Origin of the sequence: Klebsiella sp. WP4-W18-ESBL-05, from assembly GCF_014169075.1 — a bacterium.
GTDB lineage: Bacteria > Pseudomonadota > Gammaproteobacteria > Enterobacterales > Enterobacteriaceae > Kluyvera > Kluyvera ascorbata_B.
On sequence record NZ_AP022057.1, the window covers coordinates 1,771,079 to 1,827,522 of the forward strand.

Here is a 56,444-nt window from a genome sequence, read left to right on the forward strand (position 1 = left end):
GCATGGCGCAGCATCCTTACGACCGGGTTGAGATCCTCAATGCGGGCGTCAGGGTGTCCGGCCCTCAGCATGAATATCTCATCCCTTTTAATCAGTTACTGGCCATCAACTGCAAGCGTGGTTTGGTGTGGGGGGAGCTGGAGTTTGTTCTGCCCGAGGACAAAGTTGTGCGCCTGCACGGTACGGAATGGGGTGAAACCCAGCGTTTTCACCGCCACTTGACGGCGCTGTGGCAGCAGTGGAGCGCAGAGATGAGCGATATCGCCGCTGGGCTGCTCGAGGCGCAGCTGGCAATTATTACCGGTAGCCGCGAGCAGACGCGCTGGCTTACCCGCCAGCAGGCGCAGACTATCCGGCAGCAGATCGTTAACGCGCTCGAAGGCCTGCCCTTGCCAACCACGCGGTTGGCAGAATTTGATAACTGCCGAGAGGCCTGGCGGCAGTGCCAGGCTTGGCTGGCGGATAAAGAAAGCGGTCGCGCGCAGCATAATCAACGCTATACCGACGCCATGCTGACACAGTACGGCGACTTTTTTGCTCGCATTGAATCTTCACCGCTGAACCCGTCACAGGCTCGCGCGGTGGTGAACGGTGAGCGTTCACTGCTGGTACTGGCCGGGGCCGGCAGCGGTAAAACGTCGGTGCTGGTGGCGCGTGCCGGCTGGCTGCTTGAGCGCCAGGAGGCCTCAGCGGAACAGCTTCTGCTGTTAGCCTTTGGCCGCAAGGCGGCTGAAGAGATGGACGAGCGTCTACAATCACGCCTGAATACGGATGCCATTACCGCACGCACCTTCCACGCGCTGGCGCTGTCGATTATCCAGCAGGGCAGTAAAAAAGTGCCTGTCGTCAGTCAACTGGAAAACGATGCTGCCGCACGTTATAAGCTGTTTACCGATTGCTGGCAGCAGCAGTGCCGCGAGAAAAAAGCGCAGGCGAAAGGTTGGCGGCAGTGGCTACAGGACGAACTGGGCTGGGAGGTCGGCGAAGACAGCTTCTGGGAAGATGACAAAATCGTAAAACGGATGGGCAGCCGCCTCGACCGCTGGGTGAGCCTGATGCGAATGCACGGCGGTTCGCAGGCGGATATGATCGCTGGTGCGCCGGAAGCCGTGCGAGAGTGCTTTGGTAAACGGATAAAGCTAATGGCACCGCTGCTGAAAGCGTGGAAAGCCGCGCTGAAAGACGAGAATGCCGTCGATTTTTCCGGTTTAATTCACCAGGCTATTATTATTCTCGATAAGGGCCGTTTTGTGAGCCCGTGGAAGCATATTCTGGTTGATGAATTCCAGGATATCTCACCACAGCGCGCCGCGCTGCTGGCGGCGCTGCGTAAACAGAATTCGCAAACATCGCTGTTCGCCGTTGGCGACGACTGGCAGGCAATTTATCGCTTCAGCGGCGCGCAGCTGTCGCTGACTACGGCTTTTAGCCACTATTTTGGCGAGGGCGATAACTGCGCGCTGGATACGACCTACCGTTTTAACAGCCGCATTGGTGAAATTGCCAACCGCTTCATTCAGCAGAACCCACATCAACTGAGTAAACCGCTGAACAGCCTGACCGTTGGCGATAAGCACGCCGTTACGCTGCTGGAAGACGATAAGCTCGATGCGCTGTTTGATAAGCTCAGCGGCTACGCCACGCCAGACCAGCGTATTCTGGTGCTGGCCCGTTATCATCATCTTAAGCCTGCCGCGCTGGAAAAAGCCGCTACCCGCTGGCCGAAGCTGAATATTGATTTTATGACCGTGCACGCCAGTAAGGGGCAGCAGGCTGACTATGTCATTGTGCTGGGGCTGCAAGAGGGCTTCGACGGTTTTCCCGCTCCCGTGCGGGAGTCGATTATGGAGCAGGCCCTGTTGCCGGAGCCGGAGGATTTTCCCGACGCGGAAGAGCGGCGTTTGCTGTACGTGGCCATGACCCGCGCGCGGTTGCGCGTCTGGCTGTTGTTTAACAAGGCGCAGCCGTCTCCGTTTGTTGAGATACTGAAGCAGCTGTCGGTGCCAGTGGCACGCAAACCCTGAATGACGCCCGAAGTTTTTGCTCCGGGCGCAGCCTGGCTTATTTGAGACGTTCGGCCAGATAGCGTGGGTAGTCTGGAATGAGGATATCTACCGGCTCGGCAAAGTTGGGTGACTGAATGATAAAGTCCGCGGTAGCAGCATTGGTCGCGACCGGGATGTTCCACACGGTCGCGAGGCGCAGCAGAGCCTTAACGTCCGGATCGTGCGGCACGGCGTTGAGCGGGTCCCAGAAGAAAATCAGCACATCGATTTTGCCTTCTGAAATGAGCGCGCCCACCTGCTGATCGCCGCCCATCGGGCCGCTGAGCATCGCTTTAACTTCCAGGCCGGTTGCGCGCTGCACCAGGTTGCCGGTGGTGCCGGTCGCCGACAGCGTATGCTGCGCAAGGCATGCCTGGTGGCGCTGCACCCATTTCATCAGCATATCTTTGCAGTGGTCGTGCGCAACCAGCGCAATGTGTTTACGCGCCGGTAAGGTGCGAGTGGTCAGTTCCATAAAACGATCCCTGAGTGTTAAATGCAGACAGATTACTGCATGCGACTCAGGCTGCAAGCGCTGATTGGCAAAAATTTGACGCGCGACATTAGCGGACTCGCGTACACTTAAGTTATTGGCCAGGAGGATAATGATGACTGAAAACGATATTGCCAGCATTTTGACCAGCACCCGTACCATCGCGTTGGTAGGCGCCAGCGACAAACCTGACCGCCCGAGCTATCGGGTGATGAAATACCTGTTAGATCAGGGCTACCACGTCATTCCGGTTTCGCCGAAGGTGGGCGGTAAAACCCTGCTCGGGCAGCAAGGCTATGCAACCCTTGCCGAGGTGCCAGAGAAAGTGGACATGGTGGACGTCTTCCGTAATTCAGAGGCCGCGTGGGGCGTCGCGCAGGAAGCTATCGCCATCGGGGCGAAAACGTTGTGGATGCAGCTCGGTGTCATCAATGAACAAGCTGCCGTACTGGCGCGCAATGCGGGGTTAAACGTGGTGATGGACCGCTGCCCGGCAATCCAAATTCCGCGCTTAGGGCTCGCAAAATAGCGGGGGCTGGGCAAAGAGAGAAGCCCGGTTGCGCTGTAAATAAAAAACCCCGCAGCGCGGGGTTTTTTGATGCGGCAGTCAGTTACGCAGCCGTGGGGCCTGTAGCTGCCGGCGGATAGTACGCGCCAGTTCATCCATCGTGGGTTGTTCCGGATGATCCTCGCGCGGCTCGCTGCTTAACTGGGCTTCGGCCAGGTAGGTATGCACCGGCTGGCCTTCGTCGTCTTCCATCACCACGTGATACCACGGCAACGCGCGCAGTTCGTCGTTAGCCGCCAGATCGTCGGGTTCAGGATCGTCGAGCGAGTATACCGGGTCGATATCCACCACCACGCCCAGATAGCCCAGCAGGGAGTGACGCACCTGCTGGCCGATACCGAATTTGCTGGTCATCATCATACTCACCTCCCGGGAAATGGCCTCTCTCTAGATATATAGACACCATTTCGCTTTTCAAGTTACATGACGCGGCAGGCAAATCCTTTCAGGTACAGTCCTTCCGGGTACGTCGCAATCACCGGGTGATCGGCTGCCTGACGGAACTGCTCTATAAATTGTACATCACGACCGGCATCCACAGCGGCATCGGCGATGATTTTCTGGAATAAATCTGACGTCATCAGGCCGGAGCAGGAGAAGGTTAGCAGTACGCCGCCTGGATTCAGCAGCTGGATAGCCAGCATATTGATGTCCTTATAGCCGCGGCAGGCACCCATTAGCTGGCTTTTATTCTCGACGAATTTCGGCGGGTCCATCACGATAACGTCGAATTTCTCCCCCTGATCGCGGTATTTGCGCAGCAGTTTGAAAACGTCGTCACGCACGAACTCGGCTTTGCTGAGATCGAGTTTATTCAGCTCAACATTCTGGCGCGCCACGTCCAGCGCTTCCTGCGAGGTATCAACGCTGGTGACCTGGCGACAGCCGCCCATCAGGGCAGAAACCGCAAAGCCGCCGGTGTAGGAGAAACAGTTGAGAACGCGCTTGTCTTCCACGTAACGACGGGTGGCAAGGCGGCTGTCGCGCTGGTCAAGATAGTAGCCGGTTTTGTGGCCGCCCTGAATATCGACCAGCAGCTTCATGCCGTGTTCTTCGATGGGCAGCAGGGCTGGCGGCAGTTCGCCGGTGACCGGGCCCTGGGTCAGCTCCATACCTTCTTTTTTACGCACCGCCACGTCGCTGCGATCGTAGATAGCGCATTCCGGATAGAGGGTTTGCAGGGCGCTGATGAGGGCGGCGCGCTGATATTCCGCACCGGCGCTCAGCAGTTGTAATACGAGGAAGTTACCGAAACGGTCAATGGTGACGCCCGGCAGGCCATCGGATTCACCGGCGATCAGACGGTAGCTGTCCAGCCCGTCTTTTTTCGCCAGCCAGTCGCGCCAGCTTTGTGCCTGCTGAAGGCGACGGACGAAGAAATCGATATCGATGCTTTCATGGGCGTCAAACGTCCAGACGCGCGCGCGGATCTGCGAAGCGGGAGAGTATGCGCCGCGGGCTAACCATTTACCCTGATGATCGACAATATCAATGGTCTCTCCGAGGCTGGCTTTGCCTTCCATGCGGGCGACCGCGCCGGAAAAGACCCAGGGATGGCGGCGCAGCAATGATTTTTCGCGCCCTTTGGCTAACACTAAACGTACACTCATAGTTTATTTATCTGGCTGTTTGAGGGAATCAGGCTGCATTTTCCCGACTTCCCCGCACAAATGCAACGCGCGGCGGAAGAATGTGGGGAGAATTGGCGCTACAGTTGGGGTATATACAGGAGGAAGCATGATGGATAAATGTGTGATCTGCTGGGTCTACGGCAAGGTGCAGGGTGTGGGTTTTCGTTTTTTTACCCAGCAGGAGGCGCAGCGCCTGGGGCTAAGCGGCTATGCGTTGAATCTGGACGATGGCAGCGTCGAGGTGGTTGCCTGCGGCAAAAGCGAGCAGGTAGAGCAGCTACTGGCCTGGTTAAAAGCCGGTGGGCCACGTAGCGCGCGGGTTGATAAAGTCCGGGCGGAACCTCACCAACCCGATAAGGCGTGGAGCAAGTTCAGTATTCGCTATTAAATACATTTTACCGGTTTAGGCAGGCCGGCAATTTTCGTCGCCTGTTTAGCCGGGCCTTTTGGGAACAGGCGGTACAAATAGCGGCTGTTGCCTTTCTCCTCGCCAAAGGTATTCGCCATGGCTTTAACCAGCATACGGATGGCCGGTGAGGTGTTGAATTCCAGGTAAAATTCGCGCACGAAGCGCACCACTTCCCAATGTTCAGGGCTCAGTTCAATCCCTTCGTTGGCGGCAATCGCCTGAGCCAGCCCTTCACTCCACTGCGTGGTGTCTTTGAGATAGCCTTCGCTATCGGTCTCAATTTCGATGTTTTCGTAGATAAGCATAATTTTTCACACAACAAACAGATGGCGGGAAGTGTAGCAAATAAAAAGGCCCCGCATAAGCGAGGCCCTGGAGACTGAAGCGTTAAGCCTTAATCGCGGCTGGCGAAGCCCAGAATGCTTAACAGGCTGATGAAGATGTTGTACAGCGAAACGTACAGGCTCACCGTCGCACGGATATAGTTGGTTTCACCACCGCGGATGATGTTACTGGTCTCGAACAGGATTGCCCCGGAGGAGATCAGGATAAACACCGCGCTAATCGCCAGGTGCAGTGCAGGCAGCTGCAGGAAGATATTGGCCACCATACCGATCAGCACCACCACGATACCGGCCATCAGCATACCGCCGAGGAAGGACATGTCTTTACGGGTGGTCAGCACGTAGGCCGAGCAGCTGAAGAACACCAGCGCGGTGCCGCCCAGCGCCATGCCGATCACGTCACCCATGCCCGCAGACAGGTAGGCGTTCAGGATGGGCCCAAGGATATAGCCCAGGAAGCCGGTAAAGGCGAACGCGGACAGAATACCCACCGGTTTATCTGCCGTTTTATAGGTCAGGAACATCAGGCCGTACATACCAACCAGCGTCAGAATCAGGCCCGGCGACGGCAGCCCCAGCACGGTGCTGGCGGTTGCGGTAATAGCGGAAAATGCCAGCGTCAGGCTCAGCAGGAAGTAGGTATTACGCAGGACTTTGTGCGTGCTCAGCAGTGATGAGCGGTCACGCGATGAAGTAATTATGCGATCCATGAGTCACTCTCTTATGACAGATGTTATTAGTGGCTCAGCATAAGAAAACTCTTCTTTATTCCCAAATGTTTTTACCCATCTTTACTCAGACTTTGAGCGCGTCACAGAATCACCTCATTCTGCGCCAAAGAGCGAGATCAATCTCTTATAGGTTATTGAAAGAACTTGCGTTAATGCGTGTCTGTGTCAACAGTGAAAAGGGTAATAACAACAAGGCAATGGAAATGAAATTATACAAACATAACTCCATCACGACGGTATTTCTGGCAATGGGTCTGGCGGGGGCGGCGCAGGCGGCAACCGTGCCGGAGGGAACCCCACTTGCCGACAAACAGGAGCTGGTTCGCAGTAACGGCAATGAACCGGCGTCACTCGACCCGCATAAAGTGGAAAGCGACGTTGAGTTCAATATTATCAGCGACCTGTTTGACGGTCTGGTGGCGGTAAAACCGGACGGCAGCATCGAGCCGCGGCTGGCAGAATCCTGGGAGAATAAAGACAACACGGTCTGGACCTTCCATCTGCGCCCGGGGATCGTCTGGTCGGACGGTTCGGCGATAACCGCGCAGGATATCGTGTGGAGCTGGCAGCGTTTGGTCACGCCGACGACCGCGTCGCCGTACGCCAGCTATCCTGGCAATATGCACATCGTCAATGCTGCCGATATCGCGCTGGGCAAAAAAACGCCGGATACCCTTGGCGTTAAGGCTATCAACGATACTACGCTGGAAGTGACGCTGACGCAGCCTACCTCGGCGTTCCTTGCTATGCTGGCGCACCCGTCGATGGTGCCGTTGGATAAAGTACTGATCGGCCGCTACGGTGATAAATGGGTGAAGCCGGAGCATTTTGTCGGCAGTGGCGCCTATCACCTGTCGCAATGGGTGGTTAACGAGCGCATTGTCGCCGAACGTAACCCACGTTACTGGGACGATAAGCATACGGTGATCAATAAAGTGACCTATTTGCCTATCCGTTCCGAAGCGGCGGACGTCAACCGCTATAAGGCGGGTGAGGTTGATATTGTGTATACGCTGCCAATAAACCAGTTCAGCCAACTGAAGAAAACGCTGGGCGATGAGGTGGATGTATCGCCGCAGCTGGCTACCTACTATTACGAGTTCAATACCACCAAAGCGCCGTTTAACGATGCGCGCGTCCGTCGTGCGCTGAATATGGCGCTGGATAAAGACATTATTGCTGAAAAGGTCATGGGGCAGGGGCAGCGTCCGGCGTGGGTCATAAGCCAACCGGAGATTGGCGGTGTGAAGCTGAACGGGCCTGACTATGCAAGCTGGCCGCGTGAAAAACGTATTGCTGAAGCGAAGAAGCTGCTGGCGGAGGCCGGGTTCAGTGAGGCGCATCCGCTGTCGTTTAATCTGCTGTATAACACCTCGGAATCACACCAGCGCGTGGCGATTGCCGCGTCTTCAATGTGGAAGAAAAATCTTGGCGTTGAGGCGAAGCTGCAAAACCAGGAGTGGAAGACCATGCTGGACACGATGCACACCGGTAATTTTGACGTGGTGCGCTATGCGTGGATTGCCGACTACGACGACGCTTCAACCTTCCTGAACACCTTCCGTACCGGCGACAGCGAGAACACCGCTAAATACAGTAACCCGGACTATGATGCGGCGCTGCGCGATGCGGCGAAAACGCAGGATGTCGCCCAGCGCGCTCGCGATTACCAGAAGGCTGAAGATCTGCTGGCTCGCGATGTCCCCGCAATCCCGGTCTATCACTACGTGCGTACGCACCTCGTGAAACCGTGGGTAGGGGGATTTACCCCCGATCGCTTGGGGTACTACTACACCAAAGATATGTTTATCAAAAAACATTAAGCAGGATGAGGGCGGGAAAAGCGTTTTAAAACTAGCCATTTTGTTGTTTTTTCAGACGAATAACAACTTTTTGGCTGTTTTTCAGGCAAACGAACGTTTTGGTGCTTTACAGGTCCGTTCGGGATGTTTATAGTGCGCCTCATTGGAAGCGTGGCCGAGCGGTTGAAGGCACCGGTCTTGAAAACCGGCGACCCGAAAGGGTTCTAGAGTTCGAATCTCTACGCTTCCGCCAAATCAGAAAAGGGGTTACCGAAAGGTAACCCCTTTTTGCTTTGGCTGTTGGTATCGCTGCCATCACGTTTCTCGCTTTATCCCCTCATCAACTCTTCTTCTTTTGTCAGCAGCGAAATGATCAGCTGTGTCGGTATACAGACTTTTCTATCCATTTCAAAACGATTAACTGCCTTGACGTGAGCGAGGGACAAGCAACGTTGGTATCGTCAAATCTTGAGCAAGGCGTAACCTAACTAAAATAATGGATGCGCTGAGACAAGATAGTTGATATTAAATGGCAACAGGAATATCTGTGCCTAATCTGGCGGGAAAGAAAATATTAATAATATTTTCTCGCGATAATATATTTTATTCTATGCGACAGGGCCGATTATAATTAATTTTACGCAAAGCGATCACGCTGCAGCATCGATGTTTAATTTCGGCTCATATTCTCATAATATGAGCCATTCGTTGTTCTATACCTCGTTATCTCATAATAAAAAGGTGATTATTTTTTTAGTTCTTGTTTTACTGTGTCTTTAATATCTTTCAGCGTGCTCTGTGGGCGTTTTTGACAAATTTCAAGAGTGAGGGGGACCGCCGTCGTTTCGGTTTCATTGAAGTCAACGTAGTCACCGCCTTTAAAATCAACATCTTGATTCAGCATCCAGAAGGCTACGGGTGCCATGGTTTGTGGGTTGAGGTCGATAAATTCTTGACAGCTCATATTTTTCGGCGTCACTTCTTTGGCCACGGCGTTAACCCCAGCGGTAGCCAGAAGTGCCGTAGCGATAATACCGATAGTGGATAGTTTAAATCTGTTGATCATAATAGACTCCATAATAAATATTGAGATGCTGCGGTGACCGACAATACTTGATATGTCGGGCAGGGCGATAATAGCGCGCCAAAAAAAATCTGGGGCATGAATGCGTAAAAATAGCCATTAGCGATATTTTTTGGCGCTCATCTTACTATTTTCTGTAGACAAAATAGGTCGTCAATTTCTCTTCTATCTCGTTATGCCTTGTCGGTTGGCGCATCTAACGGATAGGGATTTTTATGAATACGGTTATAGTTAAGCGCATAGAATGCAGTAATAACCATTAAGGTGACGAATGACCACATCACCTCTTTTGCACCGGAGCCCACGACGGCCCAGATACAGTAAACAAAGGCGATAAAGGTGACGAACAAGTACAGCGGTCGTGCTTTCCCAAAGTGGCCGTGACCGAGCAGCAGCAGCGCTGCGCAGGTATACAGATACGGCACAAGGGTGAAAATGACCGAGACCGAAGAGACCAGACCAAACTCTTTTGCCGCGTTAGGCGAAATGCTGCTGAACTGGAAAAGGGTCATCAGCACGCCCACGATCAGTAATCCGGCCACCGGCGTGCCGGCCTGGTTCACGCGAGAGAAAATAGGGGGAAACAGGCCATCATCGGCCGCTGCTTTTGCGGTTTGACCCGCCAGCAATGTCCACCCGCCGAGGGAGCCAAGGCAACCCGCTGCGGCACAAAATGAGACGATTGCCCCAGCGGTGTTGCCAAGCGCCAGGCGCGCGGCGTCGCCGAAGGGAGAAGCGGAAAGTCGCAGGGCGGCATTGGGGATCATGCCCATAATGGCGCTGGTCGATAGCACATAACAGACGGCGGCAATCAGTACGCCACCGATAGTGGCGATCGGTACGTTACGTTTTGGGTTTTTCACCACGCCAGCGGCGACTGAAGCGCTTTCTACGCCGATAAAGGACCATAGCGTTACGCTGAGCGTACTTTGGATCGCTCCGAAGGTGCTAAGGAAGGTGCGAATAAGCAGGTCATTTCTTCCCAAGCTGACTCGCTGATTAAAATTTCGCGGATCTGGGCCGATTTTTTTCCCGCAAACACATCGAATCAGCCTATTTAGGCTATTTTTTCCACCATTTCTGGCGTTATTTCCGGTTTTTACTGAGATCTCTCCCACTGACGTATCATTTGGTCCACCCGAAACAGGTTGGCCAGGGTGAATAACATCGCCAGTTGGTTATCGTTTTTCAGCAGCCCCTTGTATCTGGCTTTCACGAAGCCGAACTGCCGCTTGATGATGCGAAACGGGTGCTCCACCCTGGCACGGATGCTGGCTTTCATGTATTCGATGTTGATGGCCGTTTTGTTCTTGCGCGGATGCTGCTTCAAGGTTTTTACCTTGCCGGGACGCTCGGCGATCAGCCAGTCCACATCCACCTCGGCCAGCTCCTCGCGCTGTGGCGCTCCTTGGTAGCCGGCATCGGCTGAGACAAATTGCTCCTCTCCATGAAGCAGATTACCCAGCTGATTGAGGTCATGCTCGTTGGCCGCGGTGGTGACTAGGCTGTGGGTCAGGCCACTCTTGGCATCGACACCAATGTGGGCCTTCATGCCAAAGTGCCACTGATTGCCTTTCTTGGTCTGATGCATCTCCGGATCGCGTTGCTGCTCTTTGTTCTTGGTAGAGCTGGGTGCCTCAATGATGGTGGCATCCACCAAAGTGCCTTGGGTCATCATGACGCCTGCTTCGGCCAGCCAGCGATTGATGGTCTTGAACAATTGACGGGCCAGTTGATGCTGCTCGAGCAGGTGGCGGAAATTCATGATGGTGGTGCGATCCGGCAGGGCGCTATCCAGGGATAATCGGGCAAACAGGCGCATGGAGGCGATTTCGTACAGGGCATCTTCCATGGCACCGTCGCTCAGGTTGTACCAATGCTGCATGCAGTGAATACGCAGCATGGTCTCCAGCGGATAGGGCCGTCGGCCATTGCCCGCCTTGGGATAAAACGGCTCGATGACAGCGGTCATATTCTGCCATGGCAGAATCTGCTCCATGCGGGAGAGGAAAATCTCTTTTCGGGTCTGACGGCGCTTAGTGCTGAATTCACTATCGGCGAAGGTGAGTTGATGGCTCATGATGTCCCTCTGGGATGCGCTCCGGATGAATATGATGATCTCATATCAGGAACTTGTTCGCACCTTCCCTAAGTCCACTGACGTTCCAGGCAGACATATAGGTTTCCCCTTTAAACCAGAACCAGCCAAAGAGGGCAATGCCGACGATAGGGATTAGCGCCAGCACGGTTGCAATGGCCTGCACGCGGGTGATCATTTTAGGCCCGACGATATTGAGCAGAACGAATATCCAGAGCACTGCTACACAGGTGACCGTCAACACCATTGGGTCTTTGAGAATGGGGAAGAAGTAGCTCAGATAGCCCACCCCAATCACCACCATGGCAATATTTCCCACCCAGCAGGCAAGCCAGTACAGAACGTTGGTCTGGTAACCTAAAAAAGGCCCAAAGCAGCGGCGGGCATAGGCGTAAGAACCGCCGGGACTGGTGTCCAGGGACGACATTTTGGCATATACCATTGACAGCGCTAGCGCGCCGATGATGGTGACAAGCCATCCATAGATAGCAATTCCGCCGGTTGCTGCCAGGTTAGCGGGTAGTAGAAAAACCCCTGAGCCCATGATATTCCCGGAGACCATCAGAGTTACCGGAATAAGGCCCACTTTGTTTGCATCAGCGTCGCTCGACATAGTATTTCTCCTGAATTTAATTCGACGGAGATAATAACGTATTGCCGCTATCGTTTTAGTCGCCGCAGGGGGGTATGTCCGTTGTGGGTATTATTATGGCTAATATCTTAATCTTCTCAGGCGCTAGGGAAGGTGCGAACAAGTTCCTGATATGAGATCATCATATTCATCCGGAGCGCATCCCAGAGGGACATCATGAGCCATCAACTCACCTTCGCCGATAGTGAATTCAGCACTAAGCGCCGTCAGACCCGAAAAGAGATTTTCCTCTCCCGCATGGAGCAGATTCTGCCATGGCAGAATATGACCGCTGTCATCGAGCCGTTTTATCCCAAGGCGGGCAATGGCCGACGGCCCTATCCGCTGGAGACCATGCTGCGTATTCACTGCATGCAGCATTGGTACAACCTGAGCGACGGTGCCATGGAAGATGCCCTGTACGAAATCGCCTCCATGCGCCTGTTTGCCCGATTATCCCTGGATAGCGCCCTGCCGGATCGCACCACCATCATGAATTTCCGCCACCTGCTCGAGCAGCATCAACTGGCCCGTCAATTGTTCAAGACCATCAATCGCTGGCTGGCCGAAGCAGGCGTCATGATGACCCAAGGCACTTTGGTGGATGCCACCATCATTGAGGCACCCAGCTCTACCAAGAACAAAGAGCAGCAACGCGATCCGGAGATGCATCAGACCAAGAAAGGCAATCAGTGGCACTTTGGCATGAAGGCCCACATTGGTGTCGATGCCAAGAGTGGCCTGACCCACAGCCTAGTCACCACCGCGGCCAACGAGCATGACCTCAATCAGCTGGGTAATCTGCTTCATGGAGAGGAGCAATTTGTCTCAGCCGATGCCGGCTACCAAGGAGCGCCACAGCGCGAGGAGCTGGCCGAGGTGGATGTGGACTGGCTGATCGCCGAGCGTCCCGGCAAGGTAAAAACCTTGAAGCAGCATCCGCGCAAGAACAAAACGGCCATCAACATCGAATACATGAAAGCCAGCATCCGTGCCAGGGTGGAGCACCCGTTTCGCATCATCAAGCGGCAGTTCGGCTTCGTGAAAGCCAGATACAAGGGGCTGCTGAAAAACGATAACCAACTGGCGATGTTATTCACCCTGGCCAACCTGTTTCGGGTGGACCAAATGATACGTCAGTGGGAGAGATCTCAGTAAAAACCGGAAATAACGCCAGAAATGGTGGAAAAAATAGCCTAAATAGGCTGATTCGATGTGTTTGCGGGAAAAAAATCGGCCCAGATCCGCGAAATTTTAATCAGCGAGTCAGCTTGGGAAGAAATGACCTGCTTATTCGCACCTTCCCTAACACATTGTTGGCGATGCTGTGTGACATAATGTAATGGTGTCATGCCGTAAAAGGTCTTAAAAACGGATATAAAATAGGATGTACTGCGATAACCACATAATTGCGAGATCTGTGAAATATTTTTTTCCGCGATGAGCAGCTGCTGAGCAGCATAGCGCATACGGCAGTCGGTTATTATCTGACTGTAGCTGGTGTCCTCACTTTTCAGCTTCTTTTTTAACAAGCTTGGGCTCAGGCAGAGCGCGCTGGCCACCAGACTTAGATTCCACTCTTTTTGAATATCACTCTGGATAATCTGATAAACGCTCTCTTTAACGCTATTTCTCAGCATTTGCATGATCAGTGAAATGAAGCCCGGGCTATCGAGAAAGAGAGACAAAACGGTAAAGAGCAATGACCGGGTACGTTCAATTTCGCATCTGTCGCTGGTTTTGAGCACGCTATGTAACGCTGCCTCACGGAAGATCTCTGGCGTCCGGCAATGACAGGAGATAACGGAAATTGCCTGTCTTGGCCATGGCGAAACCTGCGTCAAATCTCTATTCAAAAAGAGTAAATAATCATTCAAAACCTCACGGCTCATGTGTGCGACGAGGGCATTATCCAGGTAGGAAAAATCAATCACGTTATTGTTGCAGGCTATAATGTTAAGATGATTTGCCGGTAATACCAGGGATGTGTTGTCGTTAATATTTACGGCAACGTCATCTTCTGTTAATACAACAACGCAGGGGGCACTGCTATTCAGTCTCATACACGCACTCCAGAGATACGAACAAAAAAACCTCAAAACAAAGGATGTATATTGAGGTTAAAAATGAATTGTATGATGAATCAGGGGCAGGCATAAAATACACGAACTAATGATAATGGCAATTGTGATAGATGAATTGATAGTGTCAATTTTTATTGACACAACTGGAAAGGGAAAAGGGCCGGTCAAGGGAATGGTCGGTATCTGTAAAATAGATAAGTATTTCTAACTTTAAATTTTATCAGCAGGGGTGATATGTTTATCGTGCCGGGAATTCACCCCTGTTGAACAATCCGCTAAGTCAGTTCAGACTTAACTGAAATTTTATTCATTAAATATGTTTTTTAAGCTTGTCCCATTCGCTTTTTACTTTTTCCTTGAAGCTGGCTTTATGATTCTCGGTGCAGGCCTGCACGATGGCCGGAGTGACGGTTTCAATGCCTTTAACATCCATCACCGCGTCTTCCGGTTTGTCCTTATTGTTTAAAGCTTCGGCAAAACCCACAGCGGTAGGCTGGAAAGTGGAGTCGAGGGCCAGAAAATCTTCACAGGTCCAGGTGTTGACGGGTTTTTGGTTTTCAGCCGCCTGACCCAGGACCGGGATCAACAGTAGACTACCGAGAATAATACCGGATATTTTCTTCATCATTTAATCCTCAATAACACAGTTAACGACACCGCGAAATTATATCACTAGCGGTGCCGAGGAACAGAGTATCAGTTATTTTTAAAATGCATGCTACATTTTAAAAAATTCTTGTAATTCATTTGCTTAATTTTATTTTAAGAGTCTGATATCAGAATATTTTATTAAATTGGTTTTATCTGGTCATCCCTTTTTGTTGTAAATTTACACTGTGCTCTTATTCATTTTTTAGAGGTGTAGTGTGTTAAATATCAATCAGGAAATTATTGCTAAACTCGATGTGCAAATGCTCGAAAAACAAAAAAATCTGCTAAGAATTATTGCCGTTTTGATGTTTATCTCCGGCGTGCTGCTCATTGTATACCCCTTTATTTCAGGAGAAATTCTGGCCATGATTTTGGGCATCGTGCTGATCTGCAGCTGTATTGCCTATGCGGCCATTATGATAAAAAATCGGTTGCATAATTTTTGGCCGGTGGTCTCTGGTGTTCTTATTTGTATCGCTTACGCCGTCATGGGATACCTTTTTATTACCGCACCCGCGTTTGGTTTGTTTACGATAGCCAGTTTTCTCGCTTGCCTGTTTGCGCTTGGTGGGGTCATTCGCATTATGGACTGGTTTAACCATCGTCAGGTTAAAGGCCGCTGGCTGCAGATCGTGATTGGCGTGCTTGACCTGCTAATTGCCTGGTGCTTTATCGGCGCCGCACCGCAGGCGTCGGTAGTGATGGTTTCGCTGGTGGTGGGAATTGAACTGATGGTGAGTGCGATGGGCTGTTGGTCACTGGTGCGCTTGTTCACAAAATAATAAACCGACGGTTAATGATCTACCCGAGGGCGGGTAGATCATGCGTGACAGACCACATTCAGAAGTACGGAGAGATACTGAGCGTGGCGATGTCACTCATCCTGCGAAGTTTTAGCTTAAGCATAATGTTAAACTTCTGGCTGCGTAGCGTGTTTCCGGAGATGTTTAACGCAGAAGCGATGCCATCATTATCTTCCTCATGCAAAACATAGCTGACAATTTTGAATTGATTGTGTGAGAAACCTATTTTGGGTTTGCGATAGGATGTTCCGCCGCTGGCCAATAGTGCGGGCCAGTTTGCCAGCGGCATTTTTCTATTTATGAAAAACAGCGGCGATCGGCATTTTATCTTACTGATATGAAACGGTGCCAGCACGACAATACGGTCGATATTGAGTGACTGAATGATCTTGACGGCATTATCGTCAATAACATGATTGTGATAGACATCAATAATCATTTTGGCGGTGGAATCCGTCATCTGCCGCTCGATATCAGGTACACGTTCTATTCTGATGACGTTTTCATTATTGAACAAATGTGCCACCCCCTGATACAGGAATTCATCTTTGGTGACCATAAAAATCATAAACTGACTCCATGACTGAAAAAAGCGCGGGGCGACCCGCGCAAAAATGAGACTCAGGATTTAAACTAATGACATTTCCGGGCTTTTAGATTTCATATAAAAAGCCGTTAATGGCCTCAGGCCTTTATGCACATCACGTGGTAAATGCCCTCAATAATTTCTGTTCCTTCTGTTTCATGTTCGAAACCAGGGAACTCGTGATCCCAGGACTGCAAAGCACGCAAATAGGCAATCTGTGGGCTATTGCTGTCACCGAAGTTTTCTCCGGAAAGCAGCATAGGAATGCCTGGCGGATAAGGAATCACGGAATTGGCGGCAATGCGTTTTTCTAGCCGTTCAATCGCCACCATTTCAACGTTATCAGAGACAATAGCCTGATACGCATCGCGCGGCGTCATCATGGCTTCTGGCAGCGACGCGTAGGCAGCATTAAGACTGGCTCCCGGGTTATTGCTTTTCAACCAGGCAAACATTTTATCGCCCAAATCACGCATGCCCATTGCCGCATAAGTTTTCGGATACTGATTGCTCAGTTCCGGCATGACCTGTGACAGCGGGGCATTGCTATCATAATGGCGTTTAAAGGAGCACAGCGTGTTAATGAGCGTACCCCATTTCCCGCGGGTAATACCCATTGAAAAGAGGAACATTATCTGGAAGTCGGTGGTGCGGGTTGGCACGATACCGTGACGGCCAAGCCAGGCGGTGACCAGCGCAGCTGGTACGCCGCTTTCCAGCAAGTTGCCGTCATCCCCCATGCCAGGGGCGAGGATACTGACCTTGATAGGATCCAGCATGCTCCAGTCATCCGGCAGATCTTTAAAACCGTGCCAGCGTTCTCCTGGACGCATAATCCAGCAGTTCTGATCGTGACTGAGCAGTTCAGCGGGGGCATCCTCGAAGGCGATTTCTTTACCCGTTTGCGGATCAATCACCGTTTCTTTGTTCCAGGGTTTAAAGAACCAATCGTTATTGTCGCTGAACTCGCGATACAGACGCGCCATCGCCTGACGAAAATCTACCGCCTCATCAATGACTTCCTGAGTCAGCGATAGGCCGCTATGACCGTCCATCATGGAGACTGCAATATCGTTTGATGCGCAGATGGCGTACAGCGGTGAGGTGGTGGCATGCATCATATAGGCCTGATTGAAGCGCGAGAAGTTCACCGCGCCACGGCCTTCGCGCACATGAATATAGGAAGCCTGAGAGAGGGCATTGAGCAATTTATGCGTGGAGTGGGTCGCGAAGACGGTAGGGCCGGTGTGGTCGCCGGGATTACCGCGCATAGCATAGTGATCGTGATACACCGGATTGAAACGCGCGTAGCCGTACCAGGCTTCATCAAAGTGAATACGATCGCTGGTCTGTTCCAGTAGCGCCTGGGCGTTTTTGGCGTTATAACACACGCCGTCATAGGTGCAGTTTGTCACCACACTGTAGGATGGTTTATGCGCCGCATACTCGTGTGTCAGCGGGCTGGTGCGAATCTTTTCCTGCAGGGTTTCCGGCAGCATTTCCTGCGGGTAGATAGGTCCGATAATGCCATAGCGGTTTCGGCTGGGCACCATATAAACGGGTTTAGCGCCGGTGAGGATCAGACCCTGCTCGATCGATTTATGGCAGTTGCGGTCAATCACCACGACATCATCATCGGTCATGCAGGCTTGCATAATCGTCCGGTTCGAGCCGGAAGTCCCGACCACGACGGACCAGGAGCGATCGGCTCCGAACACGCGTGCCGCGTTTTTTTCACTTTCCCCAAAGGCACCGGTGTGATCCAGCAGAGAGCCTAAAGAGGCGCGTTCAATCCCCATATCGGTGCGGAACAGATTTTCACCGTAGTAGTCATGATACAGGCGACCTGCCGGCGTTTTGGTAAAGCCGACGCCTCCCTGGTGCCCCGGTGCGGCCCAGGAGTACTCATGAATATCGTTATATTTGACCAGCGCTGAGAACAGCGGGGGCAGAAGTTGCTGTCGATAACGATTCATTGCGGCGACGGCGCGTCCGGCGATAAAGTCAGCAGAATCCTCCAGAATCCAGGCAAACTCATCGATAAGCTCCATCAGTTGCGGGTCAATCAGCGCGGTGGCTTTCTCACGCTCACCGAGCAGAAATACCGGCACGTCTTGCTGACGTTCGTGAAGCTTATCGAGCAGTTGGCGCACGCGCTGGTGTTCATCTTGCTCTTCCATTTGATAACTGAACATCAGGCAGTCAATGGCTTCATTGGCTGCGATAATGGCATAACCGTCGTCAAGCGAGGCGGATTGCATAACCTCAATACCCTGACGGCTTAGTGCCTGCACCAGGCGATGCACGGCAGCGCCAACCCAGGTGTCCTGGCGTAGAAATTCGCTTTCAACAATTAGTATTCTCATCTCGTTAATCTCTTCGGTATGTTGGGACGTGATAAGTAATACGCCAGCGAAAAAAAAGAGTAAATGCAGCAGAAGAGGTTATCGACAGGGCAATTATTTTTATGGCTGATTCTGATATTTATGGCGTTATATCACAGGGTAATCTTGAATCTATTTTGTGATAAATCACCGACCCTCCAATGGTGATCGCCGAACGTTATTACATCTTGTTCGCGTAGATTCTCTGCGGTCAGTAGGTCTCTTTATTTTCAATTGCCGTCATGTGAGTATTTTATTGCGATGTTCTTTAAAACATCGCAATAAAATAAAAATGGTTAGCTTGTCAGTGATGATCGTCGTCGTGATTACGCCCTGTACGGCAACCTTCAGGGTGTGGATACCATTCAGGATGGGGTTAAGAACGCAATCACGATCCGCGCTGTCAGTCCCCGTCACACGCCGAGGGGATCTGTCACGTATTCAGTATTAAAACCCAATGCGGATCCCCAGCGCACCCTGAACAGGTTCTTCAATATAGCTGCCCTGACGATAGCTGGCTTCACCATAGAATGCGGCATCCTGGGCAAAGGAGACGGAGATTCCCGTGCTATACTTACCAGAGGTTCCGTTCTGATTATTATCAAATCGATTAAGGCCGTTAATGGTGGTCTGGTTTGATTTAGCAAATTCTTGCTCCACGCTTGCGCTAAGATACGGTGCAAACGCGATTCCCCCCAGACTCAATTGCGTCCCCACGCGCGTTCCTGCTTCTGCGATGAATGAACGAGCTTTGCCTGTTTCAGCCTTCATGCCATTGGAAAGTTTTATGTTGGCATTGTTGATATGGCTACCCGTTATGCGGGTAAAGGGCGCTATGCGCAGGCTTTCGGTAGGCTTAAAAATAATACCGCCTTCCACTGCTGAGCTGATGCTGTAATGATGCCAGTTACCGGATGCCTGGCCACCGTGGGTCATTCTGGCGTTGAGTTGGCTGCCCAGGCGGTTTGTTTTCATCACGCTATCCAGGTAAAAACCTCGGTTGTCATACCATGTGGCGTATAGGCCCAGACCATAGCTGTCAATTTTGCTCTGGCCGCCGCGCGAGTGATTCACATGGTTATCGGATACGCTCATATACGCCCCGGTCACCAGATCGCCGCGTTCAAACGAGGTATTGAGATCGCCACCGAGTACAAAGCCGTTCTGGTACAGTTTATAAGCCGCGCCGTTGCGGGTGTCGATAGCGCTCTTTTTACCCAGGTAGTGTCCCCAGACGTTGCCTTCGCCGCGCTTGCGTTCTGTATTCTGGTTAGTGCGATAAACGCGGCGAGCATCGAGTTCCGTGCGCAGAATGCTCAGCCCGGCATTCGCCATACTGAGAATGGCATCTGTCGATGGGGTCGTGACCAGATTTCCACCTCCGCTATTGCCGCCGCCATCACTCCCGCCGTTATCACCGCCGTCTGTTTCATCGGTCATGGCCCCCAGATACCAGACGGTGCCGCCGTCCAGTCCATCCTTATCCTGCGCGCTGTGAAGGGTGTACATATAGGTACCGCCATCAACGGCCCGCGTACTGCGGCCGTTTGTGGTCGCCATGGAGAAATCAATATCTCCGCCCCGATCGTGAATCAGGTTAACGGTCAGGTCGGTATGGTCGGTAATTTCTTGGCCAGAATCGATGACGACCACGCCGAAATGACCCGTGCCATGCGCGATAGTCACGAAGTTGGCATTACGTTCAGCCAGCGACGCGTTGAACAGAAAATTACCCGTGCCGTTTAATTCGGTAATATTAAGCGCGGCGTAGTCTCCTTCGCTATCACGCAGGAAGGAAACATAACCGTCCGACAGGGTTAGCTTATCAACCTGGGCGGCCGTATAGCTTGTCGTATCGTCCGTCAGGTCAGTGATGGAAAGGGTGCCTCCCTGTATCACAACGTCAGTGGCATGAGAACCCGCTTCCATCAGCATTTCGCCCGAGGCGTTGATTTCGGTTTTGCCATCAGCGAATCCCCCGGTATATAACCAGGATTGACCGCCATTAATCGTGGTGTGAGTCGATGTGCCGAAAATATGTAATATGCCGTTATTGATGAGCGTGTTGTTGGCGAGGCCGGTACGATTCACTTCCATTGTGCCGCCGTGAATAACGGTATTATTAGCGGTGCCCGCTAAATAGCTGCGCCTAATACCGCTACACTTTTGCCTGACCATGTTTTCCTCCGGGGAATGGGCTGGCGGTTTCCATAAAATGGCGGACCTTTTTCAGTAACTGCCACATTGAGCGGCACTGATGATTACGGGTTATCGTGTCATGAAGTGCCTGCCATAGCCGTTCCACATGATTCACCCACGGCGAGTAAACCGGCTGGTAAATTACCCTGAACTTGGGATTTGCTTTCAACCAGCGCTGTGTTTCGCGGCTTTTATGGATAATGTAGTTATCAACGATCAGCGTGATTGTTTTCGCCCGCCGGTAAGTGGCTTTCAGGTGCTTCAGCAGAGCGATAAACAGCGCTGAACTTTTGCTGTTGCCGCCCACGTAGCTGACTTTACCCGTGCCACTGTGCAGTGCGCCGGCCAGATAGTATTTTTCGTTCTGCCCCGGCGTCACTACCCGTTTCTGCTGTCCGCGCAACTGCCAGTCCGCACCGATTTTAGGATTAAGGTGGATATCCACTTCATCTTCATAAAATACCGGATGCTCTGCGCTGCATTCATCCAGCGCTTTGTGGATTACCGCCATCTTTTCATCTTTATGTGGGTCACGGATACGCAGAGTTGGCGCGGCCCTGCGCCATACAAGCCCCGCAGATGGCAACCAGCGGCGAACGGTTCCTGCATGTAACTGGCAACCGGTTATCTCATTGATTTTTATTGCCAGTAATTCGGTGCTCCAGCGTGAACGTTGATAACCAAAATCGCCGGGAGAATGCTTTATCAGCTCACGTAACAGGGTGCAGATATGTTCAAAAGGCCAGCGTCGGGAGCGCCCTGCGGGTAAGGATTTCAGGCCTTCAATACCTGAGTGCGTAAACCAGTTAATCCAGCGACCAACGGATGAACGGGCACAACAGAGAGTTCTGGCAACATCGCTGACCCGTTCACCCCGATGAAGCATCAGCATGGCCGTGAGTCTGCGGGCATGATTTTTATCACGCGTTTTATGAATAGCTTTCTGCATCAGGCGTCGTTCGCCACGGGGTATTGGTACTATGATCGGCATCGCTCAGTCCGGTTGGTGATTTTGGTTGGTTTGGCGATTGATCAGATCGCACAATCCGGGCTGAGTTCCCTTTCAGTGATCTACTATTCCGCGCAGCTATTTAGTGTTCTTGAATGCGTTCTTTCTAAATATCGCCTGGGTGGTACGGGCTATGAATATATTTATTCCTAAGGAGTTCAACGATGTATTTTGTTGATAATAATTCAGCCGTTCCGGTTATGCCGGCCGTGAAACCGGTTGTTAGTTCCACACCACTGTTTTTCACCGAGGGGGGCAATGGCGTTCCTCCAACCTGGCCCGGTCCTGACTGGTTCAACATCGTCCAGACGGAGCTTCTTAATCTGCTTAAAGAGGCAGGGATAGACCCCGATAAGGCGAACCATACTCAACTCCTTGCTGCGATGAAAAAGTTGTTCCTGACTCGTAGCAATCCATTTGCAGATATTAAAGCTGATGGCGCAGCTGCTGTTGCCATTGCTCTATCAAACCTTCAATTGCGAGAATCGTTCTCAGGGGTCGTTGGCACATCCCGCAATGCGAAGATGAGCGTAACCGCTGCCGCATCGACCGCTACATTCACAGCCGACGAACTAATCGTCGAGACAGCAACTGGTCAGCAGTACCGCCTAAGCACATTCAATAAGACAGTGAATCTCGGGTTGGCAGGTGCGGGCGGGATGGATGCCGGAAGTGTACCGGCAGCAGGCTTTATTGCTCTGTACGCGATTTTCAACCCGACGAACGGAGCCGCTGCGCTTCTTGCTGTTGATGCGACAAATTCAATTATGCAGGATGTATATTCCGGAGCATCAATGCCCGCTGGATACACTGCAAGCGCATTGGTCAGCGTTTGGCGGATTTCTGGCTCCCAATTCGTAGCAGGGTATCAAACAGGGCGATCTGTATCATTTCCGCGTCAGACTGCTTTAACATCGACGTCGCAAGTCACGTCTCTGACCGCTTTGTCAATTGCCGGGATTGTTCCAAAAAACGCAACAGAGATAGGAGGGTACGGATCGTTATATTCAACAGCGGCAACCGGCGGCCTGATTATTGATGTCGCATCAGGCGCATCTGGGGCGGGGATTATTTCGATCGGGGGTTACGTTGGAAACACGGGCCTTGGAGTATACGGGCAATTCTCAAGCCTGGCGCTTGTTACGCCGCAAACTATGTATTACGACATAAACCCTAATGGCTCAGTTGTTCAGGCATGGTCCGCATCAATCGTGATTTCGAGGTACTCAATATGATTTATGTTGAATTAACGACAGATGAAAAATCCATTGTTTCGGTGTTTTCGTGCCCGCAAGAGCACTCAACTGCAATTGAGCAATCTGATGCGCGTTACATTGCGTTCTATAACGCGCAACCAGAAATTATTCAGCAGATGCTACCGTCCTTGCAGGAATAATTTCATTTAGTTCAGGCGGCGTAAACTCACCGCCTGAACACTTCCAGTGCAAGCCTGGCTGAGGGATAACGTCATTAATATTGACCATCATAGAAACAAAGTCAGCCGCAAATCGTTCACTGATATCGATCTCTTTACCATCAGGACCTTCGATTGGTTGGATGATTTCAACGACTTCGCCGCTCTGAATAAACGCATAGATTTTCATATCAATACTCCAGAATTACTGCACCTGCGTGCCCGTTCCCGCCACTCTGTGCCGTCGTTGTATAACTAGCAGAACCGCCACCGCCAATTGAGAGAGAGTTTCGCCCACTGCCACCGCTCCGCGTAGACACCAGCACGCCAATGGGCCGTTTCTTCTTTCACGTTATGGGGGCGTTAGCAGAAATGGAGCGTGAATTAATTGTTGAACGTACTAAATAGCTGCGCGGAATAGTAGATCACTGAAAGGGAACTCAGCCCGGATTGTGCGATCTGATCAATCGCCAAACCAACCAAAATCACCAACCGGACTGAGCGATGCCGATCATAGTACCAATACCCCGTGGCGAACGACGCCTGATGCAGAAAGCTATTCATAAAACGCGTGATAAAAATCATGCCCGCAGACTCACGGCCATGCTGATGCTTCATCGGGGTGAACGGGTCAGCGATGTTGCCAGAACTCTCTGTTGTGCCCGTTCATCCGTTGGTCGCTGGATTAACTGGTTTACGCACTCAGGTATTGAAGGCCTGAAATCCTTACCCGCAGGGCGCTCCCGACGCTGGCCTTTTGAACATATCTGCACCCTGTTACGTGAGCTGATAAAGCATTCTCCCGGCGATTTTGGTTATCAACGTTCACGCTGGAGCACCGAATTACTGGCAATAAAAATCAATGAGATAACCGGTTGCCAGTTACATGCAGGAACCGTTCGCCGCTGGTTGCCATCTGCGGGGCTTGTATGGCGCAGGGCCGCGCCAACTCTGCGTATCCGTGACCCACATAAAGATGAAAAGATGGCGGTAATCCACAAAGCGCTGGATGAATGCAGCGCAGAGCATCCGGTATTTTATGAAGATGAAGTGGATATCCACCTTAATCCTAAAATCGGTGCGGACTGGCAGTTGCGCGGACAGCAGAAACGGGTAGTGACGCCGGGGCAGAACGAAAAATACTATCTGGCCGGCGCACTGCACAGTGGCACGGGTAAAGTCAGCTACGTGGGCGGCAACAGCAAAAGTTCAGCGCTGTTTATCGCTCTGCTGAAGCACCTGAAAGCCACTTACCGGCGGGCGAAAACAATCACGCTGATCGTTGATAACTACATTATCCATAAAAGCCGCGAAACACAGCGCTGGTTGAAAGCAAATCCCAAGTTCAGGGTAATTTACCAGCCGGTTTACTCGCCGTGGGTGAATCATGTGGAACGGCTATGGCAGGCACTTCATGACACGATAACCCGTAATCATCAGTGCCGCTCAATGTGGCAGTTACTGAAAAAGGTCCGCCATTTTATGGAAACCGCCAGCCCATTCCCCGGAGGAAAACATGGTCAGGCAAAAGTGTAGCGGTATTAGGCGCAGCTATTTAGAGCGGGTCTTGCAGCAGCGAAAGCTGAAGGGAGGATTGGTGGTAGGAGACCAAAATTTTCAACAGAGCAGTGGGCACAGATGGGCAGATTAATCGCAGCAGGTGAAACTCGACAGCGTATTGCCCTTATTTTTGATGTCGGTATCTCGATGCTCTACAAGAAATTTCCAGCAGGTATCACAAATTGACATTTAAAATTGGATCGCGCAAAGCGATCCAAAGTTGTGTGACAAAGTTTCGCAATTTATGCGCCGCGCTACACCCGGTGCTCTTTCTGGCAGGGGGAACCGGGCTGGCCCCGTTCCTGTCGATGCTGGCAAAGCTGGCGGATGATGGCGCTGCGTCAATGCCGATACACCTGATTTTTGGCGTGACCCGCGATGAAGATCGGGTGGCGATTGATGTACTGGATGCGTACACGCGGCGCCTGCCGAACTTCAGCTACCGCTGTACCGTGGCCGATCCGCAAAGCAGCCATCCGCATAAGGGCTACGTCACCGCGCATATTGATGCCCGGCAGCTTCACGGTGGCGATGTCGATGTGTATCTCTGCGGCCCGCCGCCAATGGTCGATGCGGTACGCTGCTATCTCGATCGCGAGGGGCTGACGCCGCGTCATTTCTACTACGAGAAGTTCGCCGGTGCAGTCGCCGCGCCAGTGGCGGCAGATGATGAGCCGCCGATCGCGTCTGCGGACGTCGACGATGCCTTTGACCTGCGGCTGGCGCTGGAGCTCGGTGCGGTACAGCTGACCATGGGGCGGCTGAGCGGCGAGCAGCTCACCACCTTCCGCCGTTTGGCCGATGCGACGGCCGAATTTGTCTCCGGGCGGCGCTTCCTGGACGTGGCGGGCTACGTTGCGGCTAACCAGGCCTTCCACCGGTTCTTGATTGAAGCGACCCGTAATGCGCAGCTTATCGCGCTGTATGCCGAGCTGGCGGTGCAGGACTATATCGACCGCGCGTTAACCGCAGGCGTCGAGATTGTTGGCGACATTGTGCAGCAGCATCGGGATTTAGTTTCCGCCTTCGAATTCGGTGATTTAAATGCCGCTCGCGACGTGCTGGCCCAGCACGCCCAGCATTCACGCACCACCATGAATCGGTCGCTGGCGTTGAAAAACGTGCCCTGCGCCGTATTGCCGCCTTCGGCTACACCTCTGCCAGCGTCAGATACGCCGCGCTGTCCATTTCATGAGCCGGCGCCGCCGCTGCCGCCATACTCAGACGAGCTGGCCTGGCCGCCGGGGCTCGAGCCTTTTAAAGTGGTGGACGACGGCGCACAGGGCGACCCGTATGCACACTACAACTGGATGCGCGAACACGCGCCAGTGCTGCGCTGCCGCTCCGCGACTTCTGACGTCTGGTTTATCTCGCGCTATGACGATGTTTATCAGGCAATCCGCAACCCGAAACTGTTTTCCTCTGAGGTGGTAAGCCCTCCGCCGCTGACGTTCCTCACGCTGTTTGACGCCCCTGGGCATACCCGGCTGCGTAAAGTGGCGCAGCCGTCGTTTATGCCACTGGCCCTGGAGCCGTTTATCCCTGAAATAGAACGTCGTGCCGAGGCGCTAATCGACGGAATGCTTGCCCGTGGCGGCGGCGATGTGGTGGAGGATTTTGCCATTCCGCTGAGTATCGCCACCATTTCGGCGATGATCGATGTGCCGAACGAAGACGAAGAAAAGATGAAGTTCTGGTCTGATGAAACCTTCAGCTACTTCGGGCGTCTGGCGCGCAATGCCCCCGGAACCGGTACCGATGAACAAAGCGCAATGGCCTTCTTCGCCTACCTGAAGGCGGCGATGGAGCGGCTGTATCTCAGCAATAGCCCGTCCATTGGCGGTCATATCGCGCGAATGTGGAAAGCCGGGGAGCTGTCGGAAAAAGAGGCCAAAGAGCTGTGCGCCTTCGTTTTCATCGCCGGGCACGACACCACCACCATCCTGGTGGCCAATGCTTTTCGCATGTTTGCCGAACAGCCGCAGCTGGTGGCGCGCATTCGCGACAATATGGATGACGCCGAACTGTTTGTGGAGGAGGTGGCGCGCTACCGTGGCACCGTACAGCGGGTAAGCCGTATCACCACTGAAGCCACGACGGTGGCGGGGGTCGAGATCCCGAAAGGTGCGGTGATACGCCTGCTGCTGTCGGCGGCGAACCGCGATAGCCGTAAGTTTGCCGATGGCGAAACCTTCAATATCGATCGCGATACGCAAGGCCATCTTGGCTTCGGCAACGGTGCCCACAAGTGCCTTGGCCAGCCGCTGGCGAAGCTCGAAACCCTGATTGCCACGAAGCTGGTGGCGCGTAAGGTCAGCGAGATTCGTCTCGATCCTGCGCGCCCCATCGAGTATGTGCGCGGTAACAATTTGACCAACTCTGGCCCGGCGCACCTGTTTGTGCAGATGCGCGCAAAGGCGGACTAAGCGGAGTGTGACAGGCGGCCCTGTTCCCGAAGGCGGTATTCGGTGGGCCGCAGTCCGGTTTGCTTGCGGAAGAAGCGGCCAAAGTAGGCTTCGTCGCGAAAGCCCAGCTCGCGGGCTATCTGTTTAACGCTGAGGCTGGAGTACATCAGCAGCCGCTGGGCTTCGTGAACGGCGCGGCGGTCAATGGCTTCAATGGCTGAAATGCCGAACGCCTCGCGGCAGATACGGGTGAGCTGCCCGGCGGAGATACCCATGGCCTCGGCGTAGCGGGCGACCGGCTGACGGCTACGGCAACGCGCATCGAGCAGCAGGCGGAAACGTTCAATTCGCGCGACCAGGGCCGCACGCGCGGGGTTACCCGTCAGCCGCGCCTTCTCGCTCAGGCGGGCAATTTGTACAAACAGCGCAAGGGTGAGCGCCAGCCCGGCGGTGTACTGCCAGCGTTCCGGATGCGCCGCCTCGCGGCCGATGCCTTCGAAAAGCGCCGCCAGGGGTTCGCCGCGGCGGCTGTAGGGATCGACCGTCAGCACCGCGGGTGTACGCACAAAATCCAGCAGTTCGGGCGCGGCGGTCATCGCGACCGATTCAATAGCCGACTGCGCGGTGGTCACTACGTGGCCGTCGATGTCGGCATCAAAGTGAAAACCGTGTACCGAGCGGGCCGGAATAACCACCAGGCACGGCGCTTCCAGCCGCCAGCGCTGGCCATCTATCGACGTCTCACCGCCGCCGCGCGTGATGTACAGCGTTTGGATGAGCGCGTCGTGAAAGTGCGGCTCAATTTCGAAGCCAAAGCGGCTGGCGCGCGATGGAATGCGCTCATGGTGCACGCTGTCCACCGGGGCATGGCCGGGCTGCGCGCCGTACAACGCGTAGTTGGGCAGGTGGCGACGGGCGCTGGCGTTAGCGGGCATGGTGCGGGTTTTGTCCGGTTGTCATGGGTGACTCCAACGATGAGATGACCTGTTATTCGGCGGTAAAACGGACCCGGGCGCAAGCGCTGAATATTCATCTTGTGATGTGGCGAGGGTCGGCTCAGCGGCGCTTCTCTATGGCAGCACGGGCGTAAAAGTTGCGCCAGCACACACTTCCTGCCAATTGTCGAAAAGTGCAGGTTTTGGCGTGAAAGTGCCCTTCTTTTTCCCGGTAGGGCTGTGAAAAATGCACATGTAACTTTTTTGCAACATCAATGGAACGATCGGAATCCTTCATCTGCGAGGTACCCTATGGCTGTAGAACTTCCTGCTCGTGAATGCGATGTGCTGGTGATTGGCAGCGGCGTCGGCGGGCTGTCCGCGGCGGTGACCGCTGGCCTGAACGGGCTGAGCGTTCAGGTTATCGAAAAAGACGCGGTTTTTGGCGGCACCACCGCGTTTTCGGGCGGCGTGCTGTGGATCCCTGACAACCATCTGGCGCGTCAGCAGGGCATCGATGACAGTCAGGCCGCGGCGCGTACCTATTTGCAGGGGGAGGCGGGCGACAGCTTCCGCCCGGAGGTCGTCGACGCTTTCCTGAAAAACGGGCCGGAAATGCTGCGTTTTTTTGAAGAGCATACCCGCTTTCGCTGCAACCTGTATCAATATCCCGACTATCATCCCGACGCGCCCGGCGGCGTTATGCGCGGTCGTTCGGTGGTACCGGAGGCATTTGATATCCGCGAGCTCGGTGACGCGATGCCGCGCCTGCGCAAGCCGCTGCGGACCATCACCTTTATGGGAATGATGTTCAGCTCGTCCAATAACGATCTCAAGCACTTCTTTAACGCGACCCGTTCGCTGAAGTCGTTTACCTACGTCGTGAAACGCCTGAGCCGCCACCTGCTGGAGGTGGCGCGCTACGGGCGCGGTATTACCGCTAACGGCGGCAACGCGGTCGTCGCCCGGCTGGCCTGTTCGGCACGGGATCTTGGCATCCCTATTCACACCGGCGTGGCGGCAAAAGATCTGATTGTCGAGCAGGGCGCGGTGCGCGGCGTTGTGGTTGAACGCGGCGGTGAACGAATCACCCTGTACGCCCGCCGTGGCGTGGTGCTGGCTTCCGGCGGCTTTGCCCGCGACGAGGCGAGGCTGAAAAAACTGTACCCGCACGTACAGCGCGGCGGTGTTCAGCTGTCGCCGACGCCGCCGGGCGTCGATACCGGCGACGGCATTGCGATGGCCGAACGAATCGGCGCCCGCTTTGATGACAGCTACCCAAACGGTGCGGCGTGGATCCCCGCGTCGAAGGTGCAAATTGGTCGCCAGTCGTATGTCTTCCCGCATCTGGTCGACCGCTACAAGCCCGGTTTTATCATGCTAAACCGTCACGGCGTGCGCTTTTGTAATGAGGCGGATTCCTACCACGACGTCGGGATCGCCATGATAGACACCTGCCGTGACGATACGGAAACCTTCGCCTGGCAGATCTGCGACCGCCGGGCGCTGCGCAAATACGGTATGGGCTTTGCCAAACCGGCGCCGATACCCGTCTCGCTGTACCTGAAAAACGGCTATCTGCTCGAAGGTAAAACGCTGCACCAGCTGGCGCAAAAAATGGGCGTGCCGCCTCAGGCGCTGGAACGCACCGTCAGCGATTACAACGCCGCCGCGCGGCAGGGGCGGGATCCGCAGTTTGGCCGTGGTGAATCGGCCTACAACCGCTATCTCGGCGACAGTCACCATCAGCCTAACCCTTGCGTGGCGCCGATAGAACAGGGGCCCTTTTATGCGGTGAAGCTGTATATGGGCGATCTCGGCACCTTCCACGGCCTGAAAACCGACGCCGAAGCGCGAGTGCTGGACAACCAGGGGCGGGTGATACCGGGCCTCTATGCGGCCGGCAATGAAATGGCGAGCATCATGGGCGGCAGCTATCCCGGCGCGGGGATCACGATTGGCCCCGCGGCGACCTTTGGCTACATCGCCGCCCGCAGTATGGCGGCACGCGGTGAAACGGCGGTACAGCCTGCACAAGCCGCCTCATGAATCAGGAGAACATCATGTCGACACTTTTCAGTTCATTACGGGTTGGCCCGCTAACGCTGGCTAACCGTATCGTGGTTCCGCCCATGTCGCAGTATTCCGCGCGGGCGGACGGCATCGCCACTCCGTGGCATGCTCAGCATATTGGCGGACTGGCCGTTTCCGGCGCGGGTATGGTGATTTGCGAGGCTAACGGCGTGACGGCCGATGGCCGCATTACCCCGCACTGTCTGGGGCTGTGGAATCACGATCAGGCGCAGGCGCTGCAAACGCTGCTGGCCGGTATTCGCACCTACAGTTCGACGCCGATTGGCGTGCAGCTTAACCATGCCGGGCGTAAAGCGGGCACCAACGCGCCGTGGCGAAGCCAGGGCGCATCGTTGAGCGATGAAGAGGGCGGTTGGCCGACGGTTGCGCCGTCGGCGATTGCCTATAAACCCGGCTGGCGCGTACCGCAGGTGCTGGACGAGACGGGTATGGCGCGCATTACCCAGGGCTTCGTCGATGCCGCCCGCCGGGCGCTGGACGCGGGAGTCGACTTTATTGAGCTGCATGCGGCCAACGGCTATCTGCTGAACCAGTTCCTCTCGCCGCTGAGCAACCGACGCGAAGATGACTACGGCGGCAGCCCGCATAACCGTATGCGCTTTCCGCTGCAGGTGGCTCGCGCGCTGCGCGAGGTCTGGCCGAAAAACCGCGCTCTCGGCGTCCGCTTCAACGGCGGTGAATTTGCCGAAGGTGGTCTGTCGCTGGATGAAGCGGTGCTGTTTGCGCGTGAACTGCACGCGCTGGGCTATGATTATCTCCACGTTTCCGGCGGCTATAACATCTACACTCAGACCCCGGCGGCCGACCAGCCGGGCTATATGGTGCCGTTCGCCGAAGCGGTGAAAAAGGCGCTGCCGCAGGCGGTAGTCATTACCGTTGGGCTGATTTATGAAGCGCAGCAGGCAGAGGCGATCGTCCGGGATCGGCGGGCGGACCTGGTGGCGATTGGCCGGGGGATGCTTGACGACCCGAACTGGCCGATTCATGCGGCGATAGCCCTTGGGGAAAACCCGCCGTGGCCAAAACCGTATGACCGCTTCGGGCCGCTGGGCTGGCCGACGCACCGTCCGCAGGAGGCCAGAGGATGAATCTGCCGCTTATCGATCACCGGATCTACACGATTCGTCCACGTAAAATGAATGACTTTATCGCGGTGTTTGACCGCCTGGCGATGCCGGTGCTGCGCGAAACGCTGGGGAATCCTTTGGGGTTTTACACCAGTTTTGTCGGGCCGCAGAACCAGTTCGTTCATCTGTGGGGCTATGAAAGCCTCGCGGAGTACGAGCGTCGTAGCCGTTTGCGCGACACGCATCCGGATTTTGCCGCCTACCTTAAAGCGTCGGAGCCGTATATTGTGGCGCAGGAGACGCGGCTGATTCGCGCCACGGCGATGCCGTCGGTAGCGGGGTAGTTTTGTGCGGCAATAACCCTCACCCCTTTGTGGAGAGGGCTAGGGTGAGGGGAAACCGCTCATCACACTCACGGAGGCACCATGAACCTGACCAACAGCATCCCGGTATTCAAGCTGTACGGCGAAAGCTGGCACTGGCCGACGCCGGATCTGCTGCACTGCGAATCGATTCAAAGCCGCAGTAGCCTCTATGACTGGAGCATTCGCGCCCATCAGCATAGCGATCTGGTGCAGATCCTCTTCGTGCAGCAGGGGCAGGGGGACATTGAAATTGAAGGTGAGCGTCGTGCGTTCTGCGGGGCCTGCGTGCAGATTATCCCCGCGCTCTGCGTGCACGGATTTCGCTTTTCGCCGGGGACGCAGGGGTTTTCCCTGTCGCTTGCCGCCCCGCTGGTGGCGCAGCTTGAGCGGCAGTTTGGCCGTGCTTTACAGGTGCTGAATCAGGCCAGACGCGTAGCGGTCGGCGAGGCCGCTGACTATCTTCATACGCTGTTCCACACGTTACAGCAGGAGTATCAGTCCGATAGCGAGGCGCGCGATATGATGCTGCATTCGCAGCTTAGCGCACTGGTGGTGTGGCTGAACCGACGCGGTGCGACGCCGGTGGAAGTGAGCGATAAAGTAGAACGCAAACGGGCAACGATTCGCCGTTTTAATCATCTGGTGGAAAACCACTATCGCGAGCATTTGCCGCTGGCGCACTACGCGAGTCAAATTGGGATGTCCGGCGTGCATCTCAACACGCTGTGCCGCGAGTTCCATGGCTGCAGTGCGCTGAGCGTGCTGCACCACCGTTTGCTGCTGGAGGCGAAGCGCAGCTTGCTGTATACCAGCATGACCGTCAGCCAGATATCCGACTATCTCGGTTTCAGCGACGCCACCTATTTCTCTCGTTTTTTCCGCCGCAGCACCGGTTTTTCACCGCGCGATTTCCGCGATAGGCCATCCGATACCGGCGTTGAACCTGCCCGAACGACGTCGCCGGGCAGGTCTTTCGACTAGCGGGTGAAGCCCGGGCGCGGCAGCTTGCCCATCAACATGGTCGGCAGGCCGCCGTCGACGCCAATTTCCGCCCCGTTGATATAGCTGGATTTTTCACTGAGTAAAAACAGTACCGCGTTGGCGATATCTTCCGGCCTGCCGATGCGCTGGCTGGCGGTAAAGGCCTCGCGGCTCTCGCGCACGCCAGGCTGAGCGTAGTAGTCGGCAGTCAGCGCGGTTTCAATCATCCCCGGTGCCACCAGGTTACTGCGAATGCCATCCTGACCCCATTCCACGGCAATCTGCTGCGACAGCAGCCCGACGGCGGCTTTGCCGGGGCTATAGGCACCGCTCCACGGCTGCGGAATGCGCCCGGAAATCGAGCCGATATGGACGATGCTGCCGCGTTTGGCCGCGCGCATATCGTGGGCAAATTCGCGGGCGCACAGCAGATAGCCGGTGAGATTGACGTTGAGCTGCGTTTGCCATTGCTCAAGGCTGATGTCCGCTAGCCCCGCAGGGCGTAAAATACCGGCCGCATTGACCAGCCCGTCGCACGAGCCGAGCAGCGAACGCACGCTCAACGCCGCCTCTTTGACCTGCGCTTCGCAGCTGACGTCGCAGGCCACCGCCACCCGTTTTCCCGGCAGGTGTTCAAGCTTCTGGCGTACCGCATCGCTGCGCTGCGGGTGACTGTCGAGCAGCGCAACGTTAGCGCCCTGCTGGGCCAGCGCCGTGGCGATGGCTTCGCCAATGCCGCTCGCCGCGCCGGTGACGGCAAATACCTGGCCGCGCAGGCCCAGCCAGTCCGGGGATGCTTGTAATTCTGTCATGGTTTTCTCCACGTTTTCATAGGGTACAGATGCCCTGACATTGTTTGGCGCACGGTGGGGAAAGGAAAGGCACGAACGAAAAGCAGATGGGGACTTTTGAATACGATTTCGCTAACCTGTGCGTTCATTCACCTTTGTCATGAGGCCCTGGATGGACCATCCTGCCGCGCAGCACATTCTCGGTCTTTATCAGCGTCACGCCGACGCCTTCGTGCGCTTACGTTCGCGCGCGCTGTTTGAAAAAAGCTGGCTGGATGCCTTCCTCGCCGCCGTTGGAAAAACGGGGCATATTCTGGATATCGGCTGCGGTACCGGCGAGCCTATCGCCGCCTATTTTATGGCTCAGGGGTACACGCTGACCGGCGTTGATGGCAGCGAGGCGATGCTGGCCTATGCCCGCGCGCAGTTTCCAACGCAGCGCTGGTGTCTACAGGACATGCGCGCTCTGGCGCTGGGGGAAACCTTCGATGGCCTGGTTGCCTGGGACAGTTTTTTCCATCTCTCGCAGGGCGATCAGCGGGCGATGTTTGCGGTTTTTGCCCGCCACAGCCATCCCGGGAGCGCATTGCTGTTTACCAGCGGCCCCGGTGACGGGATTGCCATGGGGGAGTTTGAAGGCGAGCCGCTGTTCCACGCCAGCCTGGCCCCCGAAGAATACCGCGCGCTGCTGGCAGAAAATGGTTTCACGGTGCTGGCGATGCGCGCGGAGGACCCGGAATGCACCGGGCATACCGTGTGGCTGGCGAAGCGAGAATAGCGCGGCGTTGCCTGGTGTGTGGCACCTGCGGAAATAAAGGGCGGAAGTTTTGCATCCTCTGAAATAAAATAATTCACCATTCAGGAAAGTATATTTCCGCTTATTTTTTATAATATTGTGAAGTGTATTTAATTTCTAAAATTGCATTTTCATTTATGCATTTTTATTGCGCGAGAACAAAAAAAACGTATTCATTAGATCGGTATGGTAGCGCCTCAAATTGAGTCTGCTTACCTGTAAAATGATGAAAAACCTGCTGTTATTATTATCTCTTATTTTTGTTTCAACACCTGCTTCGGCCCTTAATTTTACCTCTACGGCGCTGCATCTTAATTGCCCATCGCGCGGGTTGGTTGAAATTACTCTGCATGTCTATGACCACGTATCCGAACTGTGGCAGGGGCATTATGAAGTGGGGTCCGGCCATCGTAAGCACGATGGCGTCGTGCTGGTGAGCTTTACGAACGGCGACAGGCTGGTTCACCGTAGCCGCACCGATGAATTTTTGTACCGCTACGCGGGGCAAAAAACATGGCAGCACTGCCGGAAGCTCTCCGAAGGCCCGCTGCATGTACAAACGCTGGCCTATCACCAGTAGGCATGATGTGCTTGCAGGTTCTCTTTTGCCCAGCGAATAAACGCTTTCTTGTCCAGCGCCTGGCTGAACAGCCAGCCCTGGCCGTACTGTACGCCGTGGGCTCGTAGCCATTCGCGCTGAGCAGGTGTTTCAATCCCTTCTGCCACCATTGTGAGGTTGAGCGATTTCGCCATTTCAATGATGTGGCCGATCACCCGATTATGTTCCAGCGCGTCGACGAAGAATTTGTCGATTTTCAGCGTGTCGACGTCCAGTTCCTGCAAATAGCTGAGGCTCGAATAGCCGACGCCAAAATCATCAATAGAGAGGGTGTGACCCATTTCCCGGTAGGTCTGAATCATCGGGCACGCGGTTTTGGGCATCACCATATCGCGCTCGGTGATTTCGATGGCAATCTGCTTGGGGGATACCCGCCAGCGCGCGAGCTGTTGCTTAATCAGCGCCGGTAGGGACGGCGAACTGAGATCGGCGGCGGAAATATTGATCGAAATATGCTGCTGCGGATGCGCCGCCAGCCAGTTGCCCAGATCGTCAAATACCGAGCGCACAATGTACTCGGTGAGCTGACTAATGACGCCGGTCTGTTCAGCGAGCGGGATGAATATATCCGGCGGCAGCCAGTTGCCGTCCGGCTGTTGCCAGCGCGCTAGCGCTTCTGCGCCAACGATACGCCCGCTGTTCAGGTCAACCACCGGCTGATAGTGGACGGAAATCTCTTGCGCACGGATGGCGTCGAGAATGCGGTAGTGTGATGAACGCAGGCGACGCAGGACCCGCAGCATCAGAAACGCCGCGATAACGCTCAGGAGAACGCCAAGCGGAACCCACACCATCAGTTGGTGACGCAGGCTGGACTCCATCGGCTGCTGGGAAGACCAGGTCAACAAAATTGCGCCTACCGTCGGCAGATGCTGCTGGCGGTACACCGTACCGTCTTTTTCTATCGTCGACTGAAAAACATGCAGATTATTGAGCCAGAAATCGGGCGCGATAGCGGCATTGCTGGCGATCACCCGATGCCCGTTTTCACTAATTAACGCAGCGTGAATGGGGTAGTTAGGGTGCGGCAACACGTCAATCAGTGAATCGGGATCGACGATAGCAACGTAGCGACCGTTGCTGACGGCCACCATTTTGTCATCGGTTTGCAGGTCGTGGCGCGAGGTCAGCCAGACGTGATAGCCCCCAGGCGCGGTGAATTCGGAGTCAGGCACCTTCTCTGCCAGCGTATTGCTCAGCAGGGCGCAGGGAGACGCAGCGTTCTCAAGGTAGAATACGCCCTGTACGTACTGATGAAGGTAGGAAACCTTCTGCAATTGACGCAGGTGCGCCAGGCTACAGAGTTCGCCTTGAAAACGATCGACTTCTTCCAGCGCGTCGCGGGTCTGCTGCCTCACGCGTTCGGAGCGAGCAATCACGCGTTCAGTATAGCTATCCAGCTCCTGATTAAAGAGTTCGTGGGCCTGACGGTGGGCTAGCCAGAGGCTGAGCGTAATGGGCAGGAAGATGAGGATAATCAGCACGCCCGTGATTATGCTCACCAGACGCTGCGTGGTCATCATGATTCCTTAGTGCTCGAGCGGGAGGTTAGTAAGCAAACGATTAGCGACGGATTATATCGTTGGTCAGACCCCATAGACTATAACAATATAAAGATTGTACCTACTATTCTGTGACTTTCGGATTTTTGCTTGATACGAAATACCCCTTCAGAATTAACTGAAGGGGAGTCTTTTGCGTTTATGGCGCTATTTGTCCACCGTTAACGTCCAGGATCTGTCCGGTTATGTAGCCGCTACAGGCATGAGATGCGAAGAACAGGAACGCGGGCGCCACCTCCTCGGCGTAGCCGAAGCGGCCCATCGGAATACTGGCGGCAATTTTCGCCCGCAGCTCGTCGCTTTTGCCGTCGTGAAAGGCGGTATCGATAGTCCCCGGTGAAACGATATTGAAGCGGATACCGTCGGCGGTGAACTCTTTCACCCAGTTGCGGTGAATATCGTGGAGCCATGCTTTTGATGCGGCATAAATCCCCGCGCCAACGCCGCCGCCCTCGCGTCCGGCGATGGAGCCCGTGCTGATAACACAGCTGGTTTCTCCGCGGGCTTTTGCCGATGCGCGCAGATGCGGAATGGCGAATTTTGTCATCATCAGCGCCGAGCGGGCGTTGAGGTCCATCACCCGATCGTAGAACGCATCGTCAATGGCTTCCAGATTGGCGCGTCCCCCCAGGCCGCCGGCGTTGTTGATCAATATGTCCAGGCCGCCGAAGCGGGCAACAAATGCATCAACCAGATGCGCACAGTCGTTCGAGCGGGTGATGTCGGCCTGGAAAAACTCCACCTCACCGCTGTACTGACGTAGTTTGTCCAGGGTTTGTTGCAGCTCCGGCGGTGCCGTATGGCTGTTGATGCCGACTTTAGCCCCCTGGCGAACGAACGCCAGCGCTGCGGCCAGCCCCATACCTGCGCTAGACCCGGTAATTAATACGCGCTTATTTTTCAGGTCGGTAAACATAGTTGCTCCCTTGTGTTGAAGAATCAGAAGAGGCGCTGCGCCACAGTACGTAGCCGAAGAGCATGATGGCGGTTGCGCTAAGCAGGAACAGCAGGCGTCCCCACAATGGATTTGGAATCAGGATCATCAGCAGCATACAGAGACCCATGGCGAGCGAAATTTTGCCGATTTTGCTACGTTGCAGCCGGTCGAAACCGTCCTGCTCGTGGTCGGCATACACCGGTGTTTCCATATTGCTGAAGAAGGTGGCGAGTACCGAAGCGCGTGCTTTGCCCGGCTCGCGGTAGAACAGCGTCGACAGGCAGAAGAAGCCGCCGGTGAACACCAGGTGACAGAAAATATTCCAGACGGCGGACAGGTCTTTGAGTTCACGGTTAGTCAGCGTCAGGCCCAGCGTATCGGTGACGTCTTTCACCGTGATCCAGTGGGTGATGACGTAAGAGACGATCAGACCAAATACCACCGTGCCCCACGCCGACCAGTCCGGCGTTTTACGGATAAACATCCCGAAGAACAGCGGTACGATAATCGGCGCGGAGGCCAGCGTTCCCACCTGAATCATCAGATCGAACAGGCTTAGCTCTTGCAGTGACTGCATATACTGTGCGACCAGAATCACCAGCACGCCGTTGACGATGCAGGCGGTTTGCCCCACGCGCAGCAGGTAGCGCTCGCTTTTCGCTTCATGACGATTCACCACCGGCGTCCAGAAGCTGCGCACAAAGATCCCCGAGTTGCGGTTGAGCGCGGTATCCATTGATGACATGGTGGCCGCAAACAGGCCGGCCATCAGCAGCCCGACGGTTCCTTCCGGCATGGCGCGTTCAGCAAACACCAGGTAGGCCGCATCGGTGGCGTTTTTTCCTAGTTCAGGGTGCGATTGGGCCATATCCGGATAGAGAATGGCGGTCGCCCATGGCGGAATGAACCAAATCAGGGTGCCGAATAGCATCAGGAACAGGGCAAACAGCGCGGCTTTCTTGGCGTTGGCGCTGTCCTTAGCGTTCAGGTAACGATAGGAATCCTGCAGGTTATTAAAGCTTTGCAGCTGCTTCACAAAGAAGAAGGCGAAGCAGACTATCAGGATCAAGATATAGTGCGGGCCGGTGTCCGGGCCGGTAAAGAAGCCGGACGGAAATTCATTGACCATGTTGACCGGTCCGCCCACTTTAAACAGCGCCACCGCCGCACAGACCACCGAAATAATGGCGACGATCAGCGTTTGTACGAAATCGCTCGCCACGACGCCCCATGAACCGCTCAGTAGTGAAATGAGCAGCACCACCAGCCCGGTGATCCACAGGGTTAACGTTAAGTCATACTTAAAGACCGCGCTGGCGAACACCGCCAGGCTGTTAAGCCACACGCCCGCGTTCAGGATGCTGAGCGGAATCAGAATCCAGGTGAAGAACTGCTCGTTTTTCGGCCCAAAACGCTGGCTGATAGCCTGCGTCGGTGTATCGACGCGCAGTTGACGAAAGCGGGTAGCGAACCACCACCAGCCGACGATGTAGCCAATAATATTCCCCGCAAAGACGCCTATGGCCGTAAAGCCGTAGCGATAGGCCTGACCGGCGGCACCGGTGAAGGTCCATGCGCTGAACTGCGCCATGAACGCCGTTGCGCCCACCATCCACCACAGCATCCTGCCGCCACCGCGGAAGTAGTGGCTTGCCGAACCGGTTCCCATCTTCTTAAACGCGTAGCTGATAGCAATCATCAGTACGAAGTACACGACCATCACAATAATGTTGATATCCATTATGTCCACACTCGCTTGTTGTATCAGGAGATGAGGTATTATTTGTCATTTAGTATGACTAATAAAATTGCGGTAGACCGTTTTGCGAGCGGGTTCAATTTTTGGCGTTTAAAAGGGAGTTACTTGTGATCTGCGTTGAATAATTAAACAATGTGGCGTGAAAATAATCCGTATTAGTATGACTAAATGTCTTATTGAGTGAGCTATCGATGGTTAAATGTACGGAAAAACCCGATAAAATTGCGCTGGATGCGCTAATTGGCGCCCGCCGCTATGTTACACTGAGGCATCATTCTTGTTCAGGTATGACAAAAGCATGAACTTCACGACGATTACGACGACACAGCGTGGCCTGGACGGCCTGATTGCCAGCGACATTGCCCGCAAGATTTTTTCCGGGCAATTGCAGCCCGGCAGCGTATTACCGACAGAAGTAGAGCTGTGTGAACAGCTGGGCGTTAGCCGTACGGCGCTGCGTGAGGCCCTGAAGCTGGTATCGTCCAAAGGACTGCTGGAGTCTCGCCCGAAAACCGGCACCCGCGTTCGTGCTCGCACCGACTGGAATATTCTCGACGTACAGCTGTTAGAATGGCTGAGCGGTATGGAAGGCACGCTGGAAATGTACCAGCAGTTTCTGGAGTTCCGGCGAGTGATTGAACCGCATGCTACGCGTCTGGCGGCCATTAACGCTACCCGGGAGCAGTGTATTGCTCTGTCCCAGACGTGGGAAGAGATGTGTCGAATCGCGCAACACTTTGATGCCGAACAGTGGGTGGATGCCGATACGCGCTTTCATCGCATCATCTTTATGTCTTCCGGCAACTGCTTCTATCAGCCGTTTGGTAACGTGCTGACGACGGTGTTCAAATGGTTTATCAGCCACTCTTCAAAAGAGGGCGGTATGTGCCTCGACGACCATGAACGTATCTATAAAGCGATCATGGCCGGCGATGCGGAGGCGGCGTTCCAGGCGTCCCTCGGGATGATGGACGCCAGCAAGCACCGCCTGTAATCATGCGATGCTGAATCCGCCGCGCCCGCGGCGGTTATCCACCTCTACCCGGCAAGTCTCGCCATGATGGAAAGCAATCAGGATGACGGTCCGCGTCGGCGTATGTTCCTCAATGATGACCTCCCGCACGTTGCCCCGCGCCTGACGCGAGACTTCCCGTGATTCGTCGAACTCGCCGTGGCACTCCAGCACGTTGGCAAACAGCGTGTTTTGTGCGTGGGTGCGCAGCAGCCAGGCCGGTTCTTCTCGCAGATTGAACGCCGGATCGCTGGCGCCGCTGCGGGCGACGATCAGTTCGCCGGGCTGCTGCATCGCGCTGGTCAGCGTGTAGAAGCTGTCGGCGCAAAGCCAGCTTAGCTGGGCTCCGAGTGAGGCAGGCACCTCGGCGCTGGCACAGCGCCAAAGGTACTCATAGCCTTGCGATACGCCAAGCGGCGAGCGGGTAGGTTCCGTCGTCAGCGCTCGGTTACAATGGATAATTTGCCCCAGAGTGTGCAGGCAATAGTCATACTGATGGCGGCTGTCGCTATAGAGCGCAAACAGATCGACCAGCAGCGGGCGCTCGCACTGCGGCAGCGACAGCAGTAGCACCGTGCGTTGTTGGTTGACTCCCGGCCAGTAGTCGTCGGCAAAGGCGCTCATGCCCTGATACTGGCCGCTGCCGAGAAAGAAATGGGTATGGCCAAAATGCGCCGCCGCCCGCTCTTTGTCGCCCAGGTTCTGACAGCCTTCATCCACCACCACGGTGTTATGCGCTACGGTTTTTTTGGCATAGCCGTTGTTTTCCGGGACGTAGCGGCCACCAAATTTGGGCTCGACGTTGACCCAGCGGGCGAAGCCGTAGTCCTGAAGAATTTCGCGTCCACGGGTAAAGTAGCTCAGGTGCAGGCCGTCAAAATGGCCGTGGTTCAGGGCGCTGTGCATACCGGCAATATTGCCGTGCCCGCCCCACCACAACAGCGCCATGCTTTCTGACTGCCCGGCGGGCTGAGCGCGCAGAATTCCGCCGGCCCCGCGCTCGCCTTCCACGCCGTCGCGCACCAGCTGTGAGCCGCGAAGGGGGGCAGGGGACGGCGTTTGCGCGTCTTCACTGAGCAACATCGCGCCCCGACACGGCCAGCAGGCCTGCTGATAGCGCGCGATAGCCGATAGCTGTGGCGATGCGCCGTAGTGCTGACGGCATAGGCTGACCGCCATCAGCGCGCCTTCATCGCGAAGATTCATGGTTTTTGAGGCATCGTTCAGCGCAGGCAGGGTTCCGTCCGGGAAGGCCATATCGAACAGGGTCATGCAGGCTCGGTGGATTAAACGATCGCGGTAGGACCAGATTTCCCGTTCCGGCTGGCAGCGTTCGAGCGCCGTTGCGAACAGCAGCATCGGGCGCAGAGCGAATCGTTGGTAATAGAGGCCTTCGATATAATAGCCGTCGAGGGAGAACAGCTGATTGAGCTGGGCGTAGAAGCCGCCGCTAACGTCATCGTACCGTTTGCCGTGCAGGGCGATCTCCACCCACTCCGGGCGATCGGTCGCCAGGCCGCATACGGCAATGGCGGCCACCGACCACATTCCGTGGTTATGGACGATATCGAAGGTGCTATGGTGGACGGTGATGGCCTCATGCGCCATCAGACACAGTAAATTCTCTTCAATGTGCGCACGATCGTGGGCGCTGGCAGAGCCTTTCACACAGGCCCATGCCGCGGCGGCGTAGAGCAAAAACATATCTTCATTGAGCGTCTGATGGAACAGTCTGCCCGGCGGGTTGCTGTCGCGGCTGGTGGCGCTGCCAAGCGTCGGGTAGACATCGGCATAACCGCGCAGCAGCGCGAGCAGCGCATCACGATAGCGAATGTCGCCGCTCAGCAGCCAGTGCAGGCCGGCGAGATCCATCATTTGATAGTTGTCTTTATGCTGAGCATGTTCCGGGCCGCCGCCTTCGCCGTGGCCGGGGATCCACTGCGGGCGCGCTAGCCACGTTTCCAGCTTCTGGCGTTGTTCACGCAGCGTGATGCCGGGCTGCGTATCGCGCGTGAAGTGCTGCTGCAGCGCGGTGATATCAGGGGGTGAGAGGAATAAGGAGCGGTCGAGCGTCATCAAGCATCTCCGTTTATGTTTATTAGTATGACTATTTAATGGAGAAAATAACGCCTTCAGCCGATTTTTAGCCAGAAAAAAGGTTATAAGATGCTTATCAGGTCACAAAATAAACATAATTTGTCATACTATATGAAGGCGCGGGTCATCGAGGTTTTCGCCGCTTGAACGAGGGCAGGGCGTGGAATCCATTGACTCACCCGCGCCGTTGCGGTGCGGGTGAGGTTTGAAGGGCGCGTGTGACCTTAGTGACTTTCGGCCGATGTGTTGATGATGCGATTTTTTCCGTTACGCTTGGCTTCGTACAGCCGTTTGTCCGCCAGGGCCAGCGCTTCTTCGATACTCATTGTGCCCTTGGCCGTGAGACCGGCGCTGAACGTTACGTGCAAATTCGCCTCGCGGAACCGCCGCTGATCGCAGGTTTCTCGCCAGCGTTCGAGATAGACCCGTGCGTCTTCCTGGCTCACGTTCTGGAATAACACCGCAATTTCCTCACCGCCGTAGCGGTAGAGCGTAATGTTATCCAGCCCGCGCAGGCGCAGCCCAATGTCGGAGACGGTTTTCAGCACCATATCGCCGGTGGCATGGCCGTAGGTATCGTTAATCGACTTAAAGTTATCAATATCAATCATCGCCAGGCACAAATCGTCGGCGTGCTGCATGAACTCAAGATCGTTATCAAACGCGCGGCGGTTTTTCAGCTCGGTCAAGCCGTCGGTCAGCGCCTCATTTTTGATATTTTCCTGCTGCACCGAGGTGTTGTGGATCTCTTCATACAGCATTTCTTCCGCCGCTTTTTGTTCAATCGCGCCGTTACGGATACCGTTAGCGATACGAATATACAGCGCGTTCAGGGCGATTCGGACCATCCACCAGCAGATGAACAGCGCCAGCAGGCCAAACAGCAGGCAGTAAAGCACGTTGTCGCTGCGGTCAAAGACATGGGATGTTAAGTCGCTGTCGCGTACCTCGTGCACCAGGTACCAGCCGGTATCGCCTATCGCGCTGGTGAAATACCATTTACCGGTTTCGGGCAGAGAGAAGAAAGGGGAAGATTTATGCAGCTTCACCGAGACTTCCGCCAGCACGGCGGGGCTAATTGCGCCTCGATCGCTTGCAATCTGTTGCCCTTCACCGTCCATGATCCACTTTTGTCCGGGCAGGGGCGGCACGGCGGCGTTCAGAATATCCGCAGTGGACGCGCGATTCAGGCGCACCGCCAGTACGCCAATTTTCTCACCATCATCGTTGTCGACCAACGATTTTGAGATAGTGAGCGTGCGGCTGCCGTTATCAAAAATGTCGCTGCTGCTGGTGTAATGCGCGCTGTCAAAGTCATCGCGCATGGCGACGGTGTACCAAATCTTGTTGCGTGGGTCGGCCTGACGCGTGGTTTCATCGTCCAGATCGACATTGGGCAGACGGATAAAGCGACCGTCGCTGCTGGCATAAATCAGCGAACGCGCGTCGGGCATAGCGTTGAAACGCTCAAACAGCCAGTGGCGAAGGTTTTCGCCGTCGCGGATTTTACCCTGAGTGTTGGCGGCCAGCTGCTTGATGGTTTCGTCCAGCATGCTTTCGTAGCCAGAAAGATATTTGGCGGTATAGGCCGACAGATTTTGGACGTAGCGTAAATTCTGCCGTTGGTAGGTACTTTTGGCATCTTGCCATTGCAGCGCCAGCACTGCCGTGCAGACTAAGGTAAATACGATAGCCGTTATCAGGAAGCAGATATTTAAAGGGCGACGAAAATTCAGGTTCCTAATCAAAGCTTTCTCCAGAAGCAAAAATCAACAGGTCCATTCGTACCAGAGCAATGTTTTCATTGTGCTATTGCAGCTTTTTACAAAAAGGAAACACTATGTTCCCTATTTTGCCATATTCATCCATTGAACAAGGTAGGCTGCTATTTATTAAAGGAGGCGCATGTTACAACCTGTAAATATCATTGTCAAAGACGATTAAATTGATTCATATCGATCGTTCAAACCGATCGTAACTATCATTAATGAAACGCCAGGGCCGAACGATCGATAACCTATTATTGATTGGTGAAAACGATCTTAATATATAAAAACTTTCCGTGTAAAATCCTTTTGGAACAATTAATTACTATTAATGTGGTGCGATAGTTTCAGCCTTTATTATTCTGCTTTAAAGCAATAAAAAATAAATTATTTTTAATCAATAAAGGTGTTGCGCATGTATGTTTCTGAACGTTACATATTAGCGGAAAATATTAGGCGTTAAGGAATAAAGAATTCCATATTAAAGGAAGTATAGCTTCCCTTTTTGCATGAATATAATAATTCAGGGGCGTTTTCTAACCGGATTTTGTTAACGCTGATAAAGGGGAGAAATATCATGAAGAGGGATGCCATTTCATCTGAATGGCGAATCAGGGATGGGCTTAGGGGAATCGCTGGCATCTTCCCCGAGGGGGAAGATGCCGTCGGGCGTTACATGCCGGAGAAAACGTTCATGATGATGCCGCCGCTGATAATCAACAGCATAGCAAAGATAGCGGGCAGATCCGGTTTCTGTTTGTAGAGGATCATGGAGCAGATCGTGACGCCGACGATGCCAAAGCCGCACCACAGTGAATAGGCCACGCCGACCGGAATGGTGCTCATCGCGCGGGTGAGCGCGAAGTAGCAAAGCGCGTACGCGCAGACCACCAGTACCGATGGCGCCAGTTTACTAAAGCCGTGGGTTTTTTTGATCATTGACGTGCCGGTGATTTCGGAGCCGATAGACAGCGCCAGCCATAAAAATCCGAGATTAAACATGAGCGATTCCTTTTGCGTTAGTTAGCGATATTGTTATCGAGTTTGGCGACCGGGGTAGGCGGCGTCTCTTCTGTGTCTTCGTGGCCCATTTTCGAGAACAGGTTCATGATGACAATACCGCTGGCGATAATCGCCATGCCGATGATGGCGGCGGTGTCCGGGTGCTGGCCGTAGAAGGCCATGCCCAGCGTCGAGACCACCAGAATACCGGTGCCCGACCAGGTGGCGTAGGCTAGCCCAACCGGAATATCTTTCACCGCGCGGGACAGCGAGTAGTAGCACACGCAGTACAGCACAACGATCAGCGCCAGCAGCAGGGTTTTGGTCATCCCTTCGCTGGAATCAAACATTTTAAGCGTTGAGGTGGCCGAGGTTTCTGAGACGATAACCAGCAGCATCCATAGCCAGCATTTTGTTTTCGAAGACATATCTACACTCCAGGGTGTGTTATCGAGGTAAGGTTATTTTTCTCTGTGTTTTTAAAAAATCGACGGCGGCATCGGTTAATACCGCGTCGGGTGAATCGGCCAACGCCGGATTATTGACGATATCTGTGACAGTCAGATAACGCCGTGTGCCGTCGGTGACGGTGGGCGCCTTTGCGCCCGCTTCTAGCCGCGCCAGCAGATCGTTCAGCGATCCGAGCATGATGCCGCATTCGGCCAGACGGGTAAGGGTCGTACCAAGATGGGCCGCATAGGCACTGTCCGCTTCGCCGCGCAGGGCGTTGAGCTCACTGTGCGGATCGCAAAGGTAGCGCAGCGCCAGCACCGGAATACCGGCGCATAGCGCATCGTGTACCCTCTGCGCTACCGGGCTGTGCAGCGTGCCGTTCAGCAGATCCATCGCCAGCGGATAATCAAGAAACGGCAGCAGCAGCGCTTTGTAAGGGGCCGGCGGCAGCGCGCGTTGCCAGCTTTCCGCAGGCAGCGTTTCGCCGAGCGACGCCCAGCGTTCGCTATCGGGCAGCATGCCCTCTAGCGCCAGATGCAGCCGCTCGCCGCAGCGCGCCAGACGCTGGCAAATCTCGTGGCGATAGCCCTCTGCGGCGGTCACCATTACCAGCACCGGCGGCTGCAAGCGCTGGAGAATGTGCGCCACCAGGCGGTCAATCTGTTGCTCGGTCATGATGGCCTCCGTTAACGCACCAGCGTCACCTGCGCGCCGTTTTTCAGCCCGGCGGCGTTGGCTTCTTCGGTGTCGATGTGAAACTCAAGGGCGAAATCATCGCGCACCCGCACCACCACTTCGTCGAAGGTGAGCTGGCGTTCACCGCCGCTGCGTACGCTGACCTTTTGCCCATTGCTGACGTTCAGCGCCCGAGCATCCTGCGGCGACATATGAATATGACGCCAGGCGCAAATCACCTGCGAATGAAGTTCAACGTGGCCTTTCGGCCCCACCAGCAGCGCGCTGCCCGCGTTCTCCAACTGACCGGATTCGCGGACCGGCGCCTTAATACCCAGCGCGAAGCAGTCGGCGCGCGACACTTCCAGCTGAGTGATGGGGCGGGTAGGGCCGAGGACGCGCACGTTGGTCAGCGAGCCTTTCGGGCCGACGATGGTCACGCACTCTTCGGCGGCAAACTGCCCCGGCTGGCGCAGCGGCTTAAGCGGCGTCAGCGTATAGCCTTTGCCGAAAAGCGCTTCGACGTCCGGCTGCGACAGATGCACGTGACGGTTAGAGATGCCCACCGGAATGGCGGGCGCAGTGTGGGCCAGCCGGGCGGTGATTTTTTCCTGTAGCAGGGCGTCAATCATGCCTTTTTCCCTTTCTTATGCACGGCGTTTTTCTCATCAACAATCGGAGAGAGAGGTGTCGGCTCTACGGCAGGAATCTGAGGCTCAACGGCAGGTTCAGCGTGAACCTTTTCCTGCGCTTTAGCACGCGGCGGATGGCCTTTCAGGCTGCTGAGCGCTTCCACCACGCAGCGTTCCGGGCGGGCAATCACCAGTGATTTCACCTGCGAGTCGACGGTTTTTGCTACCGCGACGCCGCGCTCGATGGCGGTATGAATGGCGCTGATCTCGCCTTCAAAACAGACGCTCACCAGCCCGGAACCGACCTTGCGATAGCCAATGCAGGCCACGCCCGCGGCTTTACAGGCGGCGTCGACGGCCTGAACGGCGGCGACCAGTCCACGTGTTTCAATGACGCCTAAACTTTTCATTATCGGCTCCTTTAATGACGAACTAAGCGAATATCAAAATCAAACTGTGCGAAAAACGCCTCCAGCTTGTTCAGCTCTTCCACGCTGTAGGTGGGATCGTTGAGGATCGGGTAGGGCATCTCCAGACGATCGTACTTTTTGCGCCCCAACTGGTGGTACGGCAGCATGTCGATGCGGCGGATATTGCCGCGCTTCGCCAGCTTCTGGACGTAGTCAATCGCCCCCGTAATGGCTTCCCATGAGTCGTTGTAGCCGCGCACCAGCGGCATCCGCACAATGACGTTAGCGCCAGAGTCCACCAGCCACTCCAGGTTGCGGCGCACCCCTTCGTTACCGATGCCAAACAGCGTTTTATGGTGATCGCTGTCGATCTGTTTAATGTCGAACAAGAAGGTATCGGTCACCGGTGCCAGCTTCTGGTAGTTGGCCAGCGGCGTGGTGCCCTGGGTCTCAACGGCGGTGTTGATCATCATCTTCTTGCATTCGCTGAACAGGGCGACGGCAAAATCGGTTTGCAGGCTCATCTCGCCGCCGCCAATGGTGACGCCGCCGCCGGAGGAGACATAGAAGTCATAGTCCTGCATGATGATGTCCATTAGCTCGCTGACGGTGACGTCTTTGCCGAGAATATCCAGCGCGTGCTGGGTGCAAATCTCTTCGCATTTACGGCAGCCAATGCAGTCTTTATTGCGGTTGACGAAGTGCTTCATTTCGCCGTTTTCTTCCGCGCGGTAGTGAATGCCCGCCGGGCAGACGTTAACGCAGTCGCCGCAGTTGATGCACTTCTCCTGCGAAAACATCACCTGAAACTGGCTGCTTAAGCCTTCCGGGTTAGCGCACCACGGGCAGCGAATATTGCAGCCTTTGAAAAACACCAGCGTGCGAATGCCGTCGCCGTCGTAGATCGAATACTTCTGAATATTGAAAATGCGCCCGGTTAATTCTTGTGTATTGCCAATCACGCTTGCCTCCTGAAAACTGCGGACGTCCTTGTCCGATTACTGTCCGTGTTATCAGAACTTCTCGATCACCGTACGGCTGATGATCTCGTCCTGAACTTCCTTGCATAGTTCCACGAAGTAGGCGCTGTAGCCCGCCACGCGGACGATCAGGTCGCGGTATTTCTCCGGCTCCTGCTGGGCTTTTTTCAGCACTTCGTTGTCGACGTAGCTGAACTGCATCTGGCCGTTGCCGAGAATGGAGGCGGTACGCAGCAGCGTAATCAGGCCGTGGCGGCCTTCCGGGGTATCCAGCAGCCCTTTGAGGAACTTGAAGTTGTGCACCATGCCGATGTTCATGGTTTCCACGTTCATCTTGCTGACGGATTTAATGATGGCGGTGGGGCCATTTTTATCCGCGCCCTGGGTCGGGCTGATACCGTCGGAGAGCGGCATCCACGCCAGGCGGCCGTTCGGCGTGGCGTTGGTCAGCTCGCCGATTGGCGTGTTGTTGGAAATCGACAGCGTGCCGTGGCTCAGGGTGGAGTAGAGCATCTGGTATTTGCGGCACTCGCGCTCGGTCCACTCGGTGATGTCCAGCGCATACTGGTCAACATAGTTGTCGTCGTTGCCGTACTTCGGTGCGTTCAGACAGTCGCGGCGCAGCGCTTCAAAGCCTTCGAAGTTGGCCAGCAGCGCATCGCGAACCTGCTCGAGGGTGTATTTCTTATCCTCAAACACCAGCTTGCGAATTGCCGCCATCGAGTCGACGTAGGTCGCCAGGCCAGAGAAAATCAGCCCCGGGCCGTGGTTGACCATCGCGCCACCGGCGGCAACGTCTTTACCTTTCTCCATGCAGCCTTCGACCAGCAGCGACATCAGCGGTTTCGGCGCCACGTCGCGGTGTACGCGCTGGCTGATTACCGTGCCGATAGCGGACAGGCGCACGATATGGGCAATCTGCTGTTTGACCGCGGCATCGAACTGCTCGAAGGTGCTAAAGTCGCGCAGGTCGCCGGTGTCCAGCCCCTGGTAGCTGTCAAACAGCACCATGCGACCACGGTTGAGTACAAACTCGATAGCGATCGGCCACTGGGTGTAACCGGTAGAGGTCCACTGGTAGATACGGCCGGATTTCTGCGGCTCAACGCAGCCCATCAGGCAGTAGTCGCGGGCGTCTTCGAAATCGAAGCCTTTGCGCAGCATCATCTTGATGTGGGAATCATCAAAGTGGCAGGCCGGGAAGCCCATGCCCGCTTTGACCACGTCAACGATTTTTTCCATATACTTCTGCGGCGACTGGTTGTGAATACGGCAGGCCAGCGACGGCTGGTAAACCTTCACAAAGCGCACGGCGTCCATGATCAGATAGGTCAGGTCGTTACAGGCATCGCCGCCGGAACGCTTCTGGCCACCAACGGTCAGGTTGATAAATGGTTGATAACCGGCGAAATATTTAGCCCCCAGCTCGCTGGACATCCACATCAGCTCGGCACATTTGATGATAAACGCCTGCATCATTTCCAGCGCGCTCTCATGGGTCAGGCGGCCTTCGCGGATATCAGCTTCAAACATCGGGTAGCAGTACTGGTCCACGCGGCCCAGCGACAGGCCGGTCTGGTTCTCTTCAATTTCAAACAGCGATTCCACCGTCCAGATGCTTTGCAGCGCTTCCTGCAAGGTTTTCGGCGGGTTGGCCGGCACGTTCTGGTTCACGTCGGCGATGGTCAGCAGCTCGGCGCGGCGCTGAGCGTTCTGCTCAACGGCCGCCAGTTCGCGGGCGCGGGCGGCGATGCGGTGCGAATAGTTAATCACCCCTTCGCAGGTTTCAATCGCCGCTTTGTAGTAGTAAATGCGGTCGATATCGTCCGGGTTTTCCATGCTCAGGCTGGCGAGGTGCGCTTCGGCATCGGCCTTGATGCCGTTCATGCCTTTGGTGAACAGCAACACGTCGTAGCCCGGGCAGGTGTCGCCGCCGCCGTTGATCTGGTGGTAGGAGAGGTCGCTGACGAAGGTTTCGCCGCTGAACGCCCACACGCCCGCTTCGCGGTACTGCGCTTCGCAGATTTCATCCAGAGAACGGCCTTCCCAGAACGGCACGATCTCTTCGCGGATGGTCTTTTTATCTTCTTCGCTGATTTCGAACGGATCCTGCGGACGGGTGCTCATGGTGTCGAGCTCGTCGCGCACCCAGCGCCAGGCGATATCCGGCGAGAAGGCCCCGGCGCGCGGCTTACCGCACGGATGGCCGACGATCAGTTCGTCGTCCTGAATCAGAATCGGCGCGGTTTCGCAGGCGTGGCGGAAGGCTTTGGCACGCAGCAGAATGGTCGGCATGCCCGGATTGGCTTTGACCACTTCGGTGAAGGCCAGCGCGCGGTAGATAGAGACGCTCGGGCGCACGGTCAGGTAGTGGTTACGCAGGCGCTGCATGCGCGGCGTCAGCCCTTCCACGGTAGCGGTTTCACTGACCTGCGCGAACGGCGCGGCAGACACCTGCTGCGCGCCGCTGAACAGACGCACCGGCAGATTCAGGGCGCTGAGGTTTTGCTGCGCGCTGAGGAACATCTCTGAGAGCGCGTTAATACACGCGTTCTCAAGGCTCGCACCGTGCAGCAGGGCGTCGAACATCGGGTAGCCGTCGATTGCGCAAGCGGCGCGGACTTCGCTTAATTCCGCCAGCTTAAACCACAGGCATTCAACGATTTCATACGCCTGTGCGTCGGTTAACGTGCCGTTGGCAACATCATGCTGGTAGTACGGCAGCAGCGCTTTATCGGCACCTTCCGGGTTGACGGCGTAGCTACCGTTGTCGAGCTGAAGCGCCAGCTGGAACAGGTAGAACGCCTGGCAGGCTTCTTTAAAGCTGCGCGCCGGGTGCGCCGGAACGTGGTGCAGAATGGCGGCGCTGTCTAACAGCTCCGCTTTGCGATAGGCGTTGGTTTCGGCAGCGGCAAGCGTTTCGGCGCTGTTGGCCAGGTTCTGCGCCAGCGCCATCAGCGCGTCGCAGGCGTAAATGGCGGCGCGGCAGCCGTTGACTTCGTCCATGCCGCTGCGGCTGACGGCGCTGCCCAGCGCGCGGGTTTTCTCTTCAAGCTGCTGTTTAATCGCCAGCACGCCTTTTTCGACCACCAGTTTGTAATCCGGGGAGTCGAGGTTGCTGTTCAGATTGAGGAACTGGAAGGCGGACGGGCGATGCGCGGCGCTGTCATCGTGGAAAATTGCCCCGTGCGGTTTGCGGGTCTGGTTGCCGACGATCAGTTCGTCGGCGCTGATGGTCAGCGGCAGCTGGCGCATCAGTTCATAGAAACGGCGCGCCGGTTTTACGGCGGCAGGAACGCCGGCGATATCGCTATCGAGCGCGTTCAGCACGGCGGCGTGCTCGGTGCACAGGGTGCTTTTTTGCGAAAGTAAACGTTCTGCCAACACTTTGACGCGCGGCGTTAAGCTGTAGAGTGCCATGTCGTATTCTCCAGATGTTCTTATTGGGTGCCCGTATTGTGCCGGGTAGCGCTTCGCTTACCCGGCCTACCAGGACGTTACCCGTTGGCTCGTGCAAGCGGCGCGCCGCTCCATGCCTGGCGATAAAGTTCGGTTAATGCCTGCGCGTCCGGCGTGCGCGGGTTGGTCGGGGTGCAGCTGTCGCGCAATGCCTGCCCGACCATTTCCGGCAATCGGCGCTCGAAATCGGCGGCATCGACGGCGGTGGCGCCAATGCCAGCGGGCATTTGCATCTCTTCTTTCAGCGTCTCAATGGCGACCAGCAGGCTGGCCACCCCTTCACGCACGGTGTGCGCCGGGAGATCCAGCAGATGCGCCAGACGGGCATATTTGCGAGCAGCGTCGGTGTCGCACTGGCCGTTAACATCGGCGTTCCAGGCCACTACCGATGCCATCAGCAGCGCGTTGGCGCGGCCGTGCGGCACGCGGAACACGCCGCCCAGCGCGTGTGCCAGGCTGTGGGTGACGCCGAGTGATGCGTTGGTAAACGCCATCCCCGCCATGCAGGAGGCGTTGTGCATTTTCTCGCGCGCCAGCAGGTCGCCGCCGTTGCGCCAGCAGGTGGGCAGATAGCGGAAGACCTGCTGCACCACTTTCTCGGCCAGCGCGTCGGAAAAGTCGCTGGCGGCGGTGGAGACGTAGGCCTCCAGCGCGTGGCACAGTACGTCCATTCCGGTGTCGGCGGTAATCGCCGGCGGCACGGAGGCCACCAGCGTCGGGTCCAGAATGGCGATATCCGGCAGCAGCGACGGATCAACCAGCACCAGCTTTTCAGCGTGGGCTTTGACTACCGAGAAGCTGGTGACTTCCGAACCGGTGCCGCTGGTGGTGGGGATGGCCACAAACTGCGGGCGCTGGCGTGCAGCGTCCGGGCGGGTTTGCGCCAGGGTGAAAATAACCGCTTTGGCGGCATCAATCACCGAGCCGCCGCCGAGCGCGACCACCAGATCCGGCGCGCAGCTGTCCATCTGCTTCATACCGCGCACGACCGTGGCGATATCCGGGTCGGCCACCACGTCGTCCCAGATCTGCACGTCAACGCCGCGCGCGCGCAGAATCGTCGTCACGCGGTCGGCGAGGCCAAACTTGACCATCGCCTGGTCGGTGACCAGCAGGGCACGCTGGGCGTTCACTTCGGTCAGGACCGCAAGCGCGTCCTGGCCGAAGCAGATCCGGGGTTTCAGTAAAAATTCACTCATTGGGTTATTCACTCCTCAAGCGTCCCGAAAGACGTTCTCGACAATGGCGACCACGGACATCGCTTTATAACGGTCCTTGTTGAGCGCGAAATACTCCTCCGCCAGCACGATGTCGTGCATCCCCGCGCCGACGCTGTCGACGGCGACCCAGGTACGGTCCTTCATGGGGCGCTGTTCATCATCCAGCTGCGTGATCATCAGCAGATTGCTGCCGCGCAGCTCATCGCATTTCTGCGTGGCGACGACATGTCCGGTTACCTTTGCGAGAATCATCTTTTTTATCGCCTTATATCAATGCGTTACTTGCCTAAGCGCTCAAGCACCTGGCGGATGACGCGCTCCACGTTCTGCTCGCTGATGTCGCCTTCTACGGCTGCCGTTGCGCTGGCAAAGCGGTTATCATCCGCGGTGCTGGCCGGAGCAGGGGAGGCGAAGCGTGCGTCGTCGAGGATGCTGCGGCGCGGGTCTGCCTGCGGGCTGACGACCGTCGGCTGCGGTTCCACACGGCTGCCCGGCGCGCGCAGTTCATCAATCGAACGCACGCCGTAACCCACTTTGCGCACGTTCAGCAGGTTCATCGGCCCGACGTTGTCGGAGCTGGAACCGCCGCCGACCGCGCCGCAGCCGAGCGTCAGCGCCGGCGAGATATTGGTGGTGGCACCGATGCCACCGAGGGCCGCGGGCGTATTGATGAGGATGCGGTTGACCGGTTTTTCGAGGCAGAACTGGCGGATCACGTCCTGGTTACGGGTGTGGATCACCAGCGTGTGGCCAAGACCTTCGTTGGTCAGCAGCTCCACCACGCGGTGGCAGGCGGCTTTCCAGTCCTCTTCCACGTACAAGCCCAGCACCGGGCACAGTTTTTCGCGCGAGTATGGGTTCTTGTGGGAGACGGTGGTCTGTGCGGCAATCAGCACGCGGGTGCTGGCCGGAACGCAGAAGCCCGCCATCTGGCTTAAATAGAGCGCCGTTTTGCCGACCACTTGCGGATTGATGGTGCCGTTCGGGCGCAGCAGCAGGGCCGCCATTTTCGCCGCTTCGCTTTCGTTCATGAAGTAGGCGCCCTGAGCTTCCAGTTCGCGGTGGACTTCATCGTAAATGCAGCGTTCGACGATGATCGACTGCTCAGAGGCGCAGATCACGCCGTTATCGAAGGTTTTGCTGGTGATGATATCTTTCACCGCGTGGTGGATATCGGCGCTGCGCTCGATAAACGCCGGGCCGTTACCCGGGCCGCCGCTGATGGTCGGCGTACCGGAGGCATAGGCCGCGCGCACCATGCCTTCGCCGCCGGTCGCCAGGATCAGCGAGACGTCCTTGCTGTGCATCAGCTCGGAAGTGGCTTCCAGCGTCAGTTCGGTAATACCGTCGACGATACCTGCCGGTGCGCCCGCCGCTTCTGCCGCGCGTTTAACGATCTCAATGGCTTTCCAGCTGCACTGACGCGCCCCCGGATGCGGCGAGAAGATAATGGCGTTACCGGCTTTCAGCGCAATCAGCGTTTTGTAGATGACGGTCGAGGTCGGGTTGGTCGACGGCACCAGCGCGCAAATCACGCCCAGCGGTACGCCCACGTCCATCACTTTTTTCGCTTGATCGTCATGAATGATGCCGACGGTCTTCATATCTTTGATGGCATCGTAAACGCGCAGCGAGGCAAAACGGTTCTTCAGGACTTTGTCCTGCCAGTTGCCAAACCCGGTTTCTTCCGCGGCCATTTTCGCCAGCGCTTCGGCATGATGCGCCGCTTCCTGGGCCACGTTCTTCACGATGGCGTCGATTTGCTGCTGCGAAAAAGTGGCCATAATCGCTTGCGCCTTTTTGGCGTTACGCACCAGCTCACGCGCATTCTGGCGAGAGCGCAAATCGGTATCCAGTTCAATCATGAGTCTATCCTTCATCAGACTAAAAGAGTGCAGACGGGGCGTGCCCAGTCAGGTCATGCTTTGTGCTGCGACGCGATTTTTTCGATATCGTTATGCGGGCGCGCAATCACGCGGGAGGTGACGACTTCACCAATGCGTTTTGCCGCTTCCACGCCGGAATCCACCGCGGCGTTCACCGCGCCGACGTCGCCTTTCACCATCGCGGTGACCAGGCCGGAGCCGACGTTTTCATAGCCAATCAGCTCAACGTTGGCGGCTTTACACATGGCGTCTGCCGCTTCAATGCAGGCCACCAGTCCTTTGGTTTCAATTAAGCCAAGCGCTTCTTTCATCATGATTTCTCCGGTTATTCGGTAATTTTGTAGTGAGCGACAATCTTGTTGATGTCGTTATGCGGGCGGGCGATAACCAGCGAGGTCACCACTTCACCGATGCGCTGTGCGGACTCGACGCCGGAGTCCACCGCCGCTTTTACCGCGCCGACGTCGCCTTTCACCATCGCGGTAACCAGGCCGGAGCCGACGTTTTCATAGCCGATCAGTTCGACGTTAGCGGCTTTACACATCGCGTCCGCCGCTTCAATGCAGGCCACCAGGCCTTTGGTTTCGATCAAACCTAATGCATCACCCATTTGCGTTCTCCTGGCCTTAAGCCTTGTGTTTAATGACGATTTTGTTGATGTCGTTATGCGGACGCGCAATGACCAGCGACGTCACCACTTCCCCGATGCGCTGCGCGGACTCGACGCCGGAATCTACCGCCGCCTTCACCGCGCCGACGTCGCCTTTCACCATCGCGGTGACCAGGCCGGAGCCGACGTTTTCATAGCCAATCAGTTCGACGTTAGCGGCTTTACACATCGCATCCGCCGCCTCAATGCAGGCCACCAGACCTTTGGTTTCGATAAGCCCTAATGCATCACCCATGGCTCTCTCCTCAGAACAGGTTTGTGATTTGGAAAACCGTCCGTGTCACGGCATTTACCCACGGCTGCGGCGTTCGTGAGTCACTATAAGGAAGGGCGAGTGATTTGGAATTTAAATCCAGAAGGCGTAGTGAATTAGAATAAAACTCTGTGATTTAGCTATTTTATCACCACTATTTATCTATTTGTCCTGTTGTGGAGGAGGCGATTTGGCTGCCAATATCGCGGCCTGGAGCGCAAATTTTTCATCGGCGATAAATGTTATTTATTTGCTAAATAATTATGCGGCTGGGGTAAAAAGGCGGGCGGTTAACTGTGGCGAGGCTCAAGATTTTTTATGGAGTCTAAATGCAAAAAGTGCTGTTTATTCAGTTGAAAAAAAGAGGTTAAGCCGAATGGTGCGGTGTATCACACTATTAACTTCGTTAATAACGACATTTTTGTCGAGCGAGTGGCTTGCGGTGACGGCCTTCACTATGCATTTAGCGCGGCAGAGCGGGATTTTGCTCCGGGGAGTCATGCCAGTCAGTTAAGCTATATTCGTAAGCCGGATAAGCAAAGCGCCATCCGGCATACCGCGCGGCAGATTGCCGGATGGTGGCGTAAACGCCTTATCCGGCCTACGGTTCCGGTTCCTGAATTCAACGCGTTAACTGACCAGCATGACTCTCCGGGGAGGGGCTTTTTTGATGATGTGGGTTAGTTCAGCGTGCTGCCTGATTTCAGCGTGCAGATCCACAGCGGGGAGTTGATGGAACTCAGCAAGATAGCTTTATCGTTCAGCTTTTGGGCGTTGAGGAACAGCCCGTCGTGGCTGTCGGACATTTCACGCATAAAGTAGTCGAATATCACGTTCGGCGACTCATCGATGGACGAGGCGCTGGCCTCCCACTGGCTGATGCGATAGTGGCGCTCGGTGGCGGAGATGCGCTTGCTGTTGTAGTTGAACTTCACGTAGCGCTGCAGGTACAGCCAGCCGGCGGCAGAATCGGTATAGCCTTCCACCACCATTGAGCCTTTCCCCTGAGGGCCAAAATTGAAGTGAATATTGCCGTTTACATTCTCTTTGTCCATGTTTTCAAAACGCATAATGCCTTTGGTAGAGCAGCTC

General features: G+C 55.3%; 53 protein-coding genes, 1 tRNA gene and 4 pseudogenes (2 of these 58 running past the window's edge). 20 read left to right on the forward strand and 38 right to left on the reverse strand.

The window, feature by feature from the left end; all coding sequences use genetic code 11:
* On the forward strand, positions 1 to 2,024 hold the 3' portion of the coding sequence (gene helD, locus H7R58_RS08430; RefSeq protein WP_182929168.1) for a DNA helicase IV. 31 nt of this gene lie to the left of the window's left edge; only the last 2,024 of its 2,055 coding nucleotides appear in the window; its start codon lies off the left edge, out of view; the stop codon is at positions 2,022 to 2,024.
* A gap of 37 nt (positions 2,025 to 2,061) precedes the next feature.
* Here the strand turns inward: helD and mgsA are convergent, their stop codons facing one another.
* Positions 2,062 to 2,520, reverse strand: coding sequence for a methylglyoxal synthase (gene mgsA, locus H7R58_RS08435; protein WP_106928769.1), 459 nt, complete (start codon positions 2,518 to 2,520; stop codon positions 2,062 to 2,064).
* Between the two features lie 133 nt (positions 2,521 to 2,653).
* Between mgsA and H7R58_RS08440 the strand changes: the two genes are divergently transcribed.
* Positions 2,654 to 3,067 carry a CoA-binding protein gene (locus H7R58_RS08440; protein WP_182934792.1) on the forward strand — a complete coding sequence of 138 codons (414 nt, stop codon included), beginning with the start codon at positions 2,654 to 2,656 and terminating at the stop codon, positions 3,065 to 3,067.
* Positions 3,068 to 3,145: 78 nt separating this feature from the next.
* On the opposite strand, the gene hspQ is transcribed toward H7R58_RS08440, so the two are convergent.
* Positions 3,146 to 3,463 carry a heat shock protein HspQ gene (gene hspQ / locus H7R58_RS08445; RefSeq protein WP_106928765.1) on the reverse strand — a complete coding sequence of 106 codons (318 nt, stop codon included), beginning with the start codon at positions 3,461 to 3,463 and terminating at the stop codon, positions 3,146 to 3,148.
* Between the two features lie 62 nt (positions 3,464 to 3,525).
* Positions 3,526 to 4,716 carry a 23S rRNA (cytosine(1962)-C(5))-methyltransferase RlmI gene (gene rlmI / locus H7R58_RS08450; protein WP_106928763.1) on the reverse strand — a complete coding sequence of 397 codons (1,191 nt, stop codon included), beginning with the start codon at positions 4,714 to 4,716 and terminating at the stop codon, positions 3,526 to 3,528.
* A 127-nt stretch (positions 4,717 to 4,843) separates the two neighbouring features.
* On the opposite strand from rlmI, the gene yccX reads away from it, so the two are divergent.
* Positions 4,844 to 5,125: an acylphosphatase gene (yccX, locus tag H7R58_RS08455; protein WP_182929167.1), complete on the forward strand. Its 282-nt coding sequence runs from the start codon at positions 4,844 to 4,846 to the stop codon at positions 5,123 to 5,125.
* On the opposite strand, the gene tusE is transcribed toward yccX, so the two are convergent.
* Together tusE and yccA are read right to left on the reverse strand one after the other, a co-directional pair.
* The gene (tusE, locus tag H7R58_RS08460) at positions 5,122 to 5,451 is read right to left on the reverse strand and encodes a sulfurtransferase TusE (protein WP_106928758.1); all 330 of its coding nucleotides are present in this window, start codon (positions 5,449 to 5,451) and stop codon (positions 5,122 to 5,124) included. The genes yccX and tusE overlap by 4 nt on opposite strands.
* An 89-nt stretch (positions 5,452 to 5,540) precedes the next feature.
* Entirely contained in the window at positions 5,541 to 6,200 is a 660-nt protein-coding gene (gene yccA, locus H7R58_RS08465; protein ID WP_106928755.1) for an FtsH protease modulator YccA, read from the reverse strand.
* Positions 6,201 to 6,424: 224 nt separating this feature from the next.
* On the opposite strand from yccA, the gene H7R58_RS08470 reads away from it, so the two are divergent.
* On the forward strand, positions 6,425 to 8,044 hold the full coding sequence (locus tag H7R58_RS08470; RefSeq protein WP_182929166.1) for an ABC transporter substrate-binding protein: 1,620 nt from the start codon (positions 6,425 to 6,427) through the stop codon (positions 8,042 to 8,044).
* Between the two features lie 144 nt (positions 8,045 to 8,188).
* Positions 8,189 to 8,276, forward strand: a tRNA-Ser gene (locus tag H7R58_RS08475).
* A gap of 492 nt (positions 8,277 to 8,768) precedes the next feature.
* Here H7R58_RS08475 and hdeB read toward each other — a convergent pair.
* From hdeB to H7R58_RS08495, 4 genes and pseudogenes are all read right to left on the reverse strand, one after another.
* Positions 8,769 to 9,086, reverse strand: coding sequence for an acid-activated periplasmic chaperone HdeB (gene hdeB, locus H7R58_RS08480; RefSeq protein WP_227674231.1), 318 nt, complete (start codon positions 9,084 to 9,086; stop codon positions 8,769 to 8,771).
* 194 nt (positions 9,087 to 9,280) lie between these two features.
* Positions 9,281 to 10,060, reverse strand: a pseudogene (locus H7R58_RS08485) (amino acid permease); the annotation flags it as partial.
* 146 nt (positions 10,061 to 10,206) lie between these two features.
* On the reverse strand, positions 10,207 to 11,187 hold the full coding sequence (locus H7R58_RS08490) for an IS5-like element ISKpn26 family transposase (protein WP_000019445.1): 981 nt from the start codon (positions 11,185 to 11,187) through the stop codon (positions 10,207 to 10,209).
* Between the two features lie 70 nt (positions 11,188 to 11,257).
* Positions 11,258 to 11,818 (reverse strand): annotated as a pseudogene (locus H7R58_RS08495) (amino acid permease); the annotation flags it as partial.
* A 195-nt stretch (positions 11,819 to 12,013) separates the two neighbouring features.
* Here H7R58_RS08495 and H7R58_RS08500 point away from each other — a divergent pair.
* Positions 12,014 to 12,994, forward strand: a complete 981-nt coding sequence (locus tag H7R58_RS08500) for an IS5-like element ISKpn26 family transposase (protein ID WP_000019445.1) — start codon at positions 12,014 to 12,016, stop codon at positions 12,992 to 12,994.
* Between the two features lie 38 nt (positions 12,995 to 13,032).
* On the opposite strand, the gene H7R58_RS08505 is transcribed toward H7R58_RS08500, so the two are convergent.
* A complete protein-coding gene (locus H7R58_RS08505; RefSeq protein ID WP_182934695.1) occupies positions 13,033 to 13,899 on the reverse strand; it encodes an AraC family transcriptional regulator in 867 nt (288 codons plus the stop codon).
* Positions 13,900 to 14,230: 331 nt separating this feature from the next.
* Positions 14,231 to 14,545 (reverse strand): acid-activated periplasmic chaperone HdeA, encoded by a 315-nt coding sequence (gene hdeA / locus H7R58_RS08510; protein WP_106928745.1) that lies wholly within the window; start codon positions 14,543 to 14,545, stop codon positions 14,231 to 14,233.
* A gap of 241 nt (positions 14,546 to 14,786) precedes the next feature.
* Here hdeA and H7R58_RS08515 point away from each other — a divergent pair, with 241 nt between their 5' ends.
* The gene (locus H7R58_RS08515) at positions 14,787 to 15,353 is read left to right on the forward strand and encodes an HdeD family acid-resistance protein (RefSeq protein WP_106928743.1); all 567 of its coding nucleotides are present in this window, start codon (positions 14,787 to 14,789) and stop codon (positions 15,351 to 15,353) included.
* Positions 15,354 to 15,411: 58 nt separating this feature from the next.
* On the opposite strand, the gene H7R58_RS08520 is transcribed toward H7R58_RS08515, so the two are convergent.
* The 4 genes from H7R58_RS08520 to H7R58_RS08535 all read right to left on the reverse strand — a co-directional run bounded on the left by H7R58_RS08520 (position 15,412) and on the right by H7R58_RS08535 (position 21,534).
* The gene (locus H7R58_RS08520) at positions 15,412 to 15,942 is read right to left on the reverse strand and encodes a helix-turn-helix transcriptional regulator (RefSeq protein ID WP_182929163.1); all 531 of its coding nucleotides are present in this window, start codon (positions 15,940 to 15,942) and stop codon (positions 15,412 to 15,414) included.
* Positions 15,943 to 16,058: 116 nt separating this feature from the next.
* A complete protein-coding gene (adiA, locus tag H7R58_RS08525; RefSeq protein WP_106928740.1) occupies positions 16,059 to 18,326 on the reverse strand; it encodes an arginine decarboxylase in 2,268 nt (755 codons plus the stop codon).
* A 465-nt stretch (positions 18,327 to 18,791) separates the two neighbouring features.
* Positions 18,792 to 20,522 carry an autotransporter outer membrane beta-barrel domain-containing protein gene (locus H7R58_RS08530; protein ID WP_182934696.1) on the reverse strand — a complete coding sequence of 577 codons (1,731 nt, stop codon included), beginning with the start codon at positions 20,520 to 20,522 and terminating at the stop codon, positions 18,792 to 18,794.
* A complete protein-coding gene (locus H7R58_RS08535; RefSeq protein WP_001395480.1) occupies positions 20,503 to 21,534 on the reverse strand; it encodes an IS630-like element ISEc33 family transposase in 1,032 nt (343 codons plus the stop codon). Before H7R58_RS08535 ends, H7R58_RS08530 begins: the two co-directional genes overlap by 20 nt.
* Positions 21,535 to 21,716: 182 nt before the next feature.
* Here H7R58_RS08535 and H7R58_RS25260 point away from each other — a divergent pair, with 182 nt between their 5' ends.
* Positions 21,717 to 22,787: a hypothetical protein gene (locus H7R58_RS25260; protein WP_227674961.1), complete on the forward strand. Its 1,071-nt coding sequence runs from the start codon at positions 21,717 to 21,719 to the stop codon at positions 22,785 to 22,787.
* 126 nt (positions 22,788 to 22,913) lie between these two features.
* Here H7R58_RS25260 and H7R58_RS08545 read toward each other — a convergent pair whose 3' ends face one another.
* Positions 22,914 to 23,156, reverse strand: a complete 243-nt coding sequence (locus tag H7R58_RS08545; RefSeq protein ID WP_182934697.1) for a hypothetical protein — start codon at positions 23,154 to 23,156, stop codon at positions 22,914 to 22,916.
* Between the two features lie 122 nt (positions 23,157 to 23,278).
* Here H7R58_RS08545 and H7R58_RS08550 point away from each other — a divergent pair.
* The 4 genes and pseudogenes from H7R58_RS08550 to H7R58_RS08565 all read left to right on the forward strand — a co-directional run.
* Positions 23,279 to 23,371, forward strand: a pseudogene (locus H7R58_RS08550) (recombinase family protein); the annotation flags it as partial.
* Between the two features lie 99 nt (positions 23,372 to 23,470).
* On the forward strand, positions 23,471 to 24,502 hold the full coding sequence (locus H7R58_RS08555) for an IS630-like element ISEc33 family transposase (protein ID WP_001395480.1): 1,032 nt from the start codon (positions 23,471 to 23,473) through the stop codon (positions 24,500 to 24,502).
* A gap of 24 nt (positions 24,503 to 24,526) precedes the next feature.
* A pseudogene (locus tag H7R58_RS08560) lies at positions 24,527 to 24,712 on the forward strand (helix-turn-helix domain-containing protein); the annotation flags it as partial.
* 38 nt (positions 24,713 to 24,750) lie between these two features.
* Positions 24,751 to 26,952: a cytochrome P450 gene (locus tag H7R58_RS08565; protein WP_227674963.1), complete on the forward strand. Its 2,202-nt coding sequence runs from the start codon at positions 24,751 to 24,753 to the stop codon at positions 26,950 to 26,952.
* On the opposite strand, the gene H7R58_RS08570 is transcribed toward H7R58_RS08565, so the two are convergent.
* Both H7R58_RS08570 and H7R58_RS08575 read right to left on the reverse strand, forming a co-directional pair.
* Positions 26,949 to 27,866: a helix-turn-helix domain-containing protein gene (locus H7R58_RS08570; protein WP_106926128.1), complete on the reverse strand. Its 918-nt coding sequence runs from the start codon at positions 27,864 to 27,866 to the stop codon at positions 26,949 to 26,951. The two genes, H7R58_RS08565 and H7R58_RS08570, sit on opposite strands and share 4 nt — an antisense overlap.
* Positions 27,867 to 27,987: 121 nt before the next feature.
* A complete protein-coding gene (locus H7R58_RS08575) occupies positions 27,988 to 28,164 on the reverse strand; it encodes a hypothetical protein (RefSeq protein ID WP_182929140.1) in 177 nt (58 codons plus the stop codon).
* Positions 28,165 to 28,178: 14 nt separating this feature from the next.
* Here H7R58_RS08575 and H7R58_RS08580 point away from each other — a divergent pair, with 14 nt between their 5' ends.
* The 4 genes from H7R58_RS08580 (at position 28,179) to H7R58_RS08595 (ending at position 32,373) form a co-directional block, all read left to right on the forward strand.
* Positions 28,179 to 29,915 (forward strand): FAD-dependent oxidoreductase, encoded by a 1,737-nt coding sequence (locus tag H7R58_RS08580; RefSeq protein WP_182934698.1) that lies wholly within the window; start codon positions 28,179 to 28,181, stop codon positions 29,913 to 29,915.
* A gap of 14 nt (positions 29,916 to 29,929) precedes the next feature.
* Positions 29,930 to 31,048: an NADH:flavin oxidoreductase/NADH oxidase gene (locus H7R58_RS08585; RefSeq protein WP_182929138.1), complete on the forward strand. Its 1,119-nt coding sequence runs from the start codon at positions 29,930 to 29,932 to the stop codon at positions 31,046 to 31,048.
* The gene (locus H7R58_RS08590; RefSeq protein ID WP_182929137.1) at positions 31,045 to 31,371 is read left to right on the forward strand and encodes an NIPSNAP family protein; all 327 of its coding nucleotides are present in this window, start codon (positions 31,045 to 31,047) and stop codon (positions 31,369 to 31,371) included. The genes H7R58_RS08585 and H7R58_RS08590 overlap by 4 nt, the downstream gene beginning before the upstream one ends.
* Positions 31,372 to 31,452: 81 nt before the next feature.
* Positions 31,453 to 32,373, forward strand: a complete 921-nt coding sequence (locus H7R58_RS08595) for a helix-turn-helix domain-containing protein (RefSeq protein ID WP_106926136.1) — start codon at positions 31,453 to 31,455, stop codon at positions 32,371 to 32,373.
* On the opposite strand, the gene H7R58_RS08600 is transcribed toward H7R58_RS08595, so the two are convergent.
* The gene (locus tag H7R58_RS08600; protein WP_182929136.1) at positions 32,370 to 33,185 is read right to left on the reverse strand and encodes an SDR family NAD(P)-dependent oxidoreductase; all 816 of its coding nucleotides are present in this window, start codon (positions 33,183 to 33,185) and stop codon (positions 32,370 to 32,372) included. The genes H7R58_RS08595 and H7R58_RS08600 overlap by 4 nt on opposite strands.
* 151 nt (positions 33,186 to 33,336) lie before the next feature.
* Here H7R58_RS08600 and H7R58_RS08605 point away from each other — a divergent pair, with 151 nt between their 5' ends.
* Both H7R58_RS08605 and H7R58_RS08610 read left to right on the forward strand, forming a co-directional pair.
* The gene (locus H7R58_RS08605) at positions 33,337 to 33,942 is read left to right on the forward strand and encodes a class I SAM-dependent DNA methyltransferase (protein WP_182929135.1); all 606 of its coding nucleotides are present in this window, start codon (positions 33,337 to 33,339) and stop codon (positions 33,940 to 33,942) included.
* Between the two features lie 349 nt (positions 33,943 to 34,291).
* A complete protein-coding gene (locus tag H7R58_RS08610; protein ID WP_227673907.1) occupies positions 34,292 to 34,540 on the forward strand; it encodes a hypothetical protein in 249 nt (82 codons plus the stop codon).
* Here H7R58_RS08610 and H7R58_RS08615 read toward each other — a convergent pair.
* The 3 genes from H7R58_RS08615 to H7R58_RS08625 all read right to left on the reverse strand — a co-directional run bounded on the left by H7R58_RS08615 (position 34,531) and on the right by H7R58_RS08625 (position 38,819).
* Positions 34,531 to 36,099 (reverse strand): EAL domain-containing protein, encoded by a 1,569-nt coding sequence (locus H7R58_RS08615; protein WP_182930653.1) that lies wholly within the window; start codon positions 36,097 to 36,099, stop codon positions 34,531 to 34,533. The genes H7R58_RS08610 and H7R58_RS08615 overlap by 10 nt on opposite strands.
* 181 nt (positions 36,100 to 36,280) lie before the next feature.
* Positions 36,281 to 37,057: an SDR family NAD(P)-dependent oxidoreductase gene (locus H7R58_RS08620; RefSeq protein ID WP_106926144.1), complete on the reverse strand. Its 777-nt coding sequence runs from the start codon at positions 37,055 to 37,057 to the stop codon at positions 36,281 to 36,283.
* Positions 37,035 to 38,819, reverse strand: coding sequence for a sodium:solute symporter family transporter (locus H7R58_RS08625; RefSeq protein ID WP_182929133.1), 1,785 nt, complete (start codon positions 38,817 to 38,819; stop codon positions 37,035 to 37,037). Before H7R58_RS08625 ends, H7R58_RS08620 begins: the two co-directional genes overlap by 23 nt.
* Before the next feature lie 316 nt (positions 38,820 to 39,135).
* Here H7R58_RS08625 and H7R58_RS08630 point away from each other — a divergent pair, with 316 nt between their 5' ends.
* The gene (locus tag H7R58_RS08630; RefSeq protein ID WP_106926148.1) at positions 39,136 to 39,831 is read left to right on the forward strand and encodes a FadR/GntR family transcriptional regulator; all 696 of its coding nucleotides are present in this window, start codon (positions 39,136 to 39,138) and stop codon (positions 39,829 to 39,831) included.
* Here the strand turns inward: H7R58_RS08630 and H7R58_RS08635 are convergent, their stop codons facing one another.
* From H7R58_RS08635 to H7R58_RS08705, 15 genes are all read right to left on the reverse strand, one after another.
* Entirely contained in the window at positions 39,832 to 41,925 is a 2,094-nt protein-coding gene (locus tag H7R58_RS08635) for a heparinase II/III domain-containing protein (RefSeq protein WP_182934699.1), read from the reverse strand.
* 245 nt (positions 41,926 to 42,170) lie between these two features.
* The gene (locus H7R58_RS08640) at positions 42,171 to 43,694 is read right to left on the reverse strand and encodes a sensor domain-containing diguanylate cyclase (RefSeq protein ID WP_182929131.1); all 1,524 of its coding nucleotides are present in this window, start codon (positions 43,692 to 43,694) and stop codon (positions 42,171 to 42,173) included.
* Between the two features lie 690 nt (positions 43,695 to 44,384).
* Positions 44,385 to 44,714, reverse strand: a complete 330-nt coding sequence (locus H7R58_RS08645; protein WP_106926154.1) for a DMT family transporter — start codon at positions 44,712 to 44,714, stop codon at positions 44,385 to 44,387.
* A 17-nt stretch (positions 44,715 to 44,731) separates the two neighbouring features.
* A complete protein-coding gene (locus H7R58_RS08650) occupies positions 44,732 to 45,142 on the reverse strand; it encodes a DMT family transporter (protein WP_106926156.1) in 411 nt (136 codons plus the stop codon).
* Between the two features lie 19 nt (positions 45,143 to 45,161).
* The gene (locus H7R58_RS08655) at positions 45,162 to 45,842 is read right to left on the reverse strand and encodes a hypothetical protein (RefSeq protein ID WP_182929130.1); all 681 of its coding nucleotides are present in this window, start codon (positions 45,840 to 45,842) and stop codon (positions 45,162 to 45,164) included.
* An 11-nt stretch (positions 45,843 to 45,853) separates the two neighbouring features.
* Positions 45,854 to 46,474, reverse strand: coding sequence for a phosphate propanoyltransferase (locus tag H7R58_RS08660; protein WP_106926160.1), 621 nt, complete (start codon positions 46,472 to 46,474; stop codon positions 45,854 to 45,856).
* The gene (locus H7R58_RS08665) at positions 46,471 to 46,884 is read right to left on the reverse strand and encodes a BMC domain-containing protein (RefSeq protein ID WP_182929128.1); all 414 of its coding nucleotides are present in this window, start codon (positions 46,882 to 46,884) and stop codon (positions 46,471 to 46,473) included. The genes H7R58_RS08660 and H7R58_RS08665 overlap by 4 nt, the downstream gene beginning before the upstream one ends.
* Positions 46,885 to 46,895: 11 nt before the next feature.
* The gene (gene cutD / locus H7R58_RS08670) at positions 46,896 to 47,843 is read right to left on the reverse strand and encodes a choline TMA-lyase-activating enzyme (RefSeq protein ID WP_182930652.1); all 948 of its coding nucleotides are present in this window, start codon (positions 47,841 to 47,843) and stop codon (positions 46,896 to 46,898) included.
* A 54-nt stretch (positions 47,844 to 47,897) separates the two neighbouring features.
* Positions 47,898 to 51,284, reverse strand: coding sequence for a choline trimethylamine-lyase (gene cutC / locus H7R58_RS08675; RefSeq protein ID WP_182929127.1), 3,387 nt, complete (start codon positions 51,282 to 51,284; stop codon positions 47,898 to 47,900).
* Positions 51,285 to 51,361: 77 nt separating this feature from the next.
* Positions 51,362 to 52,522, reverse strand: a complete 1,161-nt coding sequence (locus H7R58_RS08680) for a 1-propanol dehydrogenase PduQ (protein ID WP_106926166.1) — start codon at positions 52,520 to 52,522, stop codon at positions 51,362 to 51,364.
* Between the two features lie 15 nt (positions 52,523 to 52,537).
* A complete protein-coding gene (locus tag H7R58_RS08685) occupies positions 52,538 to 52,795 on the reverse strand; it encodes a EutN/CcmL family microcompartment protein (RefSeq protein WP_182929126.1) in 258 nt (85 codons plus the stop codon).
* 26 nt (positions 52,796 to 52,821) lie between these two features.
* Complete coding sequence (locus H7R58_RS08690; RefSeq protein WP_182929125.1) at positions 52,822 to 54,408, reverse strand: acetaldehyde dehydrogenase (acetylating); 1,587 nt, start codon at positions 54,406 to 54,408, stop codon at positions 52,822 to 52,824.
* 53 nt (positions 54,409 to 54,461) lie between these two features.
* Positions 54,462 to 54,740 carry a BMC domain-containing protein gene (locus tag H7R58_RS08695; protein ID WP_015585230.1) on the reverse strand — a complete coding sequence of 93 codons (279 nt, stop codon included), beginning with the start codon at positions 54,738 to 54,740 and terminating at the stop codon, positions 54,462 to 54,464.
* Positions 54,741 to 54,754: 14 nt separating this feature from the next.
* A complete protein-coding gene (locus H7R58_RS08700) occupies positions 54,755 to 55,039 on the reverse strand; it encodes a BMC domain-containing protein (protein ID WP_065356252.1) in 285 nt (94 codons plus the stop codon).
* 16 nt (positions 55,040 to 55,055) lie between these two features.
* On the reverse strand, positions 55,056 to 55,334 hold the full coding sequence (locus H7R58_RS08705; RefSeq protein WP_001540796.1) for a BMC domain-containing protein: 279 nt from the start codon (positions 55,332 to 55,334) through the stop codon (positions 55,056 to 55,058).
* A gap of 208 nt (positions 55,335 to 55,542) precedes the next feature.
* On the opposite strand from H7R58_RS08705, the gene H7R58_RS08710 reads away from it, so the two are divergent.
* Entirely contained in the window at positions 55,543 to 55,866 is a 324-nt protein-coding gene (locus H7R58_RS08710) for a hypothetical protein (RefSeq protein WP_182929124.1), read from the forward strand.
* Between the two features lie 166 nt (positions 55,867 to 56,032).
* Here H7R58_RS08710 and H7R58_RS08715 read toward each other — a convergent pair whose 3' ends face one another.
* Positions 56,033 to 56,444, reverse strand: the 3' portion of a protein-coding gene (locus H7R58_RS08715; protein WP_106926174.1) for a FidL-like protein. It continues 107 nt past the right edge of the window; 412 of the gene's 519 nt are visible here — the last part of the coding sequence; its start codon lies beyond the right edge, outside the window; its stop codon occupies positions 56,033 to 56,035.

What these genes read in the sequence shown, in the direction of transcription:
- rlmI (WP_106928763.1), bottom strand. Translation starts at nt 4,716, where the DNA reads ATGAGTGTACGTTTAGTGTTAGCCAAAGGGCGCGAAAAATCATTGCTG.
- H7R58_RS08440 (WP_182934792.1), top strand. Translation starts at nt 2,654, where the DNA reads ATGACTGAAAACGATATTGCCAGCATTTTGACCAGCACCCGTACCATC.
- tusE (WP_106928758.1), bottom strand. Translation starts at nt 5,451, where the DNA reads ATGCTTATCTACGAAAACATCGAAATTGAGACCGATAGCGAAGGCTAT.
- H7R58_RS08470 (WP_182929166.1), top strand. Translation starts at nt 6,425, where the DNA reads ATGAAATTATACAAACATAACTCCATCACGACGGTATTTCTGGCAATG.
- H7R58_RS08555 (WP_001395480.1), top strand. Translation starts at nt 23,471, where the DNA reads ATGCCGATCATAGTACCAATACCCCGTGGCGAACGACGCCTGATGCAG.
- adiA (WP_106928740.1), bottom strand. Translation starts at nt 18,326, where the DNA reads ATGAGAATACTAATTGTTGAAAGCGAATTTCTACGCCAGGACACCTGG.
- yccA (WP_106928755.1), bottom strand. Translation starts at nt 6,200, where the DNA reads ATGGATCGCATAATTACTTCATCGCGTGACCGCTCATCACTGCTGAGC.
- H7R58_RS08585 (WP_182929138.1), top strand. Translation starts at nt 29,930, where the DNA reads ATGTCGACACTTTTCAGTTCATTACGGGTTGGCCCGCTAACGCTGGCT.
- H7R58_RS08680 (WP_106926166.1), bottom strand. Translation starts at nt 52,522, where the DNA reads ATGAGTGAATTTTTACTGAAACCCCGGATCTGCTTCGGCCAGGACGCG.
- H7R58_RS08625 (WP_182929133.1), bottom strand. Translation starts at nt 38,819, where the DNA reads ATGGATATCAACATTATTGTGATGGTCGTGTACTTCGTACTGATGATT.
- H7R58_RS08690 (WP_182929125.1), bottom strand. Translation starts at nt 54,408, where the DNA reads ATGATTGAACTGGATACCGATTTGCGCTCTCGCCAGAATGCGCGTGAG.
- H7R58_RS08665 (WP_182929128.1), bottom strand. Translation starts at nt 46,884, where the DNA reads ATGAAAAGTTTAGGCGTCATTGAAACACGTGGACTGGTCGCCGCCGTT.
- yccX (WP_182929167.1), top strand. Translation starts at nt 4,844, where the DNA reads ATGATGGATAAATGTGTGATCTGCTGGGTCTACGGCAAGGTGCAGGGT.
- H7R58_RS08660 (WP_106926160.1), bottom strand. Translation starts at nt 46,474, where the DNA reads ATGATTGACGCCCTGCTACAGGAAAAAATCACCGCCCGGCTGGCCCAC.
- H7R58_RS08595 (WP_106926136.1), top strand. Translation starts at nt 31,453, where the DNA reads ATGAACCTGACCAACAGCATCCCGGTATTCAAGCTGTACGGCGAAAGC.
- H7R58_RS08505 (WP_182934695.1), bottom strand. Translation starts at nt 13,899, where the DNA reads ATGAGACTGAATAGCAGTGCCCCCTGCGTTGTTGTATTAACAGAAGAT.
- hdeA (WP_106928745.1), bottom strand. Translation starts at nt 14,545, where the DNA reads ATGAAGAAAATATCCGGTATTATTCTCGGTAGTCTACTGTTGATCCCG.
- H7R58_RS08590 (WP_182929137.1), top strand. Translation starts at nt 31,045, where the DNA reads ATGAATCTGCCGCTTATCGATCACCGGATCTACACGATTCGTCCACGT.
- H7R58_RS08570 (WP_106926128.1), bottom strand. Translation starts at nt 27,866, where the DNA reads ATGCCCGCTAACGCCAGCGCCCGTCGCCACCTGCCCAACTACGCGTTG.
- H7R58_RS08545 (WP_182934697.1), bottom strand. Translation starts at nt 23,156, where the DNA reads ATGAAAATCTATGCGTTTATTCAGAGCGGCGAAGTCGTTGAAATCATC.
- H7R58_RS08520 (WP_182929163.1), bottom strand. Translation starts at nt 15,942, where the DNA reads ATGATTTTTATGGTCACCAAAGATGAATTCCTGTATCAGGGGGTGGCA.
- H7R58_RS08655 (WP_182929130.1), bottom strand. Translation starts at nt 45,842, where the DNA reads ATGACCGAGCAACAGATTGACCGCCTGGTGGCGCACATTCTCCAGCGC.
- H7R58_RS08490 (WP_000019445.1), bottom strand. Translation starts at nt 11,187, where the DNA reads ATGAGCCATCAACTCACCTTCGCCGATAGTGAATTCAGCACTAAGCGC.
- H7R58_RS08650 (WP_106926156.1), bottom strand. Translation starts at nt 45,142, where the DNA reads ATGTCTTCGAAAACAAAATGCTGGCTATGGATGCTGCTGGTTATCGTC.
- hspQ (WP_106928765.1), bottom strand. Translation starts at nt 3,463, where the DNA reads ATGATGACCAGCAAATTCGGTATCGGCCAGCAGGTGCGTCACTCCCTG.
- H7R58_RS25260 (WP_227674961.1), top strand. Translation starts at nt 21,717, where the DNA reads ATGTATTTTGTTGATAATAATTCAGCCGTTCCGGTTATGCCGGCCGTG.
- H7R58_RS08620 (WP_106926144.1), bottom strand. Translation starts at nt 37,057, where the DNA reads ATGTTTACCGACCTGAAAAATAAGCGCGTATTAATTACCGGGTCTAGC.
- H7R58_RS08630 (WP_106926148.1), top strand. Translation starts at nt 39,136, where the DNA reads ATGAACTTCACGACGATTACGACGACACAGCGTGGCCTGGACGGCCTG.
- mgsA (WP_106928769.1), bottom strand. Translation starts at nt 2,520, where the DNA reads ATGGAACTGACCACTCGCACCTTACCGGCGCGTAAACACATTGCGCTG.
- H7R58_RS08685 (WP_182929126.1), bottom strand. Translation starts at nt 52,795, where the DNA reads ATGATTCTCGCAAAGGTAACCGGACATGTCGTCGCCACGCAGAAATGC.
- H7R58_RS08635 (WP_182934699.1), bottom strand. Translation starts at nt 41,925, where the DNA reads ATGACGCTCGACCGCTCCTTATTCCTCTCACCCCCTGATATCACCGCG.
- H7R58_RS08575 (WP_182929140.1), bottom strand. Translation starts at nt 28,164, where the DNA reads ATGAAGGATTCCGATCGTTCCATTGATGTTGCAAAAAAGTTACATGTG.
- H7R58_RS08645 (WP_106926154.1), bottom strand. Translation starts at nt 44,714, where the DNA reads ATGTTTAATCTCGGATTTTTATGGCTGGCGCTGTCTATCGGCTCCGAA.
- H7R58_RS08535 (WP_001395480.1), bottom strand. Translation starts at nt 21,534, where the DNA reads ATGCCGATCATAGTACCAATACCCCGTGGCGAACGACGCCTGATGCAG.
- H7R58_RS08605 (WP_182929135.1), top strand. Translation starts at nt 33,337, where the DNA reads ATGGACCATCCTGCCGCGCAGCACATTCTCGGTCTTTATCAGCGTCAC.
- H7R58_RS08580 (WP_182934698.1), top strand. Translation starts at nt 28,179, where the DNA reads ATGGCTGTAGAACTTCCTGCTCGTGAATGCGATGTGCTGGTGATTGGC.
- H7R58_RS08500 (WP_000019445.1), top strand. Translation starts at nt 12,014, where the DNA reads ATGAGCCATCAACTCACCTTCGCCGATAGTGAATTCAGCACTAAGCGC.
- H7R58_RS08530 (WP_182934696.1), bottom strand. Translation starts at nt 20,522, where the DNA reads ATGGTCAGGCAAAAGTGTAGCGGTATTAGGCGCAGCTATTTAGCGGGC.
- H7R58_RS08705 (WP_001540796.1), bottom strand. Translation starts at nt 55,334, where the DNA reads ATGGGTGATGCATTAGGGCTTATCGAAACCAAAGGTCTGGTGGCCTGC.
- H7R58_RS08615 (WP_182930653.1), bottom strand. Translation starts at nt 36,099, where the DNA reads ATGACCACGCAGCGTCTGGTGAGCATAATCACGGGCGTGCTGATTATC.
- cutC (WP_182929127.1), bottom strand. Translation starts at nt 51,284, where the DNA reads ATGGCACTCTACAGCTTAACGCCGCGCGTCAAAGTGTTGGCAGAACGT.
- H7R58_RS08700 (WP_065356252.1), bottom strand. Translation starts at nt 55,039, where the DNA reads ATGGGTGATGCATTAGGTTTGATCGAAACCAAAGGCCTGGTGGCCTGC.
- H7R58_RS08695 (WP_015585230.1), bottom strand. Translation starts at nt 54,740, where the DNA reads ATGAAAGAAGCGCTTGGCTTAATTGAAACCAAAGGACTGGTGGCCTGC.
- H7R58_RS08600 (WP_182929136.1), bottom strand. Translation starts at nt 33,185, where the DNA reads ATGACAGAATTACAAGCATCCCCGGACTGGCTGGGCCTGCGCGGCCAG.